Source organism: Agarivorans sp. Alg241-V36, from assembly GCF_900537085.1.
Taxonomy (GTDB): Bacteria; Pseudomonadota; Gammaproteobacteria; order Enterobacterales; family Celerinatantimonadaceae; genus Agarivorans.
Map to the genome: position 1 here is coordinate 288357 of NZ_UNRE01000003.1, position 56676 is coordinate 345032.

Consider the following 56676-nt stretch of genomic DNA (forward strand, 5'->3'; position numbering starts at 1 on the left):
GAACAATCCAAACAAAGGGATGTGGAATATCGAGAATGTGGCTATCGGCCAAGCCTTGTTCTTTAAACAGCTTAAACCAATGATTTGAAATTGCGTTAAGTGCAGCACCTTTACCAGGCACGCCTTTTAGCCCCTCTTCACCGTGCCAGATGCAGTCAAAGGCTGAAATACGGTCGCTGATTACCATAATCGCTAATGGCGTGTCGGCAGCAACATCATAAGCTTTTTCTTTAATGAGTCGTTTACTATCGGCTTCGGTTAGCCAATATACCGAGCGAACTTTACCGCTATGAACGGGCGCGTCGGTGCGAATGGGTAAATCGTTATTCACTGCTAATACTTTATCAGCAAGACTCATGGTAAACAGTCCTCTATTTAAGAGCGAAAAATCAACGAACAAGCTCGCTTACACACTGATTTTTACGGGGAACATTAATTTGCTGAAGGATTTTACCAGAAAGCTCGCTAACTGCTAGCGATTAGCGAGCTCTAAAGCACTTTCATTCGCAGATAAACATTTACCAAGCTTAACTAAACAATGAATAGAATTTGCTTAACAGTTACTACTCGTCAAAATACCAAAAACCCGCATTGAGTAATTCTAAAAGCCAATCAAGCTGATGTTTATCTTCGTTAAAAGCTCGCAGGGAATGAGCGTCTATTGCCACACTATCACACATATTCTTTGCTAAAGCCCATGAACAATTAGGCACCGCATAGCTTTGGCCATCTACAAACAATTCGTAGGGCAATACATCAAGATATAAGGCTTTAATCCCTGCAGTACGTTTTAACTCAGCGCCCTGCTCCATAAGCTCATGTAAATCACTCATGGTTAATTCATCTTCGCTGCCATTCAGTACCACAATGTCTGAGCTATGCGATGAATCACTTAAATACTCCCCTAAAAAATGAGCGCTGGCTTGCGGAGAATTGAGCAAGGATTGCATCAATTTATTCAAAGCTAGAGTGTCATTTTCTGCCACTCGGCCAAACTCAGTAGTGGCTTGTCGGTGAGGATCGGCAAAACGTTGCGAACTAGTATCGTGTTGTAATAGGTAATCGGCAAAACCAGTGACTAAGTCTTTAGCATTAGGAGCCCTAAAGCCTACCGAGTAATTCATTGACGGCTCTATAGCGTAGCCCTCATGCGGACAGCCAGGCGGGATATACAGCACATCACCACTTTCTAGAACCACGTCAATTTCGGCGACAAAGTCCTCGCAGTGTTTTAGCTTATCGTGAGAGGCAAATTCCTTAAGAATTTGCTTTTGCCCTACCCGCCAGTGTCGCTTGCCCTCGCCTTGAATAATGAATACACAATATTGATCGATATGCGGACCCACACCGCCTTTAGGCGTAGAGTAAGAAATCATTACATCGTCAAACCGCCAGTTTGGAATAAACTGAAAAGCCGCAGCTAGCTTCGCTACTTCGCTATGCCAATGGTCTACTCCTTGTACCAACAAAGAGCTCTGTGATTCGCCCAATAAGGCAAAATCTTCAAAAGGACCAAGGTGGGCTTCCCATTGCTGGTCTACACATCTCACAAGACGGCTTTGAATATCCGCCTCCATAGCTAAGCCAGCGAGCTCTTCGGGGCTTAGCGGATCAACAAAATCATGCATGCCTTGTTTTAACAAACAGGGACGTTGTTGCCAGTAATTAGCCATGAAATCTTGTTGGTCAAATGCGGTTTGATATGTCATACAGCTCACCTTTTGTAGTATCGGCAAAGTGTAACTGATTTCCCGACAGGCTTTTAGCCAAACCCTCGCTTTATTCAAAGGACAAAACGCTAAAAACTTTGTATGCTTAAGCCAGCTAACAGGGATCGTAAACCTTACACAAAAACATGACTACGCACTTTCAATTATTTGATCTTCCGGAAAATGCCACCGAAGAGCAAATAAAAAACCGCTACAAACAACTCGCCAGCCGCTGCCACCCCGACAAGGGCGGTTCAGCCCAATTGATGATTTTGATTAAAAACAGTTATCAAAAATTGTTATTGGGTGAAGGGGCAATTGCTATTGAGCAATCTTTGGATGACTCCAATAAGCAAGTACTCGCCTTAAAGAAAACCATTCATCAGCAACAATTTTATATTCAAAAACTAAGCGTAGCAATTGCCAAACAAGCACAGATAAAAGAAACCAAGCGACTACAAAAGATAGTAATGCCAGCGCTCGTTGGCGTGTTAGCGGTAATCGTGATTGTTTTAAGTAATGGCTGGTATCAGTCTAATCAGCAATTAATCAAGGCCGCTAATCAGTTAACTGCGGCCGAAAAAAGCAGCAAAAAGCCTGCTAAACCAATTGTGCCAGCGCTGAGCCAAGAGAACTTGGCCAAAACTTGGGAACTAAAACAAAAGCTTCGCTTAAGCAGTGCCCGGCAACAATACCTTGAGGATGATTTGGATATGAGTTTGTCGCTGATTCGCGTCTTATTGAACCAACTTTCAGCTAAAGACTTGAATCAAGCTCAGCAGCAGTTCTTGTTACAGCAAGATATAGAAATGCCTAGGTTAATCGATAATGAAGAGCTTATTGAGAAAGGCACTACTTATGAAAACGTTATTGATGTAAACCCAGTTGATGTAAACGCCGTCGATGAAAAAACCACTGAAGCTCAAAAAGCAGAAGGACAACTGGGGGAAGATAGTGCTATTGGTAAACATCCATATTCGGTTTTTCTAGAAAACCTGCATGAGACAGACTTTATAGACTCGGAAGTTAGCGCCGCTGGGACACCAGCTAATTAGAAAGAAAAGCTTTTAACTCACTTTTTGCTTGTTCGTTATGCTCTTTAATAGCGGCAATTTGTTCCAGCAAACGGGTCTTTTTATCTCCACTGGGCAGCTTGGCGCACAGTTCGTTTAGGCGTGCTAGTGGGTCTAATAATTGATCGAATTGCTGGTTAATCTGTTCCATTTTCTCTGTCTCTGTTAAAACCGCCATTAAGCCTACGGATCAAGTACTTGAAAACAAGACTCCAAATGGGTGAAACTTCATTAACTTGAAGTAAACACGCTATTTTTGCCAATGCCATACTCTGCCTTACTCGAACCCGTTAACAATTTTTTGCACTGCCCTACGCCCAAACAATGGCTAGAGGAAGCAAAACAGCCCGCTAGCTTAAGCATTTTGTTAGTTGATCACGCTAATGCTGAGTGGAAAGCAGCTGCCACTGCCAGCAAACTTCTACTCAAATACGCAGGTACTAATCAGCCAGTGATTCAACAAGAGATAAAAGCCCTGTTAGCGCCTTATGAATTCATTATTTTTAGAGCGGGTCGTTGGTCTGTGCCGGTTTTTATGGACTGGTTCTTTCCTTTAGGTGCAAATAATGCTGATGAAAAACAACATGGTACTGCCAGCGCAACACTGAGCTTGATGCAGCGATGCAAGTTTGACCCAGAGTTATTGGCAGAACTAAGTAAACAATTAAGTGCTCACAGCTATAACGCAGAGCCACAAGCATCAACATTAAGCGCCAAAGCAGAATCAAGAAAACAAGGGCAACTCTCCGATTTTCAAGCAGCATTGATTGAAAAAATGAGGCTGCTAATTAAAGAAGAACTACATCACTTTGAGCAGGTGTTTTCTATCATGCATCAATTTGGAATTGGCTATAAAAACCTCCCAGCAGGTGGCTACGCTAAAGGCTTAATGTCGCAAGTTCGTCATTTTGAACCACAAGCCTTAGCCGACAAACTGATTGTTGGCGCATACATTGAAGCTCGCTCCTGTGAACGTTTCGCCATGCTCGCGCCGTTTTTACCCGAAACCATCGGTCAATTCTACATTTCTTTATTACGCTCAGAAGCCCGCCATTATCAGGATTATTTGAGCTTAGCGAATATGATCATTGACGAAAAAGAGCTACAACAAAGGCTAAGCATAATTGGCCAACATGAAGCAGAACTAATTTCTCAACAAGATGACGTTTTTCGTTTTCACAGTGGAATACCCTTGAGCTAGTATAATTAATGTAGAAAGGGTTGATCACACTAGCAATAAACCACGTAGTTATTTGGAAGTTAATCAGATTGGATAAGGTGAACTATGCGCTTACCCTTGTTTCCATTAGAGCTTTTTGTTTTGCCCGGAGGGCTGAGCAAATTACGAATATTTGAACCACGTTATTTGCGTTTGGTTTCTATAGCCAGTGAAGAAGCTAAAGGCTTTGTACTATGCCAACCACTCGCGGAAGATAATACAGAGTTCAACATAGGCGTTCATTGCCAAATAGAAGATTTTGAGCAGCTTGAAGACGGTATGCTTGGCATTACCATACGCGGTATAAAACGCGTAGACCTAAGTGATACCAGCCAAGCTGATGATAAGCTTTATAGCGCTTTTGCCCAAGCTAAACCCAATTGGCAACTCGAAGAAGCCCCCGCCGTTGAGGACGACCTAAGTGAAAAGCTGCAGCAAGTATTAATTCAGCACGAGCTCTACGAGCAGCATCCAGACTTTTTCGCTTATGATGATGAATATTGGGTAGTTTTACGTTGGTTAGAGCTATTGCCATTCTCTAGCAAAGCTAAAAATCAAATCCTTTATGAAGATGATTTTTCAACTCTAGATAACTTAGTTCATCAGTTAGTGTCTGAAATAACAATAGGCCATAGGTAGCTGATATAAAAAGTGATTATCAAGTAAGCGGTTTATCTTAATTGATATTTAATTATTAGCATTAAAAACTTATATTTAACTAAAAAATGTCATATTTATCGCAATATGCGAACTTTTACACAGTCTTGTAATCAAAAGTGCTTTAAGATGGCTAAGTCATGGATGATGAGAAGAAGTAATGGCTTCGCATTGGTAACTGAATCCAATATGCTATTACCCTAATAACCTTGGAACAATAAATATCTAGTAGTTAGTGAGTGAGAGATCTGCGACCCTTACTCTCTTAAAGGTGATTCATGAGATATAAAGCAAAAATAAGCGCAGCAATTACACAAGCACTTCCGCTAGTCCAATCTGCCACCGCCGATGAAGCCGTATTATGGAACATCGAGAAAGAACGAGACATGCTCTGCATGGAGTTCACCTCAAATATGAGCTTCGAAAGTTTAGAGGCTGGATTTAAACAAGCAGCTGAGAAACTAGGCATTACCTGCCCTATTAGTCTCTTAAAACTACGCCGCTAGTTTATAAGACAGTGGGGGCGGTTTTCCTCCCCCAACTTCTTTCCACTAATTTTTATTTCTTTGTCATCTACTCGCTAGTTTGTTGCGTATTAAATACACAAGCTAAGGAGGCTGATATGGATCTGATCATTAATTCTCATGAAGGCGACATCTACCTAGTCAACGAGCAACAACACAACTTTCAACGGGTACTTTGTGATAGCAATCACCACCCTCTCAGGTTCGCCAGTATTTCTAGCATAAAACAACATTATCAAGAACAGGCCATCGATAAAGTTTGGCTAGTTCAGCACTCCGCCTATGACGAAATGTGCGGCTTACAAAGCGCAAACCAGCCAATGAAAATGCCTTTGAGCTGGTAAATACCAATACAACCATTTAGCCAAGCAATAAAAAAGCAGCCATTCGGCTGCTTTTTCCATTTACTCTTGAAGCCAAGGTGGCAAACAAACACCTAGCCCGCCCAAGCCACAGTATCCATTAGGATTTTTGTGCAAGTATTGCTGATGGTAAAGCTCTGCGTAATAAAAAGTATCAAAGTTAACTAATTCGGTACTAATAGCGTGCGCTAAACCTTCACCTTGCAAGGCTTTCTGGTAAGCCTGTTGGGCTTGCTTAGCTAATTCCAACTGCTCACTGCTAGTAGCAAATATCATCGAGCGATACTGGGTACCAACATCCCCACCTTGGCGCATGCCTTGGGTTGGGTCGTGCTGCTCAAAAAAGCAGGTCAACAATTGCTGATAGCTAATCACACTTGGATCATATATCACTTTCACAACTTCAGTGTGTCCAGTTAAACCGGTACACACTTCATCGTAATTAGGGTTAGGCGTAAAACCGCCGGCATACCCTACCGCAGTTGTAATTACGCCTTGCTGTTGCCAAAACAAACGTTCTGCGCCCCAAAAACAACCTAAGCCAAAATAAGCCGTTGCTTGATTAGCGCTAGCATGTTCTAGGTAGTTGCTGCCATTAACAGCGTGAATACCGTCTAAGTTAATGGCTTCCATACGTCCAGGTAAGGCATCCGCTTGGCTAACCAAAGTCGTTTTGCTCATTGATACAACTCCATCTCTATTGGCAAACGTTTAATTGCTAGCGCCTAGCCACCAATTTTGGCCCAAGTATCGCGTAGACCTACAGTGCGGTTAAACACTAGAGCTTCGGGGCTTGAATCTACGCTATCGGCACAAAAGTAACCTTGGCGTTCAAACTGGTAGGCTTGCTCTGCCTTGGCAGACACTAGGCTTGGCTCTACAAAACCACGTTTAACCACTAATGAATCTGGGTTAAGCACCGCGGTGAAGTCTTCTTCGGCCGCTGGGTTTGCTACCGAGAATAAACGGTCGTACAAGCGAATTTCAGCAGGTTTTGCGTGCTCAGCAGAAACCCAATGAATAACGCCTTTTGGCTTACGCCCATCTTCTGGATTTTTGCCTAAGGTCGTTTCGTCGTAGCTACAATAAACCGTGGTTACATTGCCGTTTTCATCTTTGTCACAACGCTCAGCTTTAATCATATAAGCATTACGTAGGCGCACTTCTTTGCCGATCACTAAACGCTTGAACTTTTTGTTGGCTTCTTCACGGAAATCTTCCGCTTCAATATAAAGTTCGCGACTAAATGGCACTTCACGCTCGCCCATGTCTTCACTTGGGTGAATAGGTGCAGACAGTTGCTCAAGCTTATCTTCTGGGTAGTTTTCAATCACTACTTTAATAGGGTCAAGTACTGCCATCGCACGGGGTGCATTGGCATTAAGATCTTCTCGAATACAGGCTTCCAACATTGGCATTTCTACCATGTTTTCCATTTTAGTCACGCCGATTCGTTTACAAAACTCAACAATAGAGCCTGCGGTATAACCACGGCGACGCAAACCTGCAATGGTTAACATACGCGGATCGTTCCAACCATTCACATGGCCATCCACCACGAGGGTATTAAGCTTACGCTTAGACATTACCGTGTATTCAAGGTTTAAGCGTGAAAACTCATACTGATGAGGCACTGTCTCAATGGTGATGTTCTCTAGTACCCAGTCGTACAAACGGCGGTTATCTTGGAACTCTAAAGTACATAAAGAGTGAGTAATGCCTTCAATCGCATCAGAAATACAGTGAGTAAAATCGTACATTGGGTAAATGCACCATTTATCACCGGTTTGATGGTGATGAGCAAAGCGTACTCGATAAATCACTGGATCGCGCATACACATGAACGAAGAGCTCATATCAATTTTGGCGCGCAATGAACACTCACCTTCTTTGAATTCACCAGCACGCATCTTTCTAAACAATGCTAGATTCTCTTCAATAGATGTATCACGGTAAGGGCTATTTTTACCTGGCTTACTTAAGGTGCCACGGTACTCTCTGGCTTCATCTGCGTTTAAGAAACAAACAAAGGCCAAGCCCTTTTGGATCAACTCTTCGGCATAAGCGTATAGTTGGTCAAAATAGTTTGAGGAATAACACACCTCGCCATCCCACTCAAAGCCAAGCCACTTAACGTCTTGTTGAATAGAGTTAACGTAGTCAATGTCTTCTTTTTCAGGGTTGGTATCATCGAAACGCAAATTACATGCGCCCTGGTAGTCTTGAGCAATACCAAAGTTCAAACAAATCGACTTAGCATGGCCGATGTGTAAGTAACCATTTGGCTCCGGTGGGAAACGCGTATGCACAGAGTCATGCTTTCCGGATTTAAGATCTTCATCAATGATGTGACGAATGAAATTGCTAGGGCGATTTTCCGCCTCACTCATACCAGCCTACCTATAAATAATTAAACGCTAATTAAAGCCGTATAATCACTGATTCTTAGGCTTAGTACAAGCAACCATCGAACAAGCGTTGAAAAGATCGCCTCACGCCCTTGTTCGACATCAGCAACTCAGCCTTAAGAGGCCAAAATTGATTGGTTTTTCACCAAGTTTTTTGTTGCTAGCTCCATCTCACACCGCCACTGCATTGCTTGGCGATTGAAGCTATCACCAGTTAGATTTAATCGGTATTTATTTGTTGATGATTCTCGCTAGTCGATGGCGAATTTTTCGCCATGGTTTATAGTCAATATAGGTCACTGTTGATAATTAAGGGAATATATTATGCGTTTGATAAGTTTAGGTTTTAGCCTACTACTGCTGTTTGCATGTTCAAGCCAACCTACTTGGGATGGCATGTCTGAATCTGAAATTGCCGCCTGGAAAGAAATTGGCGTAAATGTAGAGCAAGTACAAACCTATGTACGAGCTGGCATCAGCCAGCCGCAAGTGAAAGAATTTATAGACCAAAACTTTAGCGACCCCAATGAGATTACGGCTTGGGCTAAAGCGTTTAGCGCTGTTGACGCTAGAGGCTGGATAGATTCAGGCTTTGATCTTTCTTCAGCCACAGCGTGGGCAGCTAAAAAATTCTCCTTTGAAGAAGCAAGCGCTTGGAAATCTGCTGATTTCGATTTAGATGGCGCAGTGGATAACCGTGATAGAGGTTTAACCCCGGTAAAATAGCTTTAAGCCTCAAAGTGAAGGTGTTTACTCTATCTGAGTAGACACCTCGCCTAAACCATCAATGCTCACCACCACTTTATCTCCGCTCTTTAAAGCTTTAGTTCTTCCAGGTGTGCCGGTAAAAATCACGTCATAGGGATGTAGCTGCACATATTGGCTAATGTAGCTGACGATGTCTTCAACAGAGTGAATCATGTTGGCCGAGGTTTCTTGCTGAACTACTTCGCCATTTAACTTAGTGGTTACAGTAAACTGGTTACCACCCATAACTTGCGTTATCCAAGGAGAAATAGGCGCAAAGCCATCGGCTCCCTTAGCTCGCCACCATTGTAAATCTCGACCTTGCCAAGAGCGCTCAGTGAGATCATTACCAACGGTATAGCCAAATATGCAATCTTTGGCATTTTGCTTGGTAACTTTTGAACAGGTTTTACCAATCACAACCACCAGCTCTCCCTCAAAATGCACATTACGCGCATCTTTTGGAAACTGTATTGGGCCTCCAATGCTCAAGGAACTATGCGACTTATAGAATATTTCCGGCTTACTGGCACCGGCATCTCCAGCGTGGCTGCGATAATTTAAGCCCACCGCAAATACAGTGGCTGGTTTAATCGGCATTAAGTATTTGGCCTCAGCTATAGGCGATGACTGACCGTTAACTTCGCCGCTTTCTATGGGTGAAGCGTTAAGGTGCAGTAAGTTATCACCGGCGTGCTTAACCCAAGTGTTGACACCTTGATGGTCAATTAAAGCAAACTGATCATTCTGCGCAGCAATGGCAGTATTCGAGAGAAATAAAAGCGCGAAGCTAGTCGATAATAGTTTTTTCACAGTTCGTCCTTGAGATTTGGCGTTCAAAATAATTACGCACACAAGCAAACTATAGTTTAGCGTTTAACGACTTTATCTACACTTAAACCCAAACGTTTCGCCAAGCGGCTTAAATTGGCTCTATCAACACCCAGATCTTTAGCTGCCGCTGACCAGCTTCCTTGATGCTTCTCTAAACTCGCTGCCACCAAGTTTTTTTGATATGCGTCTGTGGCTTGGCGCAAGTTAAGGCCCCCCAACGCTAAGCTTTTTGGTGTTGTAGATTCATGCAAAGTCTCTTCCGCAACATCTGCCGATTTAAGCTCGCCACAATCGACAGTGCTAATTCGTACAATGTCTTTGCCACTTTGATAAGCTCGCGCCTTTAGTGCTGCGCGACTAATCAAATGTTCTAGTTCTCGAACATTGCCAGGCCAATCGTAAGCGTTTAGATACGCCACTAAATCACTTTGCAATTTAATTTGTGGAATACCCAACTTCCGCTTAACCAGCTCAACAAAAAAGCCCGCCAGCAACTGAACATCTCCCGCCCTCTCACGTAAAGGTGGTACCAATATTGGGTAAACCGATAAGCGATGATATAAATCGGCGCGAAATCGCCCCTGCTCCACTTCTTTAGCTAAATCGCGGTTGGTGGCTGCTATCACCCTCACATCTACCTTATGAATTTTGTCTTGGCCAAGCGACTGCACCTCTTGATTTTGCAGTACCCGCAATAGCTTACTTTGCGCGGCCAAAGGTAGCTCGCCTATTTCATCGAGGAAAATGGTGCCGCCATCTGCAATGCTAAACTTGCCTGCACGGTTTTTATCAGCGCCAGTAAATGCACCTTTTACATGGCCAAATAACTCACTTTCAATCAAGTTATCAGGCAAAGCCGCACAGTTAACATGCACGATTGGCGCTGTGTAACGGGATGATTGTAGGTGCAGCGAGCGCGCTACTAACTCCTTACCCACACCGGTTTCACCTTGGATCAAAATAGTAAAGTCAGAGGGAGCCACCAGCGCAATTTCTTGTTTTAAGCGCTTCATCACCGAGCTTTCACCCACTATCTCATCACTATTGTGATGCCAAGCGGCTTGATTTAACTCCTCTAACACTTGTTGTGAATGGTGAGCCTGCTGCTCGAGTAAATCTAGGGTTAGGCCGGTATTCAAGCTTGCAGCCGCCATGGCGGAAATAACTTCAAGCGTTCTATTGGGAATGTCATCAAACACTTCAGGCGTAAAGCTATCTAAGGTCAGCACACCAATTAAGTTTTGGTCAAAATACAAGGGTAAGCCCATACAGGCATGCACCGGTAAATCACCCTCTCGGTCAATCAACAAACCATCATAGGGATCAGGCAGCTCACAATTGGCCGGAAAACGCACTGGGGAGTTAGAAGCACAGATTTGTTGAAAGCGAGGGTGCTCCGACAAATAAAAGCGCCTACCTAAGGTATCTCGGCTAAGGCCTTGTAAGGTGAGTGGCTTGAGCAACTCCCCACTTACAGCTAGCAAAGCCACAGCATCACAAGCAATGGTTTTTCGAACAGTATCCAATAAACGGTCGAAACGGTCTTTGCTACTTAAGTTTTGGGCTAAATCTAGGGCCAACTCTATTAAAGCTTTTGAAGATATATCTGACATTATTACTCCTCATTAACACTCATAGTAGTCTTTATGACTCCACCACTCAAGAAGTCAAAATGACTACACAGGTAAGTAGATAGGCGGATTTACTGGCTTTAACGACTTTACATAGTTGGTATGAAGATTGCGATGTATCGAGTAAGTAAAACTAAACTCCAAGTAATTTGTATGAGGGTAGCCCTATGAAACACTTTCCAGTAATTGTAGATTCGAAACAACCGAGCGACTTTCGCCAATATATGCGTTGCATAGTAGGTGGAAACTGGTTAATGCTGGTTTCACTTGTTGTGATCATTTCATCTATTATCATTTCCTACCCCTTAGCACAGGCTTTTTCTATGCCAATGCAAATTACCGCACACATATCTACTATTGTGTTTGCTGGCGTACTGAAAGTGGGTTACGTGTTACGCTGTGTAGGATTCAACGAACTCGGTCATGAGGTTATATAGTGATTAAAATTGCTGAGCCAGATTCAAACAATACTCCCCAACACTGGCATCAACATCCGCTATTGGAATTAGCCTTTCGCCCATTCTTCTTGCTGGCGGCGCTGAGCTCAGCATTTAGCATAGCGCTTTGGGTGCTGCTGTTAAACGGACACATCTTGATTGGCTTTAGCGGCTTAAGTCCTCAGGTTTGGCACGCCCATGAAATGCTAGTTGGCTTTGGCACCACCGTCGCTGTAGGTTTCATTTTAACCGCAGTACAAACTTGGACCGGTCAACCAAGCATTAAAGGCAAAGCGCTGGCGGGCTTGGTGCTATTATGGTGTTTCGCTCGTATAGCCTTTTATATAAACACCGCTGAGAGCGCAATACTCGCAAGTGTATTACAAGGTTTGTGGTGGCTCGCCGTGGTGGTGATTTATAGCAAGCTTGTGTTTGCTGCTCAAAACCGCCGTAACTACATTTTTATCGCTCTATTGTCGGTCATGGGTTTGATAAACTTGGCGATTTTAGCCAGTGACTTGCTCGCCAATACTGCCCTAGCACTACATTTAACTCGAGCCATGGTGTTGTTATTTACCATTATGATGGCCTTGGTGGGCGGCAGAGTAATCCCTTTCTTTACTGTTCGCGGCGCCCAAACCGCAGCCATAGAGTGTCCGGAGTGGATCAACCGCTTAGTAGGTCCATTGGCCATCGCCACTACCGCGGCTTTTATCGCTAGCCACTTTGTGAATGCTTACCACTTGGTACCGCTTAGTTTAATGCTCTTGGGGCTATTACATTTACTCCGCTTAGCTTACTGGCGCAGTATCAATACCCTAAAAGTGCCGCTGTTATGGTCCTTGCACATTTCTTACTTGCTTATGGCTCTAGGTTTAATTGCGCTCGGCGCAAGTTATTACTTTGCTTCGCTAAGCTTTAGCAATGCGCTTCATATTATTACCATTGGGGCCATTAGTTTGATGATTTTTGCCATGATGAGCCGAGTATCGCTGGGCCATACGGGCAGAACCTTGGCAATAAAGCCTGTTATTAGCGCAGCTTTTATACTGTTGATTGCGGCCACGCTAATTCGCGCCTTTTTACCACTGGCAGATGCTTTACTTGCTTGGAATGTAAGTGCCGGGCTTTGGATTATCGCCAGCCTTATTTTCTTGGCCGTATACTTGCCAATTTTATCGACAAAACGCCAAAGCTAAGCATTCATTAGCAAGTACTAGACGCCCTTTATGTATTCTGCGATATTGCAGCAATATAAAAGGGCTTTTTCAAGGAACTCCCAATGTTACTAAGTGTTTGGCTTACTTTTGTAGTCGCTTGCATTGTGTTTAGTATTTCACCAGGAGCTGGCACTGTTGCCACTATTAGCCATTCATTAAGTGGTGGCTTTAAACAAGCCTGTAAAAACATTGCTGGCTTACAACTGGCTCTTGTTACTCATCTAATTATTGTGTCTGTTGGCTTGGGGGCACTATTAGCTTCTTCTGCTGTTGCCTTTACTGCGGTTAAGTACCTAGGTGCCGCCTACCTTCTCTATTTAGGTATTAGTAAATTCCTCGAAAAACCAACGGCATTAACTGGCCAAGAGACAGTTGTAAAGTCCAGTTCGCAACTGATCAAACAGGGCTTTATTGTTAACTTGATGAACCCTAAATCTATCATTTTTCTTGCTGCATTTTTGCCGCAGTTTGTTAACCCGAATCTGGATATGACCGGCCAATACCTGCTATTAGGGTTAACAGTAGTCATGATAGATTGCGCGGTAATGTTTAGTTATGCCACTCTCGCTTCAGCGGTTAAACCTTGGCTAGGTAAAGCCAAGTTTATTGCGTTGCAGAATCGCATCTTTGGTTCACTGTTTGTGATGATGGGTATTGCCCTGGCTAAAGTAGAGCGATAAAACTAGCGCAATAACTAAAAAGCAGTTTTCTTCAAATTAGTTTCGTCTTTTTATCTAGTTGCTCGTCTTATAGATAAATAACCATGATAGCGAGATTGAAATGATTAAAATTGTTAGCTTTAAAATATGCCCTTTTGTTCAGCGTGTAACCGCAGCACTAGAAGCCAAGGGTATTGCCTACCAAATTGAGTACATCAGTTTAAAAGACAAACCCCAGTGGTTTTTAGATATTTCACCTAATGGGCAAGTTCCCGTTCTAGTGACAGATAACAACACTGCGCTGTTTGAATCAGATGCCATTATTGAATACATTGAAGATGAATACGGCCCTCTAAACGATAAGCTTAGTAACGAGCAACGTGCCTTAGACCGAGCGTGGAGTTACTTGGCCAGTAAACACTATTTAAGCCAATGCGGCACCATGGGTAGCAAAACCAAAGAAGATTTTGAACAACGAAGTGAAAACTTGATAAAAGCCTTCGCTAAAGCGGAACAAAAGCTATCAGGCACCAGCCTATTTTTTGGCGCCAATCACTTAGGTAAAGTGGACGTTGCCTGGCTGCCCTTGTTACACCGAGCGCATATTGTTAAACAAAAAACTGGCTTTGACTTTTTGTGTGGCTTACCGAAAATGCAAGCTTGGCAAAACAACTTAATGGCTACAGATTTAGTGAGCAAAACAGTTGCCGAAGACTTTGAAGAAAAATTCAGCAACTTTTACCTCACCAATACCTATTTAGGGGGCAATAGCAATGCTGCTGCGCCAAGCTGCGGTGTAAGTTCTTGCTGCTAAGTGCTTTGCTATAACTTCACGCTTGCTATTGGCTTTTATACTAGGCTAATAGCAAGTCTGTTACCTCTACCAGCATTAAGTAAAATCGATGAACTTAGAATCAGTATGGCAACAATACAGTGATAGTTTAAAAGCCTTTTTGCATGCCAACTTGAGTGATGCTGCCGACGTAGATGATGTGCTACAAGAGATACTGCTTAAAACCTACCAGCACATCAGCCAATTGAAAGATGCCACTAAGGTGAAACCTTGGCTGTTTCAAATCGCCAATAACAGTATTATCGACTTTTATCGCCAGCAGGGTAAAAGCAAAGCACTGCAGCAAGATCAGCTTTGGTATAACCAAGATGAAAGCAATATTCACCAACAGCTTAGTCAGTGTATGTCCCCTTTTATTTACGCCCTACCCGACGAAGAGGCTCAAATGCTGATGAGCATTGAGCTAGAAGGCGTATCTCAAAAAGATTATGCCAAACAACATGAGATGAATTATTCAACCTTGAAATCTCGAGTACAAAAAGCGCGCTTAGAAGTGCTTAAACTATTTCAATCTTGTTGCCAGTTCACCCTCGATTCACAGGGACGACTGGTTGAATATCAGCGTAAAGAAACCACATGCAAAGACTGCTAAAACAGATTAAATCAATAGCTAGAGCATACCTTAATGATATTTGCTAAATACGTTCAAGCTTAGTAGCGTATGAAGATACTGTAACCCCGTTAAAATTTATGAAGTGATTCTATGAACAAGATCCTTAGCATTCTATTCGCAAGCAGCTTTTTAGTTGCTTGCGATAGTAATGAAGTCGCCGATGTCTCTCTAGGTTTACTTACCACCAAAGACATCAAAATAAGTGTATTAAAGGATCCTTTAATCGACGGAGTGACTTGTCACATCGCCAACGTTGAAGCAGATCTAGACTTTGCAGATCCCAGTGATATGTCTATATCCTGTCGCCAAACCGGCGAAATAACCTCAGCTATGTTAGCCAACATTGATATGTCTAAATCAGGTGAAGTTGTTTTTAAAAAGTCCAAAAGCATTCTTTTTAAATCTTTAAAAATTAGACGCATCTTCGACGCCGAATCGCAGACCTTGATGTACTTGTCTTATTCAACCAAAGAAACCTCTGGCAGCTATAAACACAGTTTATCTACAGTACCTTTATGGGGAACCAAAGCCTATAGCAGCGCGGATAGTGTTAACCAGTAGCGACATAATGGCGTTTAAACAAAAAAAGCCCTCTTAGTAAGAGGGCCAAGTATTACAGCACTATCAACAGTTAAGCTCTTGTCATTATTTCGCCGCTAGCAATTTAAGCTCATTAGCAACAAATTCTACGTGCGGACCAATCACCACTTGAACCGCCGTTTTACTAGGAACGATCACTCCTGGAACATGTTTCTTCAATTCACTTACGTTTACTTGGTCACTATCTTTCACTTCCAAACGAAGGCGTGTAGCGCAGTTATCTACTAATACTACGTTGTCGGTTCCACCCAACATGGTAAGTACTAAATCAGCTGTATCGCTATGCGAGCCACCAACGCTTAAGATTGTTTCTTCTTCTGAAGCATCTTCACGACCCGGTGTTTTTAGGTTCATTTTGATGATCATTGTTTTGAAAACAAAGTAGTAAACAGCAAAGAATACTAAACCTTGTGGAATCAACATGTACCAGTTGGTAGCAAGCGGATTACGTGAAGAAAGCACCATGTCAACCAAGCCTGCGCTAAATCCAAAGCCTGCCATCCATTGCATCGATGCTGCGATAAATACCGAGATACCGGTAAGTAAAGCGTGTACAACATACAGCACTGGGGCTACGAACATAAAGGCAAACTCAAGCGGCTCAGTTACGCCGGTAAAGAATGAGGCCGTAGCAGCAGCAATCATAATTGAGGCTACTTTAGCTTTGTTTTCTGCTTTAGCAGTGTGGTAAATCGCCAAGGCAGCGCCTGGTAAACCAAACATCATGATTGGGAAGAAGCCAGCCATGTAGCGGCCTGTTTCGCCCGGTACAGCATCCGAAGCAACACTTAAGAATTTACCTAAGTCATTAATGCCAGCCATATCAAACCAGAACACTGCATTAAGTGCATGGTGCAAGCCAACAGGGATTAGCAAACGGTTAAAGAAGCCATAGATACCAGCACCCACCGAGCCCATACCCGTGATACTTTCACCAAAGCTAACTAAGCCGCCAAAAATAAGTGGCCAGATGTACATCAATACAAAGGCAACCGCGATACCCGCTACCGAGGTAAGAATAGGAACAAGACGTTTGCCGCTAAAAAACGACAAGGCTTTATGCAGTTCAACTTGATAGAAGCGGTTATACAGCTCGGCCGCCATAATACCGCTAATAATACCAACAAATTGGTTTTCAATTTTTGAGAAAGCCAGTGTGCTTGATTCATTTAATGTGACTAAGCCAATTTGCTCTACCGCGCCAGGCGAAAGCAAAGTGGTAATCACCATATAACCAATAAAGCCGGCTAACGCAGCTGCACCGTCTTTATCACGAGACATACCATAAGCAATACCAATGGCGAACAATACCGACATATTATCGATAATGGCAGCACCAGACTTAATTAAAAATGCCGCTAAGGCGCTATTGCCGCCCCATCCGTTTGGATCGATCCAGTACCCTATTCCCATTAAAATGGCCGCAGCAGGTAGCACTGCAACGGGCACCATTAAGGCTCGACCAATTTTTTGTAAATAGCTAAACATAGTATCCCTCATTATGGTTATTAATAACCAAATTCAATTTTCCAGTAGCATTTGCCAATTCGACCTTGGTGGTCATTTCTAAGCGTTGTGTTGATTAATGTTCCACCAAGAACTTAATTCGCAGTGTAAATAATAAAAATTCACACGCAAATAAAGAACCGCAAAAGTGTGACAAAAGCCCAAAGAAATCCGGCTAAAAAGTGCTTTTAGTCACACTTAAACGAAAACTTATTTTTCAAAGAGAATTAAATTGCTAAACTAAGCCTAAATTTAGTGGAGAACTATCATGAGATTAATACCCCTACTCGACAAAACCCAAGTGGGACAATGGTCTGCCCTTTATATCGCGGAGAAAATTAAGTCTTACAAGCCTACCGCTGAACGACCATTTGTATTAGGTTGCCCAACCGGCGGTACTCCGCTAGCCACCTACCAACACTTAATTGAGTTACATAAGCAAGGCGAGTTAAGTTTTGAACACGTTGTTACTTTTAATATGGATGAATATGTCGGGATCCCCAGCGACCACCCCGAAAGCTACTACAGCTTTATGCATAACAACTTTTTCTCACACATAGACATCCCCGCAGAAAACATTAACTTGCTTGATGGAAACGCAGAAGACCTAGAAGCAGAGTGCGCCAGATACGAAGCAAAAATTAAGCAATACGGAAAAATAAACTTATTTATGGGTGGTGTTGGTGTAGACGGCCACATTGCTTTTAACGAACCGGCTTCGTCTTTGGCCTCTAGAACACGGGTTAAAACACTGACTGAAGATACCCGCATGGTAAATTCACGCTTCTTCGACAACTTAGAACAAGTGCCAAAACTGGCGCTCACCGTTGGAGTTGGAACCCTACTTGATTCCGAAGAAATACTCATATTGGTGACCGGACACAACAAAGCCCAAGCACTAGAAGCCGCTGTAGAAGGCAGCGTGAATCATCTTTGGACTATTTCTGCCCTACAACTTCATCCTAAAGCGATGATAGTATGTGACCAACCTTCCACTATGGAATTGAAAGTAAAAACAGTACGTTACTTTCATGAGCTGGAAGCTGAAAACATTAAGAACATTTAGGATTAGCCAATGATGTACGCCCTAACCAATGCATTAGTATTTGATGGTAGTGAATTACTTAACGGCTATTCAGTGCTTATTGAGAACAACAAAATCAGTTCGGTGGTGCCTAATCAGCAAGTATCACCACAAATTAACAGCATAGACTTAAATGGCTCGGTACTTTGCCCAGGTTTTATCGACCTACAGCTAAACGGCTGCGGTGGAGTGATGCTCAATGGCGACTTTACTAGCGCTAACTTAGATCGCATGCATCAAACTAATTTAAGAAGTGGCGCGACTAACTTTATGCCTACCCTTATCACCACCAATGATCAGGAAATGGAGCAAGCTGTTGCTGTATCTAGAGAACATAGCCAACACCACGGCACTGTTAATTTAGGTCTTCACTTAGAGGGCCCCTACTTAAGTGTTGATAAGAAAGGCATTCATAGCGAAAAGCTGATTCGCCAACTCAACCAACAACGCTTGCGCTTTTTACTCGACAATCATGACGCAGTAAAAAAAGTTACCCTTGCACCAGAGCAAGTTGAACTATCTAGCATCGCGGCCCTTAAAGAAGCCGGAATATTAGTCTCTTTAGGCCATACCAACGCCAACTACCAGCAAGCCAGTGAAGCTATAGAAGCAGGCGCTGGCTTTGCCACTCACCTGTTTAATGCCATGAGCCCAATGACCGGACGAGAGCCTGGTGTTGTAGGCGCGATTTTTGACCACAATCTCTATGCTGGCATCATCGTAGATGGACACCACGTCTCTAACGCCAACGTGCGAATAGCGAAACGCTTATTGCGCCACAAACTGTGCTTAGTTAGTGACGCAACCGCAGCAGCTGGTGCCGATATAAGCAGCTTTGATTTTGTTGGACGTAAGATCACAGTTCAAGATGGGATTTGCTTTGGCGATGATGGTACACTCGGCGGTTCTGCTTTAACCATGATTGAAGCAGTAAAAAACTGCGTACAATCAGTAGGTTTATCTCTTCGAGATAGTTTAAGAATGGCTTCTTTGTACCCAGCAACCGCAATTAACAGGGATCAAGACTTAGGCAGAATCAAGGCAGGTTACGCCGCAAACTTAACCGCTTTTGATCAAGATTTTAATGTCACCCTTGCAATTAGCGACGGCCAATTGACTCAGTTTTAATCAAAAAAATGAATGATAAATTAATCGTAAATGTAGATAAAGTTAAGCAAGTAAATACTGCTGCAGTATACGGCATGATTGACCAACAAGGGCCAATCTCGCGGGTAAAAATTGCAGAGCAAAGCCAGCTAGCGCCTGCCAGCGTGACTAAAATCACTCGCCAACTGCTAGCAACCGGTTTAGTTAAAGAAGTAGCCCAACAGGCCTCTACCGGAGGGCGCCGCGCTATCTCTTTAATGGCAGAACAAGGCAGTTACTTCTTTATCTCGGTACGATTGGGTCGTGGAGCTTTAGATATCTCGCTATTTGACTTAAGCGGTATATCTCATGCCCACGACAAATTGTCGGTAAACGAGCTTGAGCAAGATCCGTTAACCAAAGAGCTACTAGACAAAATCGCTGGTTTCATTTCACAACATGTTAGCGAACAAAAACAACTTATCGCCGTAGCAGTAACCTTGTCTGGTTTAGTTAATCCTGGAGAAGGTATCGTAGTTTATACCCCACACTACCAACTACGTGATTGCCCGCTAGGTGAAATGATCGAGAGCCGCTTCGGCTTACCTGCTTATATCGGTAACGATACTCGCGCAATGGCACTAGCAGAACACTATTTTGGCGCGACCAAAGACTGTTTAGATTCGATACTCATAACAGTGCATAGCGGCACTAGCGCGGGCATCATTGTTAATGGCCAAGTATTTATGAGCCAACACCGCGATGTTGGCGAAATTGGCCATATTCAAGTAGATCCATTAGGCAAAAAGTGCCAGTGTGGCAATGTGGGTTGTCTCGAAACTATTGTCTCTAACACTGCCATTGTAGCGCGTTTGCGGGAGCTAATTGAGCAAGGCAGCCCCAGCATTCTTCAAACGGGCTTTAACATTGAAGACGTATGTTTTGCTGCTAAGCAAGGTGACATGTTATGCCGCCAAGTACTGCAACGCGTCGCCACAGTATTAGGCAGCAGCATTGCTATCGCGATTAACTTATTTCACCCGCAAAAAATTGTCTTAGCCGGTGAAATAATGGCTGCTGAAGAAATTTTAGTACCCACCATTAAGCAATGTATTCAGCATCAAGCCTTAAGCTCTTTTGCCGATGACTTGCCCGTGCAGGCGGCACACTTTCAAAACAACCCTACCATTGGTGGCCTAGCGCTAGTTAAGCGAGCCCTGCTCGACGGCAGCTTATTGATCCGCTTAATCAATCAAAAGCCGGAATAAGCAAAAGAATGTAGCGCAGCAACTAATCAGCAAACTGGAACTTAAAACACTGTAAAGCATAGGAATGATTGATATTTTTATGCTTTACTTGTGAGGTCTATGCAAAAGGATTGCTTAATGCGGATATTCTCACCTCGAACCGTTGTAATCAGCAGCGGTTTTTTCACCTGCGCTCTGATGGTTTACATCGCCTTTATGCTGCTCTCAGCAGATATTAGTGAAAGCCAACGCCGCTACGCCCACAATACCATTACCCTCACTCAAACAGTTATTTACGACTCCCTTCAAGCTTTAGACGACCTAGAAAAGCTAGATATAAATGATTGCAGTGAAGCCTCTCTCACTAAAATGCGCCAAACAGTATACTTAAGCAGTTATATACGTGATGTAGGCTTATTAAAAGACGAGCGACTCCTTTGTACCAGTGTTGGCGGCTTACTCAAAGAGCCGGTAACTTTAGACCCTCCGTCTTTTTCTACCTCTCTAGGTTTTGATATTTGGCTTAATACGCAGCTCATCATCTTTGATTACCTGCATTCAGGTGTGGTAATTCGCCGGGGCAACTTTAATGTTGTAATTGATAACAGTACCTTTGCGCCGCTCGAATATGGTGATAATCAATGGGAACTAGTGTCAGATAGAAAAGAAAATGCCATTCATCTCACCGGCACCCAAGGCATTTATAAAGACACCGGCACCTTGGTTTATGAGGAAGTCACCGACAACTATCACTACTTCCACCGCTGCAGCGAAAACTACGATTTTTGTATCGCTCTTAGCCTTTACAATTACACCCTAATTAAAAACAAAGCCTGGTTTCTGGTCTTCTCGATTTTATTCAGCCTAGCCTTTGGAATCTTAGCTAGCATCGGCTCTGAATCATTATTTAAACGCCACAGCAGCACCAACTCTCGACTACGTCGAGGTTTACGTAAACAGTATTTTTATTATCAAGTTCAGCCATTGGTGGACTTAAAAACTAAACGAGTGATTGGCGGTGAGGTATTAGCACGCTTTAAGGATCCGCATGGCGAACTTTATCCAGACCAATTTATTGGTGAGATCCGCGCCTTAAAACTCACTTGGCCGTTTACTTTATTAGTGATGAAGAATGCGCTGAAGGACTTACAGGCCACGGGTGCAATCCGAAATGATTGCAAAATTAGCTTTAATATTTTTCCTAACGACGTTGAAAACAACAACATCGACGAGTTAAAAAACCTGCAGGAGATAAAAGATTTCTCGGGTAATATCACTCTAGAGATAACTGAAGATTTGCAGCTAGACAGCTTAGTCGCCAACCAAAATATTAACCGAGTCATCAAACAAGGTTTTGAAGTAGCCATTGACGACTTTGGTACCGGCTACTCTAATCTTGCACAACTCAAAAGTTTTCGCTGCCAATACTTAAAAATAGACAAGAGCTTTGTATTCGATTTGGAAGCTGGCTCTATCCGCTCTTCACTGGTGCCGCACATGGTAGATATTGCGCATAAATCAGATTTAAAAGTGATTGCAGAAGGCATAGAAAACATTATGCAAAGCAAAGTGCTAGAAGATCTAGGTGTTGAATATGGCCAAGGCTGGATGTTTGGCAAGCCAATGTCGGTAGAAAAATTTATAGAAGCCTATCAACGCACTAATAAACCTGACGAAGGCTCCTCGCCCAAGCTCTGATAGTTTTGCCGACTACACTCCAAACATGAAAAAGGACAGCGGTTTGCTGTCCTTTTCTGATTAGTCTTTCTATTTGTCGACTTAGCAAGTTACGCCAATAGCGTTATCGTTTTGCCAGTAAAGCTGCCACTGCTCTTCACTAGCACTACAACCACAGCCTTTATTGCATGAACCTAATTTTACAACTCGCAGCTTATGGCGTTTCACCCAAGGTTGCAGCATAGCAAGGGCGGCGTCATCACTAAGCGAAAAATGCTTAGCAACTTGATTTAGTAACACGCCAGGGTTTTCTTCAATATAGCTTCTAAGCGCTTGTAGTATCATAGTGCTCTGCCTTTTGACGCTTTAAAAACAGTACCCAAACACTTAATACAATCACCATAGCCACTAACAACACACTGGATGACATAGGTGCTTGCTGCCAAGTAGCCGCTTGATAGTAAATAGTCGAGGTGCAGTAAGCGAGTAAGGTAGACCATACTCCAATTAACCTTGCCCATTTAAGCCCAAGCTCTTTAACCAAAGCGCCCATTGCCGCTGCACAAGGCATGTAGAGCAAAATAAACAACATGAAGGATACTGCCGATGCTTGGCTAAAGTGCTGTGATAACTGCGACATTGTGCCAACATCTACTTCGTTGATTTCTGCAGCGCTGGTTAAATCCTCAGCTTCTTCAATGGCAATGCCCAGCGGGTCGCCATAATCAAGATCGTTGAAGTTATCGATGATGCTTTGCCCAGCCTCTTGGAAACGCCCTAGATAAGTCCACGCTTCGGCCTCTTCATTTGGGTCGGCATAAAGGCTGTTTAAGGTGCCAATTACTGCTTCTTTGGCAAACAGGCCGGTTACAATACCTACAGTGGCGGGCCAGTTGTCTTGCTCAATGCCCATTGGGCTAAATACCGGTGTAACAAATTGACTAGCTCGAGCTAAAATTGAGTGCTCTTGACCTTCAGCATCCAACTCACCGCCGGTCCCTACGTGGTTAAGAACACTTAATATCGCTACCACTAGAACAATGGTTTTGCCCGCGCCAACTATAAAGCCTCGCACTTTTTGCCAAGTAAGTAGCAATACCCCAAACACTGTTGGGAACTGGTAGTCTGGCAGTTCAAGTACTGAGTCCTGAGCAGTGCCAGGTAGTAGAGTGTACTTAAGCAGCAAGCCAGTAATAATAGCGGCGATGATGCCCACAATGTACAGAGCAAAAACCATATTCTGGCCTTGCTCTGGGAAAAATGCTGCCACAAACAAAGCATATACCGGCAAACGCGCACCACAAGACATAAACGGACTCATGGCTGAGGTTAGCACTCGTTCACGGTGCTTTTCTAATACTCGGGTGGCCATAATAGCTGGCACTGTACAGCCAAAACCCATAAGCATTGGCACAAAGGCTTTACCGGGTAAACCGATAACCTGCATGGCGCGGTCTACAACGAAAGCTGCGCGCGCTAAGTAACCAGAGCTTTCTAGCAAGGCTAAGAATAAATACAAACACGCGATCACCGGAATAAAGGTGGCCACGGTTTGTATGCCTACCCCCACTCCACTGGCCAATACAATGGTCGCCCATTCTGGCGCACCAATACCGGCCAATAGTTCGCTCACACCATCAACAAAAATAGTACCAGCGGTAATATCGAAAAAGTCGATAAACACTGCACCACCATTAATGGCGAACATAAACATCAGGTACATAACACCTAAAAAGGCTGGAATGCCTATCCAACGGTTAAGCAATACTTTATCTAATAGCTCAGAATAGTCGCGGCTTAACTGGCCTTTTTTACTGATACAACTTTGGGTAAGTTGGTAAATAAAGCTATAGCGGCTGTCGGCAAGTTCCAAGTCAACGTCCGTCGTCGAGAATTGGCCTAGCGCTTGGTTCACCTCTAGCTGTAAATCGGGTTCTAACTGCTCGTTTAACCATGGGTCATGCTCAATTAAGCGAAGAATCTGGCCTTTATTTAAACTAAGCTTTTGCTGCCACTCGGAGCTAAAGGCTTCAATCTCAGGTGTGTATTCTAGGCTTAACGCTGGCGCTTGCTGCGCTTGTTCCATTAACTTAGGTAGATTGCGCTTAAAGTCATTCACTTGCTTTTTAGAGGTGGCTGACAAACATACAACAGGCAACTTAAACTGCTCACTAAACTGCTTCACTTTAATATTAAGTAGCTTAGCTTTTGCAGTGTCCATTTTATTAAGAACCAGAACCACTGGTAAGCCAAGCTCTTTAAGCTGAATGCTTAAATACAGGCTACGCTCTACTGCGCTGGCATCAATGACATTAATCACAAGGTCGAGCGGCTCAGATTGCAAGAACTCACAAGCTATTCGCTCATCTAATGAGCTTTTATCTAGCTGAGGATCAATGTTGTATACGCCCGGTAAGTCTACAACTTCTGCTTGCCAATCAGCTTGGCGGATCCACCCAGACTTTTTGTCTACGGTAATCCCACTAAAATTGCCTACTTTTTGCTTACTGCCGGTTAAAGCGTTAAACAAGGTACTTTTACCGCTATTAGGATTTCCTACGGTGGCTATCATATGTTTGTTCATAGACTATCCACCTCAATCGCTTTGGCTTGGCCATTACTTAGCGCAAGGTTAATTCCAGGTGCAGAAACTTGAATTGGGTCCCCAAGTGGAGCACGCCTAATAATGGTTAAGGTAGTATTGGGCAAAATACCCAATGACATAAGCTTTTTGCGCATTGCTCGGGGTAAGCCCTTCAGGCTCAATATTTGGGCCTTTTGACCAGTGGCTATTTCATCCAATGACATGGAACCTCCATACCTAAGTCTAAATAATAATGATTTTCATTTGATTTCATTGTGCGACACACATCACTGTTCCGTGTTGATCTAAATCAAAGGCATTTGCATAGCTTGTTTTTTTTGTGAGAAATTTTTAAGGCTATTTTTTGAAACCTCCTCATTAAATACGCTACCATCAGCGCAACATATGTATAAGGTAGATTGAAGATGTCATTCAAAGACCAACTTTCGCAACTGGTTTACTCAACAGACCAAGGCCGCATTGAACCAGAGCAACAAGCCGAACAAGTGCCTGAAGCAGACGGTTTTATTAAACTGCGTAGAGAAACTAAAGGCAGAAAAGGCAAAGGCGTTACCTGCTTAACTGGCTTTGGTTTAGCAGAAGCTGAACTTAAGACCTTATGTAAAGAGATGAAAAAACACTGCGGCGTTGGTGGTAGCGTTAAAGATTATGTTATCGAAATCCAAGGCGACCAACGCGACAAGCTAGAAGCTTGGCTTAAACAGCGAGATTACAAAACCAAACGCATCGGCGGCTAAACCATTGCCTTTTATAAGGCACTTGGGTATATTCAGCGCGCTTTTGGGGAGTAGCTGCCCATATCAATAAGGTATGGGGCATTTATCAACATACTTAGTGCTCATCACTATGGTAAATGCAGCCTTTATTGGCCTAGCAAGACCAAATGCACATTAACGCCATAAAGAGGTGAGCAGCGTTGTGTGCATTGGTTTATCTGCTCGCCTCATATAAGAAATCCAATGGAAGCTTTATTTACTTCAATTACCGCCGTTGCTATTGCCGAAATAGGCGACAAAACCCAACTACTAGCACTTTTGCTGGCTTGCAAATTTCGTAAACCCTTACCCATTATTGCTGGCATCATTATCGCCACTTTACTTAACCATGCTGCAGCTGCTTGGTTTGGCTCATTAGTGCAGCAATGGTTTAACCCAGAAGTATTACGTTGGCTAATTGGCATCTCATTTATAGCAATGGCACTTTGGGTATTGGTGCCAGACAAGCTTGATGAAGATGACAGTAAACTACTCAAATATGGTCCCTTCTTAGCCTCGTTGATTTTGTTTTTTATCGCTGAAATTGGCGACAAAACTCAGGTTGCGACTGTGATACTAGCGGCCAAGTATGACTCGATGCTGATGGTGATTACCGGTACAACTATTGGTATGTGTTTAGCCAATGTTCCAGTGGTATTGCTAGGTAAGCTTGGCGTTGAGAAACTGCCGATGAGCTTAATTCACCGAGTTACCGCTATTTTATTCTTAGCGCTGGGCATTACCACACTGGTATTTTAGTAGCTCTTTTGCTTGAGGCTGATTGTGTTAAACTCTGCCACAAATTGTTAGTAAGGTTGTAATAATGAAACTAGTTCGTTGGATTTTAGGCCGCATTATATTGTTACTAAATGCAGTATTTTCCCCAAAGGGCGTAAAAAGAAGCGCTGAAGAACAAGCTGTAATTGATAAAAAAACTCAAGGTTTACACCTTTACCAGCTACCAGCCTGCCCGTTTTGCGTAAAAGTACGCCGGTCTATGAAGCGCAATAGTTTAAGTATTGGTTTACGCGATATTAAAGCGCAGCCAAAATATCTAGAAGAATTGGTGGCTCAAGGCGGTTCAAGAAAAGTGCCTTGCCTGCGCATTGAAAACGGTGACGAAGTCGAATGGTTGTACGAGTCTAACGACATCATAAACTACCTAGAAGCCAAGGTAGCTTAAAATCAAAAAAGCTCCGCATTGCGGAGCTTTTTACTATTAGCTGCTAAGCCTTAATCAATTTCCATAATATCGCTTGGCATTATTTCGCGCAGACGCTTCCATACTTCGCTGGTCGCAATACCGTAACTACGTACAACCTGCAGGGCTTTATCGTGTTCGCCACTGTCAGCCAAAGCAATCAATTCTTGATAGAAGTTATCCACCAAGGCTCGCGCTTGCGGATCGTCAAAGTAGTATTTACCAACACTTCGATACATGCCTCTAAAGCCATTTAAGATTAGTGCATATAAAGGGTTACCAGAGGCAAACGCTAAGCCATGCAACACTTGATAATCAAACTCGGCATAAGCTTCGCCAGTTTGTTCAAGTTGTTTGTATTGTTCGATAAGCTGACGACTTTTCTCGGGGTTGTTTTTCAATGCACCACGAATAAAAATCACGCTAATGTTGGTTCTTGCTGATAGCAATTGCTCAAACAACTCTGGCACACCGTCACTGTCTAGGCGCGCCAAGGTTTCTAGTATGTTGAGGCCGGCAGTTTCCCAAAAGTTGTTCACCTTGGTGGGCTTACCGTGTTGAATAGTTAGCCAGCCATCTCTTGCTAAACGCTGAAGCACTTCGCGCAAGGTGGTTCGGGTAACACCAATTAATTCAGATAGTTCTCTTTCGGCGGGTAAAATTGTGCCAGGAGCAAAACGGTTATTCCAGATAGATTCAATGATGTATTGTTCTGCGAACCCTGCTGGACTTTTTGCTTTAATTACCATTTTTTACTCAGTCTATTTTCGTTTTTATTGTATCGATAATAACAAACCATTAACTAAAGCTAAAGCAAGTGGTTTGAGCTCAAACCTCCAAATTTGAAAAACTCTTGACTATTTTTATCGACACTTGAATAAATTTGATATTTTCGGTTGTTCAACTACCAAAGCAAAGGGATATCACATACAATCGCGCTCGAGTTTTCGTAGGGGAAACTCGACCTGCCATTTGAACAACAATGAGATTTCAGGATGAATACTAGTCTATCCAGTGCCTTTGCTAAGAACTTTCTTGGCAATGCACCTCTATGGTATAAAAAAGCCATTGTTATATTTCTAATCATTAACCCCATCGTTTTCTATATCAACCCATTTGCCGCTGGTTGGTTATTAGTTATCGAATTTATCTTCACACTTGCGATGGCCTTAAAATGTTACCCACTTCAGCCCGGTGGTTTGCTAGCCATTCAAGCTGTTGCAATAGGCATGACATCTTCTGAAACCGTTAAACATGAACTGGTAGCCAACTTTGAAGTAGTGCTGCTGTTGATCTTCATGGTGGCCGGTATCTTCTTCATGAAGCAGCTTCTGTTGTTTGTGTTCACCAAAATGCTTATCAAGATTAAAGACAAAGCGGTCTTGTCTTTGGCTTTTTGTGCGGCAGGCGCCTTTTTATCTGCCTTCTTAGACGCGTTAACCGTAATTGCAGTAGTGATTAGTGTGGCGATAGGCTTCTACAGCATCTACCACAGAGTAGCCTCTGGTAAAGATTTCAACCAAAAACATGACCATACAAGTGACGAGTTAAGCAGCGATGACTTAGAAGGTTTTCGCGCATTCTTACGAAGCCTAATGATGCATGCGGGTGTAGGTACCGCATTAGGTGGCGTATGTACTATGGTAGGTGAACCACAAAACCTAATTATTGCAGATCAGTCTGGTTGGCAGTTCTTCGAATTTTTCTTACGTATGGCACCGGTATCTCTACCTGTTTTAGTATGTGGTTTAATAACCTGTGTAGCCTTAGAAAAAATTGGCAAGTTCGGCTACGGCACTTTGCTACCAGTTAACGTTCGCCAAATTCTTACTGACTACGACAAGCACGAAGATCAAAAACGTACTAACCGGGACCGCGCTAAATTAATTGTTCAAGCAGTTATCGCTGTTTGGTTAATTGTTGGTCTTGCCTTGCACTTAGCCGCAGTGGGTTTGATTGGATTGTCGGTAATTATTCTTGCCACTTCTTTTACAGGTATTACCGAAGAGCACCAATTGGGCAAAGCCTTTGAAGAGGCCCTGCCATTTACTGCATTGCTAGCAGTATTCTTCTCTATTGTTGCGGTAATCATTGATTTAGAACTGTTTAAGCCGGTGATTCACTGGGTACTATCGATTGAAGATGAAGGCCAATTAGTCGCTTTCTATATAGCAAACGGTTTGTTATCAATGGTTAGTGATAACGTGTTTGTAGGTACTGTTTATATCAACGAAGTTAAAACCGCTTGGTTGGAAGGGCAGATTACCCGTGACCAGTTTGACATGTTAGCAGTAGCGATTAACACCGGTACTAACTTGCCGTCGGTGGCTACGCCAAACGGTCAAGCAGCTTTCTTATTCCTGTTAACCTCGTCGTTAGCACCGCTGCTCCGCTTATCATACGGCCGTATGGTTTGGATGGCTTTGCCATACACTTTTGTATTAGCAGGTGTAGGTTTATTGTGTGTGGAATACGCACTTATTCCAGCTACCCAATACTTCTACGATATGGGGTGGATTAGCCATCACATTGCTGGCGCTGCGTCTGCGGTTTCTGCTGGACATTAAATTTAAAAAGGGCGATGCTTGCATCGCCTTTTTTTATCGGAGTTTCTGATTATGCTCAGCTTTTTAAGCAGCATGCCGTACCAACGTAAACCTTGGTTTCTGCTTTTTATAGGTAGCTTATCGCTAGAACTGTGTGCCTTATTTTTTCAACACGTAATGAAGCTCGACCCTTGCGTTATGTGTATTTATGAACGTGTAGCCATGATGGGTTTAATGCTTGCAGGCCTTATCGGCTGGATGGCCCCGCAGTACCTCATTGTTCGCCTTGCGGCCTTTGGTATGTGGATAGTAAGCGCGGCTTGGGGCTTGCAACTAGCGATTACCCACACCGACTACCAAATGAACCCCAACCCTTTTGCCACCTGTGACTTTTTCGCAAACTTCCCAGAGTGGGCTCCTTTAGACAAATGGGTTCCTTGGTTATTTAACCCAACTGGCTTTTGTGACAAGATTTCATGGATGTTTTTAGGTTGGTCTATGCCACAGTGGCTAATCTTGATATTTGCAGTGTTCTTAGCTGCAAGTGTGTTGTTTTTTGGCCTACAATGGCGCAAAAAATAACCACAAAAAAGCCCGCTTCAAGCGGGCTTTTTTATGGCTTGGTTAGTAAAACTATTCGCACTCGTCCAAAGGCCAGCGCACAATGTAATCTTGTGACTGTCCAGTTAACTGGCTTTCACAAACAATTTTACCGCGCACTGACGCCCCACGCTTATGCATCTCAGAAGCTTTACCTTTGTTTAACAGTGGATGCCACTGCGGCAAGGGTTTACCTTCAATCAAGCGTTTGTAAGCACAACTTGGCGGCAACCAATGAAAGGCGTCTATATCGTCTAGAGTGATTTTCACGCAGTCTGGTACTTTGGCAAAGCGGTTCTCATAGTCGCTGCAGCGACAGCTTTTGCTATTAAGTAATACACAGGCGATATTGGTGTAATAAAGCTCGTCGGTATCTTCGTCAATTAACTTCGACAAACAGCACTTACCGCAGCCATCACACAATGACTCCCACTCTTGAGCATTCATTTGCGCCAGTGTTTTGGTTTCCCAAAATCTTACTTCACTCACTAATTACAACCTCTGTTTCTAGCTCTATATCGGCAACTTTTAAGCCTAGTTTATCACCAATGGTCAATGGACCAACGCCGGCAGGGGTGCCAGTAAGCAATACATCACCAGCTTGCAAGGTAAAACACTGAGAAGCCTCAATTAGCAAGGCTTCAATTGTGCGGATCATTTGGCTGCTACTGCCCTGCTGTTTAGTTTCACCGTTTTGCTTTAGTTGCAAAGCCACATCATCAAGCTCGCTTAAGCACGCAAGCGGTTTAAAAGCGCTAAGCACACAACTATTGTCGAAGGCTTTAGCCCTCTCCCAAGGATGACCGCGCTGTTTAAGCTCTAGCTGAATATCGCGTAAGGTTAAATCTAAGGCCGCAGAGTAACCCCAAACGGCATCATTCAAATCATCTTTAGTTGCGTTCTTTAAGGGCTTGCCAATAAGTAAGGCAAGCTCTAATTCGTAATGAACCTCGCCCAAACCTGTGGGTATAACAACACCCTTGTCAAAGCTGACAAAGGCACTAGGCGGCTTATTAAAAAACACCGCTTGTTTAGCCGGCGCTCCACCCATTTCTTGCATGTGTGCCACATAGTTTTGGCCAACACAAACGGCTTTACTTGGCGAAAGCTTAATTGGCTTACCGTTGCTGTCTTTATGCTGATACATCTTAAAACACCGGCGGGTAAGAGATACGGTCTGCCAGGGTGCCAACTGCCGCTACAAAGTAGTGTGAACGATTCCACTTCATTAACACCCGATAATTATCGTAGGCTAAATAAGCGCGGCCTTGTGCATCATCAGGTTGAACGATAGAGGCTGTAATATCACGAGTAGGTAAATCACTGCCATCGAAGCGACGAACGCCCAAAGCCTGCCATTCGCTCAAGCTTTTAGTGATTTTTAATCCAGAGTTAGCACTGTCATAATCTTTAGGCAGCTGAACTTGTCGACCCCAAGTGAGATCATCACTCCAACCACTTTGTGCTAAATAGTTGGCAGCAGAGGCTAAGGCATCTGCGGTATTGTTCCAAATATCGCTATTACCATCACCGTCAAAGTCCTGAGCGTAAGCGAGGAAAGAGCTTGGCATAAACTGCACCTGACCCATTGCCCCAGCCCAAGAGCCTTTCATTTTATTCGGTTCTATATGGCCGTCATCTAAAATACGAAGAGCATTCATCAATTCTTTCTTGAAAAACGCTTCGCGACGTCCTTCAAAAGACATGGTTGAAAGCGCCGACACTACATTATAGTTACCGGTAAATTTACCAAAATTAGATTCAACACCCCATAAGGCGATAATAAAGCGAGGTTGCACCTTATACTTTTTTTCTATCTCTTTAAGCAAAGGATAATGCTTTTTGTACAAAGCCCGAGCTTGTTGCACCTTCCAATCAGGCACGGCGCGTGGCAAGTAAGTATCTAAGGTAAGCTTAAACTCAGGTTGCTGTTTATCTGCTTTTACTGCTCGTTGGTAAAATTTAGTATTAGTAAAAGCAGCATCAATGGTTTGCTGAGAGATCCCCTGCTCTGCCGCTTCTAATTTAAGTTGTTCAACGTAGTTATCAAAGCCCGGTTCAGCGTGTAACGAGAAGGCAGCCGAGAAGAGCACCGCACTGATAATTTTTTTCACTAACGTCCCCTTTCTATTGGTTTTTAGCTTTAGCCTGCGCGGCCAAATGCTGTTTGAGATAATTCTCTGGAGGTGGTGGAATTTGTAAATAGTAGCCTTGTTCTTTAAACGCGGCTTCTATGGCATCAATTTTTACACTAGCAAAATCTTTAGTTGGTCGTTTAGGCACCAACATCACTAGCTCCTTAGCGCCCATTAATTCAATTAACGAGGCTGGAACTTTCGAAAAATCGTCTTTCTTCTCAATATAGAGATAAGTTTGCTGTTTTTTGAGACTTTTATAGACTGCACAGAACATGAAAATGTTAGTATCCTAGGCACTGATCAGGTTATGCTAAAACGCAGACTATATCAGAATATATGGTGTAGCGTCATCGCTCGTATACAAATGTAAAAAGGAATCCGCTGTTCATGTCCGGACAGGAAATAGAGTTTAAAGGGACAAACTTTACCCTTTCAGTCGTTTACTTAGGAAAAAATGACTTAACGTCATTAAATAACAAACTTATGGAGAAGGTGGCACAAGCGCCTCAGTTCTTCAATTGTGCACCTATCGTAGTAAATATTAGTGAAGTGGATAGTGATTTTGACTTTGACCAGCTTAAAGAAATAGTTGAAGCTCAAGACTTTGTATTAGTGGGTGTAACTGGCTGTAAAACCGCCGAGCAAAAAACCGCAGCTCGTGCTGCTGGCTTAGCAGTTATGACCAGTGGCTCGCAACAAGCAACAGCTAAACCGAGCAAACCAACAGAAGAAAAAGCCCCCACTCCCCCAGCTGCTCCGTCGATAGTACCTAGCAAAATTGTTCGTGGCCAAATTCGTTCTGGCCAACAAATTTATGCCCAAAATACCGACTTAGTAGTAATTGGCTCCGTAGGAAACGGCGCTGAAGTAATAGCCGATGGCAACATACATATTTACGGCGCGTTAAGAGGCCGAGCTATCGCAGGCGCAAGTGGCAGAAAAGACAGCAAGATTTTTTGCCAAAACTTGCAAGCAGAACTTATTTCAATTGCTGGTGTTTATATGCTGCATGAGCAAATCGGTGAGCATGCCGATTCGCCGCAATGTATTCAAATAGAAGATCAGCAAATCGTATTTGGTAATTTAAGTTAACCCCGTTAACGAATTTATAAAGGAAAGATAATGGCTAAGATTATCGTTGTAACCTCAGGAAAAGGTGGCGTAGGTAAAACAACCTCCAGTGCTGCTATTGGTACTGGTCTCGCCATCAAAGGTTTTAAAACTGTAATCATCGATTTTGATATTGGCTTACGTAACCTTGATTTAATTATGGGCTGTGAGCGCCGAGTCGTTTACGATTTTGTTAACGTAATCAAAGGTGAATCAAACCTTAATCAATCATTGATTAAAGATAAGCGCACCGACAACCTATACATTTTGCCCGCATCGCAAACTCGCGACAAAGACGCTTTAACCAAAGAAGGCGTGCAAAAAGTACTAGACGATTTAGCCGAGCAAGGTTTTGACTACATTGTTTGTGATTCGCCAGCCGGTATCGAAACAGGCGCAATCATGGCCTTGTACTTCGCCGATGAAGCCATTGTAACCACCAACCCAGAAGTTTCTTCGGTTCGAGATTCAGACCGAATTTTGGGCATGTTAGCCAGCAAATCAAAACGTGCTGAACAAGGCAAAGAGCCAGTTAAAGAGCACCTGCTTTTAACCCGCTACAACCCAGAAAGGGTTAATCGTGGCGACATGTTAAGTGTTGAAGACGTGCAAGACATTCTTGCTATTCCATTACTGGGTGTGATTCCGGAATCACCAGCTGTGCTTAAAGCCTCTAACTCTGGTGAACCAGTAATTTTGGATACTGAAAGCGATGCAGGTTTAGCTTACGACGATGCGGTAAGCCGCTTAATTGGTGAAAGTGTAGATTTCCGCTTTTTAGAAGAACAAAAGAAAGGCTTATTTAGCCGCATATTTGGAGGATAACAATGTCTCTTTTAGACTACTTTCGAACGTCAAAACAGTCTAAAACGGCGGCAACCGCCAAAGAACGACTGCAAATTATTGTTGCCCACGAACGTGGACAACGCAGTGGGCCAGATTACCTGCCTGCAATGAAGCAAGACATTATAGAAGTGATTAAAAAGTACGTAGATATTAACTCAGACCAAGTGAATGTTAGCTTGGACAATAAGAGTGAAGATATAAGTGTACTAGAGCTAAATATTACGCTTCCTGAGCAACGTGATTAGCAAATAGAGGCTGACGCCAACCGGTAAGTAGCAAAGGTAGCTCTGCTGCTTGCCGGTCTTCTTTCCAGAGCCAAGATAAATACTGATTAAGCATTTTCTTACTGGCCAATACATCCTCGGGTAAGCCCGACTCTTCGGCAACTTTCGCCACTACCTTTTTTAACTCTTGAATGCTTTTCTTGTAATCAGGGTAATCAACAATACGTTTTATTGCCTTAGGAAAATCGACAGTTTTAACTTGCTGCCCCTGCTTAACGAGCTTTAATAAACGCTGACCATGAATCCGCAGTTCTTGCGGCGGCAAACTAAGCCGTTGTAGTTGTTCCATAGAACTTGGCTGATAACGCGCCAAACTCCATAAGCTATCGCCGTGAACAACGTTATTTATCGCTAAGTCTCTACTAGCAGCTTGCTGAGCGCGCCAGCGAGCCAATACCTGCAAAACTGCAAGTTGTTGCGGATTGAGCTTCCAGGCATTTTTAATATCTTTGTAAGCTTCATCTTGATTGAACACGCGCTTTTTCTGAGCCGCTAATCGCGCACTCTCTTCTAAAGCGGCTTCAAAGCGCCCTTCTTCTTTAAGTTGTTGCTGAATCTTTAAATAAGCAGGCAATAGGTAGATAACATCTAAAGCTGCATATTCCAGTTGAGAAGAACGCAGTGGCCGCGCTAGCCAATCAGTGCGTGATTCACCTTTATCAATATGGATGCCTAATTCGGTATCGATAAAACGCTGGTAGCCTAAACTAATACCATGTCCAAGGAAGGCAGCGCCTACTTGAGTATCAAATACACTAAGGCCAAATTGACCGCTTACCCGCTGAATAATTTCTAAGTCTTCACTAAAGGCATGCAATACCCAATGATGCTTAACTAAAGCTTGCCAAAGAGGTGGCATGTCTACTTTTAGCGGGTCGACTAAATAACATTGCTGGCCGTCAAAGATCTGCAGTAAACCAAGTTGTGCGTAGTAGGTGCGAGTACGAACGAATTCAGTATCAATGGCGAGCACCATTGGTGCTTGTTCATTTAAAAAACGCAACAGAGGCGCAAGTTGCGCCTCTGTTTCTATCATGTCGAAGTTTACGTCTGCCAAAATTGCGGCGTCCTAGTGGAAAGCATCTTAGTATTAGCTATTTTACGGTTTATGCCTCTTCGCGCAAGGCTCGACGTAAGATCTTACCCACATTTGTTTTAGGAAGTTCATCTCTAAACTCTACTAGCTTAGGCACCTTATATGCTGTAAGAAACTCTCGGCAATGCTCAATGATTTGCTTCTCAGTGAGTGACTCATCTTTTTTAACCACAAATACTTTTACGGTTTCGCCGCTTACATCATTAGGTACGCCTACTGCGGCCACTTCCAACACTTTGGCATTGCTGGCTACAACTTCTTCCACTTCATTTGGGAATACGTTAAAGCCCGATACCAAAATCATGTCTTTTTTGCGGTCTACAATATGGAAAAAGCCTTGCTCATCAACCGTGGCGATATCACCAGTTGCAAACCAGCCTCCCGGCATAGATTCTTCAGTGGCTTCTGGGCGTTGCCAATAGCCTTGCATAACCTGCGGACCTTTAACCAGTATCTCGCCCGATTCACCATCGGCAACTTCGTCGCCATCTTCACCCACCAACTTAATATCGGTAGACGGTGCAGGCAGACCAATACTGCCGTTATAAGCTTCTAGATCGTAGGGACACACAGTTACCAGCGGTGCACACTCAGTTAAGCCATAACCTTCAATTAAGCGAGAGCCGGTAACGTCCTGCCAACGCTCAGCAACAGCGCGTTGCACCGACATACCACCACCTAATGAAAGGCGTAAACGAGAGAAATCTAACTTGGCAAAATCCTCATGGTTTAACAGCGCATTAAATAAAGTATTTACCCCAGTTATCGCGGTAAATGGTGTTTTAGCCAGCTCTTTGGTAAAGGTAGGAATATCACGAGGATTGGTAATAAGTAGGTTTTGGCAACCAAGTGCGAAAAACACCATGCAGTTCGCTGTTAATGCGAAGATATGGTAAAGCGGTAAAGCGGTAACCACCACTTCTTGGCCTTCGCGCAAACAAGGACCAACAATGCCTAAAGCTTGAAGTAAGTTAGCCACCATATTTTTATGTGACAACATGGCACCTTTAGCCACACCTGTTGTGCCACCGGTATATTGTAAAAAGGCTAAGTCTTCGCTTTGAACCTCAGGCCTAACATACTGTAAATGCTGACCTTTAGATAATAAGTAACGAAGTGATTGGGCGTGTGGTAAATGATACTTGGGCACCATTTTCTTCACATATTTCACCACAAAATTCACTAAGGTGCGTTTAGTGGCCGATAGTTGATCACCTAGACGGGTTAACACTACATGCTCTACGTCGGTTTCTTCAACGATCTCTTCAAGGATATGAGCAAAGTTAGAAACAATAACAATGGCTTTTGCACCACTATCATTTAACTGATGCTTTAACTCGCGTGGCGTATATAGCGGGTTAACATTCACCACTACCATGCCGGCTCGCAGCGCGCCAAATAAACAAATGGGGTACTGCAACAGGTTGGGCATCATTATCGCTACGCGGTCGCCAGCTTTAAGCTTTAACTCGTTTTGAAGATAAGCAGCAAAGGCTCGAGACTGTTCTTCGAGGCGGCGATAGGTCATCACCTGCCCCATATTGATAAATGCGACTCTGTCGGCATGTTTAGCTGCGCCTTCTTCGAAGACATCAAGCAATGTTTGATAACGCGCTAAGTCTATCTCTGCAGGAACATCCTTAGGGTATCGATTAAGCCAAACCTTATCCACGCAGTTCTCCTAAACAATTCAATTACATTAAGTATAAATTGCCCACCAAGTTTATTGTGAATTTTATTATGCACTTGGCGACATTGCTGGCCTTAGAGCTTTAGCTCTAGGATTTCAAACGATTGTTTCATACGGCGTTTAAAATAACAATATATTAACATTAAGCGTAGAGTGTAAGATCAAAAACAGTGAAGTGCTTCAAACAATTGTTTCAATAAAAGCCTGAAGTCGCTGAGCCACAGCTCGCGGGTTTTGCATATGCAGGTGGTGCCCACCACTGAGCATTTCTGTATGTATATTGTTAAACCAGCCCTGACGAAGGGATATGTATTCGGCTGTTAACAGCGGGTGCTCACATGCAGCAAGCAATAAACAAGGGCTTTCGATAGATTGGCAGATTTGTTTAGCCTGTTGCTCACTAAAGCGTAAAGGCGAGCTAAGTTTTAGTTTTTCATCATGCCGCCAGTACCAAAGGCCATCACGCTCTATGGTGGCACGTTCAACCAACAAGCGACTATTCTCTTGGCTAATACCATTGGTGTTGGCTCGAAGCTTTACCGCATACTCTAATTCTGCAAACCCTTTCGCGGGCTTCAATTGCTGACGCTGACGAATCGCTTTTGCCATATGAGAAGAGGTTTCGCTGCTGGCTAAACTTAAAGGCCCTATTCCATCGATACTGACCAATCCAATCAAGATCTCAGGAAATGCCGCCGCAAAACAACTAGCCACCAAAGCACCTAGCGAATGCCCTACAAGAATAATAGGTTTGTTAAGGTCTAACTCGGCCAAAGCAGCAAATACATCATCAACGTAATCAACGAAGTGATAGTAAGCTTGTCGATGCGGGGAGAGGCCATGCCCAGGAAAGTCTAGGGCAATACAGTGGCTAGTAGGGAACTGGTTAATTAGAGGAATAAAACTAGCTGCGTTGTCCATCCAACCGTGCAACATTACCAAACAACATGGGCTATCGCTGGTTTGTTCTAGATAGGCGAGTTGGCTTTTGGGAAGGCTGGAATTGGTAAGCATAATCTATCGGTAAGGGCGATTAGGCAAATAAATCGATGCCGAACATCTCATTCACTTGCTGGCGTTTAAGCTGATTAGCAACGTCTTGATAGTGAGACACAGCCTCTCCGCCACTGCCAATATTTTGGTCATAGCGGAGCTTTTCTACACTTTTTTCATCCATTACCGCCCACGGCACTACGCCTTTTGGCGCTTGGGTAGCGGTACTTAACTCGGTACTGCTACTAGGCTGTTTAACTTTAGGCTGTTGCGGTATGGGCTGGCCAAGGCCCTGAATTTTCAAGCTATTTATCCTTTAACTATTCTCTACCTGGAAGCTTTTTCCAGGTTACTTTATCTCTAAGATACACAGGTTCTGCATTTTCAGCAGCAACTATGTCGCCACGTTCAAAGGCATATTGAGCATAACTAAGCATATCTCGTGCCGTTGGGTATAACACCGAATCTAACACGCGTACGCCAGAAAATTGACCACTTAATAGTTCTTTGTAAGTTTGCCAACCGGTGCCGACTGCCACACTGGTACTGTGTTTTCCGTCCAACAGATCAGGTTTAATAACTAACTCTTGCTCAACCAAGCGCATCAAGCCTTCTACTAGCAGGTATTCGCCCCAGTAAACCTCACCCATGCGCGCATCAATGGCAGCTAAACAATGTTCAGCATTATGGCTAGCATAAGCTTGTTGCGCCATCGCTTGAAGAGTCGATACGGCCACCATGGGTTTATCTGCGCCAAAGGCTAAGCCTTGCGCAGTGGCTACACCAATACGTACACCGGTAAAGCTTCCTGGCCCACGACCAAAAGCTATGGCATCCACTTGAGTTAAGCTCACACCTGCTTCTGCTAGTACTTCTTCAACAAAAGGTAAGATCTTTTGAGTATGGTCGCGCGGGCTGTATTCTTGCTTGCTGATAACTTCGCCGTTCCATTGCAAAGCAACAGAGCAGTTTTCGGTTGAAGTATCTAAAGCTAATAATTTGGCTGTCATGTTTCCTCAGCGTCTTTTTTAACAAATTCCAGAACTTTCGATAGTTCTCTAGTGCGGGGCATAGCCGGTAAGCTACTAATAAATAAAGAACCATATTCGCGATTAACCAGGCGGTTATCACAAATAATCACTACACCGTGGTCAGCCTGGGTTCTAATCAAGCGCCCCACCCCTTGCTTTAAGCTTATAACCGCTTGCGGCAAATATACCTGACGAAAAGGATCTCCGCCACGCAAACGGCAGTCTTCGCTCTTAGCTTTTAATAATGGGTCATCGGGGGCCGCAAACGGCAGTTTATCGATAATCACACAAGACAATGCCTTACCGGGCACGTCTACGCCTTCCCAGAAAGTACTGGTTGCAACTAACACTGCGTTGCCGTCTTCAACAAACTCGTTGAGCAATTCTTGTTTACCTGCCTCTCCTTGCACCAATACCAATAACTCGGTGCGCTGGCGAAGCTCTGCTGCCACCTTTTGAATCATTCGATGACTGGTACATAAAAAGAAGCAGCGGCCGCCGTTGGCTTCTATTACCGGGGCAAGTTGGTCAAGCATTAACTGCTCGGCATTATGCTGCTTGGTTTCTGGCAAATAACGCGGCACACAGAGTAAGGCTTGTTTTTGATAATCAAATGGACTGTCGAGCAGCATGCTGCTTGCATCTTTTAAACCCATTTGGGTTTGAAAATGCTGAAAATTGCCATCAACAGCCAGCGTTGCTGAGGTAAATACCCACGCAGCATTGCGATCTTCAACTTCACTATTAAAACGCTCTGCAATATTTAGCGGCGTAATGTTTAAGGTAAAGTGCTGACGAGTAGTTTCGTACCAATAGCTAAAGCCGGTGGTATCAACGTCCATGACTTTGTCGAACAAACCACGCATTTTGGCTAAACGTTCAAAACAAGAATCGGCTAACTCGCTACGAGAAAGTGCCAACTTGAGCACTTGATAAACAAAGTCCATGTCTTCTCGCAAGTCTTGCATCATCTCGCCAAAGCGTTTTTGCTTAGCTAGCGGTCGCCATTCACCACGGTCTCGCAAGCCTTCAAAGGCTAGTCGGCATTGGCGAATACGCCGCTCTAGTTTTTGCGAGGCTTTTTGTAATTGCGCCATATCGCGAAGATCGGTTTTATAGCTCAGCTCAATGTCGTTACATAAATCTAAAATTTGCCTACTTGAGAAGTGCTGACCAAAGTAACTAGCGGCGATGTCTGGCAGCTGATGGGCTTCATCAAAAATAAAGGCATCAGCTTCTGGGATTAATTCACCAAAACCAGTTTCTTTAACCACCATGTCGGCAAAAAATAAGTGATGGTTAACCACCACTAGGTCAGCTTCCATGGCGCGGTTTCGCGCTTTAACCAAATAACACTCTTTATACGAAGGGCAATCTCGGCCAAGGCAATTGTCGTTGGTACTGGTAATCAGTGGAAATACGTCAGCGCGCTCAGCCACAGGGCCTAAATCGCTAATATCTCCGCTTTCTTCACCTTGTGCCCAGCTTTTGATTTTGACCAATTCAGCTAAGGTGGCTCTATCTTGGCCACTGCTGTAGTGCGAAAAGCTGTTTAGCCTTTCTATGCATAAATAATTAGCGCGCCCTTTTAATAAGGCAATCGATTGATTGTATTTAAGGGCTTTTTGCATGCGCGGTAGGTCTTTAGTAAACAGCTGATCTTGCAGTGCTTTACTACCAGTGCTAATGACGATTTTTTTGCCGCTGTCCATGGCTGGCACTAAATAAGCGAAGGTTTTACCGGTGCCGGTACCCGCTTCTACCAGCAAGCTGCCGCGATCGTCTATAGCCTGTGCTACTGCATTGGCCATTTCACCTTGTTGAGGACGAGGAGAGAAGCCATCAATGGCCTTGGAAAGTAATCCATCTTTGGCGAAATATTGCTGTTTCAATCTAAATTCCGGCAAGCAAAAGTCGCCGCAACTATACCAGCCGAATCAAACGAGACCAAACTTAAAACTAAACAAACAAGTCAATGTTATGTGGGTCGTCGGGATCTGGCTTTTTTTTCTGCGCTTGCTGCTGTTCTTGGCCTGATTTAGGTCGCACTTGAATATCATTTTGTGCAGCGGCTTTGCCCTTTTTAACCACTTTAGTAGTTTTAATTGGCGGTGCCTTACCGTCAGGCTTTGCTGGTGCCCTTGGCAAAATTGGTAGAATCGCATCTTGGCTCACAACTAGGCCTCCTTTCTCGGGTTTCCCTACTATATTATCGGTCAAATTTTAAACAACTTTAATCTATTCAAAAAAAGCCATTAAAAAAGGTTGCAATTTAGCGCTAGCTTGGTAACTTTATGCCCATTATTGCCATCAAGGCAAAACACACGTTGACAGGAACGTTACATGATTTTTAACCAGCTGAAGCATCATCACTACCATCATCCAGAATAAGCTTCAGGCGGTTATCTGCTGGAAGCTTGTAAGATGCTTCCGGTGGTAGAATATAACAATATTGCAAACCCCCGGAAGGTAATCCTCCCGGGGGTTTTTTAGTTTTATAATTAGGGACATAAACATGACAGAGCAAAAACGACTACGCATCGCCATCCAAAAATCAGGACGTCTAAGCGATGATTCACAGGCACTATTAAAAAGCTGCGGAATGAAAATCAACCTCCGCCAACAACGCCTAATCGCCCATTCAGAAAACATGCCAGTAGATCTACTACGTGTGCGCGATGACGATATTCCAGGCCTAGTAATGGACGGTGTGGTTGATTTCGGTATCGTTGGCGAAAACGTATTAGAAGAAGAAACCATGTTGCGCACCGCGCAAAATGAGCCAACCGACTGCGATATTCTAAAACGTTTAGATTTTGGCGATTGCCGCTTCTCGCTAGCCGTAGCCGAAGAATTTGATTACACCGGCCCGCAATGTTTGGCTAACAAGCGCATTGCCACTAGCTACCCAGGTATTTTAAAGCGCTACCTCGATGAACAAGGTGTACCATTCTCAACGTGTATGCTTGCTGGTTCTGTTGAAGTAGCCACTCGCGCTGGCCTAGCCGACGCAATTTGTGATTTAGTGTCTACTGGTGCAACTCTTGAAGCCAACGGCCTTAAAGAAGTAGAAGTTATCTACCGCTCTCAAGCCGTGTTAATTAAATCTAAAAACAAGTTAAGTGACGAGCACCAAGAGCTGTTAGACCGCTTGCTAATGCGTATGCAAGGCACCATGGAAGCGAAAGAAAGCAAATACATCATGCTGCACGCACCAAAAACACATCTTGACCAGATCGTTGACTTACTGCCAGGCAGTGAGCACCCAACTGTACTAGCACTTGCCGGTGACGAAGATAAAGTAGCCCTGCATGTTGTAAGTACCGAAAACCTATTCTGGGAAACCATGGAAAAACTAAAAACCTTAGGTGCTAGCTCTATCCTAGTAATGCCAATCGAGAAGATGTTGAGATAACAAACATGCAAACGGTAATTTGGAAGCAACTAAATGAAGAGCAACAACAACAGGTGCTGTCCCGCCCTGCGGTTAATAGCTCGACCGACATTGCTGGAATTGTTGCTGATGTAGTAAAGCAAGTTCGTGAACAAGGTGACCAAGCGCTAATTGCGCTTGCCGCCAAGTTTGATAAAACTGAACTTGCTGCTGTGCGTGTATCTCAGCAAGAGATTGATAACGCGGAAGAAGGTTTAAGTGAAGAATTTAAACAGGCAGTAGCGCAAGCTAAAGCCAATATTGAAGTGTTTCACCAAGCGCAAAAACCACAGCCAATTAGCCTAGAAACTCAACCTGGCGTGCGCTGCGAAATGCACTACGCCGCCATTAGCAATGTTGGCTTATATGTACCAGGTGGAACTGCACCGCTACCTTCAACAGTATTAATGTTGGCTATTCCAGCCCGCATTGCAGGTTGTAAGAAAGTAGTATTAAGCTCCCCACCACCGATTGCACCAGAAATCCTCTATACCGCTAAGCTATGTGGTGTAGACGAAGTATATGCGGCCGGCGGCGCGCAAGCAATTGCCGCAATGGCCTATGGTACCGAGAGCGTCGCTAAGTCAGATAAAATATTTGGCCCTGGTAATGCCTTTGTAACGCAAGCTAAGCAACAAGTGAGTGGCGATCACGCCGGTGCTGCTATCGACATGCCCGCTGGCCCATCAGAAGTGTTAGTAATAGCCGATGATAAAGCCAATCCAGCCTTTGTTGCCGCCGACTTATTATCGCAAGCCGAACACGGCCCAGATTCGCAGGTTATTTTACTCACTACCTCAGAGCAACAAGCTGCAGCGGTAAACACTGAACTGGCTCGCCAGTTAGCCTTGCTTAGTCGCAATAATATTGCCGACCAAGCGTTATCGCACAGTACCGCCATTGTAGTGAACGACTTAGCCCAAGCGGTTCAAGTAAGTAACCTGTATGGTCCAGAGCACTTGATAGTACAAACCGAGCAAGCGCGTGAACTGCTGCCAAACATTGAGAATGCCGGTAGTGTGTTCTTAGGTAAGTGGACGCCAGAATCGGTAGGTGATTATGCCAGCGGCACCAATCACACGCTGCCAACGTATGGCTATACTCGCACTTACTCAAGTCTTGGCACTTTAGACTTTATGAAGCGTTTCACGGTTCAGGAATTAAGCCAACAAGGGCTAAAAGACCTAAGCAGCGCAGTAGTGCCAATTGCTAATGCAGAAGGCTTAGACGCTCACCGCAGAGCGGTAACGCTGCGCTTAGGCGAGGAACAATAATATGTCAGTGACTCAATTAGCTCGCAAAAAAATTCAGGCGCTAGTGCCTTACCAAAGCGCCCGTCGCATTGGTGGCAGCGGCGAAGTATGGCTAAACGCCAACGAGAGCCCAGATGTTAGCGACTTCAGCTATGAAGGTGACGAACTAAACCGCTACCCAGAGTTTCAGCCAGAAGCCTTAATCAATGGCTATGCTGCCTACGCAGGTGTTGAGCCAAGCCAAGTATTGGCTAGCCGCGGCGCCGATGAGGCCATTGAAGTGCTGATTCGCGCCTTTTGTGAACCAAATGAAGATAGCATCGTAATCTGCGCCCCCACCTACGGCATGTATGCAGTAAGCGCCGAAACCATTGGCGTAGAAATCAAAACCGTAGCGCTAGACGCAAACTTTGACCCCGACTACGCAGCGCTTGCAAAAATAGACAGTAAAATTATCTTTTTGTGTGCACCAAACAACCCCACTGGCAACATGCTAGACGTAGCCAAGCTGTGTGAGTTATTAAGCGCCCAAAAAGACAAAGCATTAGTGGTAGTAGATGAAGCCTACATTGAGTTTTGCGAAGAACTTAGCGTGGTTAAACTGCTCGGCGACTACGACAACTTAGTGATCACACGCACTCTATCTAAAGCCTTTGCTTTAGCCGGCCTTCGTTGTGGCTTTACTGTAGCCGGCACCGAAGTAATAGAAGTAATGAGCAAAGTGATTGCCCCTTACCCTATTGCTCGCCCAGTAGCAGAAATCGCAACTAAAGCCTTAACCACAGAAGGCCTAGGCATTATGCGCGAGCGTGTTGCTCGCCTAAATGCGATTCGCGGCCAGACGGTTGAAGATTTACGTCAACTCAACATCGTTAAAGAAATATTTCCCGCTACAGGTAATTACATCCTAGTGCGCTTCGACGACTCTGCCCGCATATTTAAAACGCTGGGTGAGCAAGGCATTGTACTGCGTGATTTCGCCAACAAGCCGCGTTTAGAAAACTGCATTCGCATTAGTATTGGTAACCAGCAAGAAGTGGCCGCCACTGTATCAGCAATTCAAGGATTGGAGCGAACTTAAGTGAGCCAAGTAAAACAAAAGATCTTATTTATCGACCGTGACGGCACCATGATCGACGAACCTATCACCGACAAACAGGTAGATAGCGTAGAGAAAGTGAAACTAGAGCCACAAGTAATCCCAGTATTGCTTAAGCTACAAGCTAATGGCTACCGCTTAGTAATGGTGACTAACCAAGACGGTCTAGGCACCGACAGCTTTCCAGAAGCGGATTTTCACTTAGCGCAAAACTACATGATGGATATCTTTGAGTCACAAGGTATCAAGTTTGACGACGTGCTAGTGTGCCCACACTTTGATGAAGACAACTGCAGCTGTCGTAAACCTAAACTGGGTCTAGTGAAAGGCTACCTAAAAAGCGGCGTAATCGATTTTGCTAACTCTTACGTGATTGGCGACCGCCATACCGATATGCAGCTAGCTGAAAACATGGGGCTTGAAGGCCTGCAATATCAGCGCGATGGCCTTAATTGGGTAGCGATTGAAAAACAGCTAACTCAGCTTGGTCGCAAAGCCAAGGTAGAGCGCAATACCAAAGAAACCCAAATTAGCATCGCGGTTGATTTAGACAACGCAGGCGGCAGCCAAATTGATACCGGCCTAGGCTTTTTTGACCACATGCTGGACCAAATTGCTACCCACGGCGGCTTTCAACTTAACTGTAAAGTAGTGGGCGATTACCATATCGACGACCACCACAGTGTAGAAGACACCGCCATCGCACTTGGCCAAGCACTTAAAGAAGCCTTAGGCGACAAACGTGGCATTGGCCGATTTGGTTTTGTATTGCCTATGGACGAATGCTTAGCTCAATGTGCCCTAGATTTAAGCGGCCGCGCTCACCTAGAGTTTAAAGCTGACTTTACTCGCGACAACATTGGCGATTTCGCCACCGAGATGGTTGTGCATTTCTTCCGCTCGTTAAGCGATGCCATGGCTTGTACTCTGCATTTAGAAACCACCGGTAAAAATACTCACCACATGGTGGAAGCCCTGTTTAAAGTATTTGGCCGTGCCCTAGGTCAAGCTATCGTAAAATCAGGCGATGCCATGCCTAGCAGCAAAGGCACGCTATAAGCGCCTGCTTTAAAGGATAAGAGCAAACATGAACGTAATTATTGATACAGGATGTGCCAACTTATCTTCGGTGAAATTTGCCGTAGAACGTTTGGGCTTTCCAGTAACAGTGAGCCGCGATCCACAAGTGATTTTAGCGGCCGACAAACTGTTTTTGCCGGGTGTAGGTACGGCAAGCGAAGCCATGAAAAACCTCGCCGACCGCGAGCTTATCGACTTAGTAAAACAAGTTAAAAAGCCACTGTTAGGTATTTGCTTAGGTATGCAAATGTTGGCCGAGTTCTCCATTGAAGGCGGCGCTAAAGAAGCTGAAGAGCCAGTACCGTGTTTAGGCCTAGTGCCAGGTACCGTAAGCTTAATGAAGCCAAGTGCTGGCCAACGCCTGCCGCACATGGGTTGGAATCAAATTCAACCTAAAGCCGATCACCCTCTGTTCAAGGGCATTGAAGCAGGCAGCTACTTTTACTTTGTGCACAGCTACGCCCTGCCAGTAAACGCCGCCACCATTGCCGAATGTGATTATGGCAAGGCCTTTACTGCTGCCGTAAACAAAGACAACTTTTACGGGGTGCAATTTCACCCTGAACGTAGCGGCCAAGCCGGTGCGCAATTAATCAAAAACTTCTTGGAGATGTAACACATGATCATTCCTGCTTTAGATTTAATCGACGGAAAGATTGTGCGTTTGTTCCAAGGTGATTACGCACAAAAAACCATTTACGGTGACGACCCACAAGCACAGTTTTCTGAGTACCACAGCCAAGGTGCTGATTGGTTACACTTGGTTGATTTAGACGGCGCTAAAGATACCAGCGCTCGCCAATTAGATGTGATTGCCCAGCTACTTAAAAACACTCCTGCTAAAATTCAAATCGGTGGCGGTGTGCGTAGCGAGCAAGACGTAAAAGACTTACTAGATGCAGGTGCAGAGCGCGTAGTAATAGGCTCTACTGCCGTTAAACAGCCAGAAATTGTAGCTAAGTGGATGGAAAAATACGGCGCAGAACACATTGTGCTAGCGCTAGACATTAACATCGACGCTCAAGGCAACAAGGTAGTAGCAGTATCTGGCTGGCAAGAAGACAGCGGCGTAACCATTGAAGAGCTAGTAGCTATTTACGCCCCTGTAGGTCTTAAGCACGTACTGTGTACCGACATTTCTAAAGACGGCACGCTTGAAGGCTCAAACGTAAGTTTGTACCGCGAGTTATGCGCTCAGTACCCAGATATTCAATGGCAAAGTTCTGGCGGCATTGGCGACCTAGACGATATTGCAGCACTAACAGATACAGGCGTAGCTGGCGTAATTGTTGGCCGCGCATTGTTAGAAGGTAAGTTCAACGTAGAGCAAGCCATAGCCTGCTGGCAGCAAGGAGGCAACAATGCTAGCTAAACGAATTATTCCCTGCCTAGACGTAAAAGACGGCATGGTGGTAAAAGGCGTTAAGTTTCGTAACCACGAAATTATTGGCGACATTGTACCGCTAGCTAAACGTTACGCTGAAGAAGGCGCAGACGAGCTGGTGTTCTACGATATTACCGCTAGCTCAGACGAGCGCGTAGTAGACAAAAGCTGGGTAAGTCGCGTAGCCGAAGTAATCGACATTCCCTTTTGTGTAGCCGGTGGCATTAAAACCATTGAAGACGCCAACCGCACCTTACAAAACGGCGCCGACAAAATCTCAATCAACTCCCCTGCTCTGGCCGACCCAAGTTTGATCACTAAGCTGGCCGACAAATTTGGCGTGCAGTGCATAGTGGTAGGTATTGATTCTTACTACTGCGACGAAACCAGCCAATACCAAGTTAAGCAGTTTACCGGCGACGAAAAGCGCACAGTAACTACCACTTGGAATACCTTTGACTGGGTTAAAGAAGTGCAAGCACGTGGCGCAGGCGAAATAGTACTAAACGTAATGAACCAAGATGGCGTGCGCCAAGGTTACGATTTAGAGCAACTAAGCCGAGTGCGTGAGATTTGTAATGTGCCTTTAATCGCCTCTGGCGGTGCTGGCGAAATGCAGCACTTTAAAGACGCTTTCAAGATCTCCGATGTAGACGGCGCATTGGCTGCCAGCGTTTTCCATAAAAGCATTATTGATATTGGTGAACTAAAACAATATCTCAAACAACAAGAGGTGGCAATTCGACTATGAGCCAGTTTGAAGAACTAAATCAAAAGATTAACTGGGACAAAGTCGAAGGCTTAATCCCTGCCGTGGTACAAAACGACCACAGCGGCCAAGTATTAATGCTAGGTTACATGAACAGTGACGCGCTAGCTAAAACCCTAGACACCCAGCAAGTAACCTTCTTTAGCCGCACCAAGCAGCGACTATGGACCAAAGGTGAAACCTCGGGCAACGTGCTAAAGCTTAAAGGCATTACCCTAGATTGCGACCAAGATACTTTATTAGTAGCTGTTGACCCTATTGGCCCAACTTGCCACCTAGGCAACCCAAGCTGCTTTGACGGCCACCAAGAGCCTAAACTTACCTTTATCGCCCAACTACAAGCCGTATTGGCCGAACGTAAGCTAGCCGACCCAGAAGAAAGCTACACCGCTAGCCTATTCGTCCGCGGCACCAAGCGCATTTGCCAAAAAGTCGGTGAAGAAGGCGTAGAAGTTGCCTTAGCAGCCATGGCTAACGACCGCGAAGAGCTGGTAAACGAAAGCTCTGACTTGCTCTATCACTTACTAGTACTGCTAGAAAAACAAGAAGTAGGTTTTGACGAAGTAGTGGCTTGTTTGCAGGCAAGGCATAAGTAAGGCTTAACACCTTCTTGTTAAAAACAAAAAACCAGCGTAATGCTGGTTTTTTTTACAACATCTATAAATAGCGACTAACTCATTTTTGGACAATTCCGAGTTACGGATGAAAACAAAGGCATCTTTGGAACTTAGACAGTACCTAAGGCTCTCAGGCAACTAAACGACTGCACTAAAGTGTATTTTTATAAATCTGACCATCTTTGATAATTAACTGAAGATTATTCTCATAGTCTTCGACAATACTTACATCCTCAAGAGGATTTACTTTGTAGATCAACAAATCAGCCATAGCTCCTTCCTCAATAACGCCAAGCTTTCCGTAGGGGTTGCGTAATCCTGTAAGCCCTACAACTTCACCACCGTTTCCTGTTGCTTGAATCATGATTTCACTTGAGTCATACCATTCTTTTCTTAACGTTAAATCATGTAGTTGTTTCTTCCGGCCTTCATAAGAAAATAACAAATCAGTTCCAAAGGCAACTTTGACATTATGCTTTTTAGCCATCTTAAACATGTTGTCCATTCCTTTTAAAGCTTGCTCGAGTTTCCATTTTCTAATTGGATCGGTATATAGAGGCTTTAACTGAGCTAGAACTTGAACTTGAGTACTTAAAAAAACATCTTTCTTTGCCATTAGTTTGAGCGTTTCTTCGCTAAGAAGGTGCCCATGTTCTATGGTCTTGGCTCCAGCTTCAATTGCTCGTTGCGTGCCTATGTCATTAAATACATGTACTTGTATGTAGGTACCGTAATCAGCCGCAGCCTCTACAGCTGCTTTAATTTCTTCATCTGAATACTCATTTACATATAGCGGATCAGTAAACGATGATACACCGCCTCCAACGGCTAACTTTATTTGAGTAGCACCAAGGAATAATTGCTGCCTAACCGCTGCAATAACTTGATCTTTGCCATTAGCAATAAGAACATGTCCTTCTGCTTCCCCTGGCGCTAGAGGTCCGCCCCACTCTTTGGGAAGCCGACTAGGATTTGATGGTCTAAAGTCAGCGTGCCCAGAGTATTGAGAAATTACTGCCCCAGAAGGATAGATTCTTGGCCCCTTAACCACCCCGTTGTCGATAGCTTTTTTTAACGCAAATGCGTTCCCTCCAGCATCTCTTATAGTTGTAACACCGCGCATCAACATCTCATCCATTTCCTTAGCGGCAAATAGCTGAATGTAGTTAGGATCACCATTAAAAAAATCACCTTGGTCAGCACCCATTACAGCATGTGAATGAACATCAATTAGACCAGGCGTTAAATAACCATTCTTACCGTCAATCACTACCTTATAGTCGGCTTCTTCGCTATCAGGAACCAATTTAACTATCTGATTATTTTCAATTAATACACCATGATTCTCGATCAAATCACCAGATTTTCCGTTAAAGATTTTGACGTTGGTAATAAGTATAGAGTTTTCCGACGCGACTCCACTGGGCGACCAAAATACAATAACAACGGCTAAACTCATAACCATTATATTACCTAGCATAAGTAACTTCTTTTTAATCATGATATTTGCCCCTATTAGCCATATTCATGAATACCGTTTTTTTTACGATATAGGTATCAAGCCAACACAACCAGTATTCAAATCAAACTACACAAGCTATAAATATAGCCATAAAATTGAGAACCGTTGTAAAAAAAGATGCCTATTATTTTGGCTATATCGGTTTACTTAATTGAAGAAAACATCAATAAACTGGCTTTTTACGGAAAGCTGCTATTTGAGTTTTCGCAATGGGTTGGCTCCAGCTCAACCTACTTAGCCAAACATACCCAAGATAGCCGCTAATGATTCCATTAAACTCTAGTTCCAATATCAAAGCCTATGCAACAAAGGGCTTTTTTAAGTTAAATATTTAGTATTAAAACAACCACTTCTCTCTTTCAAGAGTAGTTAGCGCGTAATCAACAGCGAGCGAAATTAACTCTTTTCAACGTTGGAATCTAAATACGACAGTCGCAAGCTTTACGTAAGACAGTGATTACAAGTTGGCGGATTATGACCTAAACATGCATGGGAGATTGGGTAATATGGCGACATAAACCAAGGCGAACTAAATTTGTCTGTTTGCTCAGTTAGTACCTAGCAACTAGCGTTAGTTAGTTCGCTTGTTAAACACTTCAATAGGAGCTCTGTGTATGTTTGCAAAACTAAGTGGCATGTTGTTGTTTTTGGCGAGCCTAAATGCTTCGTCGGCGGAACTTATTGAATGGAAGGACCTGATACCAGCGGCCACTCAAACCGTCGAACTGCCAGCGTTAACCCAAGAGCAGGTGACTCATTTATACCGAGTGCTAAAACTTAAAAATAGCCAACAGAGCAGAGACTTAACAACTGATGAGTTAAACGAATATCAACAAAGCCAAATAACGGTTCAACAATCTGGTTTTACTGCTGAAGAATTACTTAGCTTAAGAGAAAAAGCACTGGAAATAGAACAGCAACGTTTGGCAAGTGTAAGGGCTAACTTAAACCTTAAAAACGTCACAATCCCTGGTTATGTAGTGCCTTTAGAGTTCGACGGTGTGCGAACAACCAAGTTCTTATTGGTGCCATTTGCTGGGGCATGCATCCATACACCTCCTCCACCGGCAAACCAAACAATAATTGTAGAAATAGAGCAAGGCTTTGCGCTTAAAGATCTGTATCAGGTTATCACTGTAACCGGAGATATTAGTACTTTTGAGCAAAGACTACCGATTAGCTATGTAGACGGTACAGACGATGTAAGCACTGGCTACAGCATGACGGCTTTACACGTGAACTACATGTAAGCCGCTAACAAACGCATTAACTAATAAAACTTTTTTAGGACTAAATCATGAAGTCATCTATACGAATAATAACCTTACCCATCGCCATATTGTTAGCTACCAACAACCTATATGCCGCTGACTACGACCTAGTAATAAAAGGTGGGCATGTAGTTGACCCAGAAACAGGCCTTAGTGATACACGCAATATTGGTATTAACAAGGGAACTATTGCTGCTATCTCAAGTGATTCGCTGAGCGGAAAGACAGTGATTGATGCTAGCGACCACATCGTTTCTCCTGGCTTTATCGACTTACACCACCACGGCCAGAACATTGCAGGCTATCGCATGCAAGCTCAGCAGGGCGTAACTACTGCATTAGAATTAGAATCTGGTATTTTACCTATTGGTGACTGGTATGAAACACAAGCTCAGAAAAGCTTACCAATTAACTATGGAGCGTCAGCTGCTTGGACGTTTGCTCGTATTGCTACCTTTACCGACAGTGAGCCAGAAGCGAACCTTCAGTATTTCCAAAGTATGCAAGGGTTAAACAACTGGAAAAAAGAAGTGGCTAGCCCAGAACAGTTGGAAAAGATAATGGCTTATGTTGAGCAAGGCTTAAATGAAGGCGCTATTGGCATAGGTATTAATGCTGGTTACGCACCAGGCTACGGTCAAAAAGAGTACTATGCGTTGTCGAAGTTAGCTGCTCAACACGAGGTAGCAACATATACTCACGTTCGCTATGCCAGCATGTTAGAACCCGGCAGCAGCTTTGAAGCCATTCAAGAGCTTATTGCAAACTCTGCTTTAACTGGTGCCAAAATGCATATCAATCACATTAACAGCACATCCCTTAGAGATATTGACGCGACCTTAGAACTGTTTGATGAAGCAACTGCAAATGGGTTTCATGTAACCGCTGGTGCTTATCCCTGGGGCGCAGCTAGCACTGTAGTGGGCGCAGCTATGTTTAGTGGCCCAGAATGGAAGGAACGCTTAGGCTATCAAGAAGAAAGTATTCAGATGGGCACCGAGCGCCTTAACAATGATCAATTGCTTGAAGCTCAAAAAGAGCAACCTGGGTCAATAATTAATTGGCACTTTCTTGATGAAGCGATACCTAGTGAATTGTCAGCACTAGACAAGTCAATTATCCACCCAAATGTACTAATTGAATCAGATTCCATGCCTTGGATGTTAATCGAAGACGGTAAAATTAGTTACTACGAAGGGGATGACTGGCCGATACCAAGTGAAGCCTTTGCACATCCTCGCTCCAGCGGTACTTTCACAAAAATCTTGGGCTCTTATGTAAGAGAGCGTGGCTTATTAAGTGTTGAAGAAGCCATAAGAAAAATGAGTTACATGCCTGCTACTGTTCTTGATGGGTTTGTTCCACAAATGGAGAAAAAGGGCCGTATTCAAGTCGGAATGGATGCAGATATTGTTATATTTGACCTTAACACTGTAGATAACCAAGCTACCTACCAAGTGCCTGCGGCCATTTCTACTGGTATAGATAGCGTGTTAGTAAACGGTGAATTTGTGGTGAAGAATGGGCAATTGCTTACTGATGCTGCCCCAGGTAAAGCTATTCGCAGAGAAGTGCTTAGCAAATAGCTCTATGTATTAAACAGCCTAAAGTAAAAAGGTTAGTAGATATTTATCCACTAGCCTTTTGCTATTTAATATGGCAAATTTTGAGCCCTTCGAGCATACAGTTATTCCCCACCCTTGTGACTACGCTGATACTGAGCCGGAGTTTGGTTATGCCACCCCTTAAAAGCACGGTTAAAGTTAGATAGATCGCTATAACCGCAACGCCAAGCGGTTTCAAATGGTGTTAAATTTGCTTTTAGCATCTCACAAGCAAGAAGGCTTCTTGCTTGATCTCTTAAGTAACGGAATGATTGACCTTTAGCCGCAAACTGCCTTTGTAATGAACGAGATGAGCTTCCCACCAATGCTGCTAACCAATCAAGATTAAACCATGGTAATCCTGCATAAGTTTCAATTAAGGCTGTGATGGTTACTAACCAATCACTTTTTCTAAGCTTGTTTTCAATTGGAGTAAAAGTCGCCGACAATGGAACTTCTACTGCACCAAATTCATGATCAAAACTAAAATTCTTAGATTGAGTGGTATGTAATACACTTCTAGCCAAATGCTCGGGGAAGCTCATAAATACAGATTCAGGCTCCCACTGACTACCTAAGAAACGCCTACATAGCGAAATTAACGCGAAGGTTCTGAACCACTCGGCTTGGTCGTAACCTGGTAGAGAAGGATGGTAAGAACCGCGATGACATAAAAACCACCTACCGCCTATGTTTTGAGGCCACACAACAACGTAGTTGTTTAAGCTAGGCATCATTTCTATTAAGCGATGGCTAGCTTGGTCTAAGGTTTTACAACAACTGAAACCCGCTAATAATTGCGGAGATATTTGATCTAGTGTGATTAGCCTTCCTACTTCATAGCCAATGTTTCTTTTGCTATGTTGAACCATAGCGTGAAGAAAGCCCATAACCTGCGAAGATGGAAGCCAATAATTGCCAAGCTTAATGTCTTCAGGAAAATCATATTGCGCAGCTACTTTTTGCCACTCAATCCCTTTTTGGTCGAAGTAGTTAAGAAACGGCGTAAGATTGTTGGAACTGCTAATATTTACGGGCTTAAGCATTCACTCGTCAATAAAATGAAGATCTTAGCTTATTAATATAGCGCTAATGTGTTGAATTTGTGAAGGTGTTTAGATCTGGAATGGAACTATCTGCAGGAGGTGGTTTAAGGTAACTAGACCCAAGGGTCTACAGAGCGTCCTTGCTATGAGAAGTGTAGCCGAGTGCTAAAAGAACACTTTATAAAATACCCAGGCAGTAGTATCGGAGATATCAATTGTTTGTCTACTAGCTTTCATAGTGCCACTGCTGTTCTCAATTTTAAACTGCCCCCAGCGTTTACTGTCATTCGAAAGTGGCGTTCCTAAAGTGACAGAAGTTTTTAGAATGGACGTTTCTATATCACCATCCATATAGGTATATTCTGGAGATAACATTAAGTAGGTGCCATCTTTTCCTGGTTTCCAAGAAAAGTAGGCCGCCGCCATTCCTCCCAGTACATCCGTATTGCTTTCACCCATCATTGAAGCAAAACTGTCATCATACGAACCTGCTAACAGACCCACTCTGCCGAAAATAGTCAGACTTTCTATATTAGGATTAAACATAGCTACACCACCAATAGCAGCCGTAGTGAAATTTGCATTATCAATAATATCTAAGGAAGCCGCGACTCTAGGAACAGACATATTTTCTGTACTAAACACATGAAAATATTGCAGGCGACTGTCATTGTAGTTGCCCTCATTATCCATGCTTCCTTCTAAAGTTCCCATGGCCATCTGTCCGTTCTTTAAGCTCAGACCTAGAGACGCTGACATTTTAACATCACCTTTATTACTTAAGCCTAGGTAAGCGGATGTGCTAACTTGAGTTAGGTTAGATGGGTCTATGGCTTCTTCGCTACTCGCTTGAGTAACACTGATACCAGTACAAAATAAAGAAGTTGCTAAAATTGATTTGGCTATAGGGTTCATTGATGTTCTCCAATTTAGGTTGGGAGAACTATAAACTTTGAGCTCTATATTGTTAGGTCATATTCCGCCAGCGTTGATTTCACGGCTAGTTTGATGCAGAGCCTTTAACGCTCAATGTTTCATCGAACTGTTTCAGCTTAAAACAAAAGCTGGTAATGCCTGAGATGGAATTCGGTAAGTTAAAAAAGTAACAAACCAAAAACCGCGCTGGAGGGATAGCTCCAGCGCGGCTTTTTTTATTGGATAACTCAGAGTAGTCGTTAAATCGCCGAGCCTTGCTGCTCAACTTCTGCCTCAGCGTCAATACGCTGCACTACTGCTAGCCCTTTTTCTAAGGCGTCGGTGCGGCTATCAACAATATGCTCTTCATCTATCCAGTCGCGGATTTGGATTTTTTCCAACTGCTCCATGGTTTGCTCGTTAGGGCTGTAGAGGAATACTTCACAGCCAGCATCTAATGCATCTCGCATGGCGTTTTCTAATGCTAATGCAACGGTAACGTCGATCATTGGAACTGCACTAAGATCTAACACCATTACCTTATATTGTTCTACTGCTGCGTGTTGTCTGGCAATGGCTTTTGATACACCAAAAATCATTGGCCCAGAGAGGTAGAAAAACAACAATTGGCCCTTGGCTTGATCTAACAATAGACGTTCTGAGTCATCTAGCGGCACACCGTCGTCGGCATCGGATATTGCCTTAACGTTTTTCTCCTGCACCCGACTCAGTTTTTCGATAGTAATAACGTTAGCGAGAAATACCCCAATGCCTACCGCGTAGATCAAATCGACAAATACCGTAAGAAACAGCACGCCATACATGATGCAGGTTGGAACTAAAGATACCCGGTGGGCGCGTTTGATAAAGCTCCAATCAAGAATATTTAGACCCACATACATGGCAATACCAGCCAACACGGCTAGTGGGATAGGCTGAGTAAGTGGCGCTAACCACAGCACCACTAACAGCAAGATTAAGGCTCGTACTATGCCAGAGAGTGGGGAACGCCCTCCAACCTGAATGTTAACTACAGTTCCCATAGTAGCGCCCGCACCAGGCAGGCCGCCAAACAAACCTGAAACGGTATTGGCAATGCCCTGCCCCATTAACTCGCGGTTAGAATCGTGCTCTTTACGTGTAAGGCTGTCGGCAATTACAGCGGTTAGTAGCGTATCGATGCAGCCTAGAGTCCCTAGCACTAAGGCATCAACTAGCATCTCGCTGAGCAGACCCCATGAAAAGGTTGGCCAAATAATCGATGGCAAACCGCTTGGGATCTCTCCAATACGGCGAATGCCCTCATCACTAAATAGCAGCATGGATACTAAAGTCACTGCCACCAGCGCAACTAGCTGCGGCGGAATGATTTTTTTGTATTTATTAGGCATGAACAAAAGTGCACCTAAGGTCATTAACCCCAGTAGGAACTCGCCAAAGTGCATATTGCGAATGAGGTCGGGAATCGCCTGTATGGTTCCCAAGGCTCCACCAGCGGGAGTGGATTGACCTAGAAAGGGTGCTAATTGAAGAATAACCAGAATTACCCCCACGCCAGACATAAAGCCGGAGATAACGCTGTAAGGCATCAAGGTAATGTACTTGCCTAGCTTAAGTGCGCCAAGAGCGATTTGGAATAGTC

62 protein-coding genes, 1 riboswitch and 1 other annotated feature (2 of these 64 running past the window's edge) are annotated in these 56676 nt (G+C 43.9%); of the genes, 35 read left to right on the forward strand and 27 right to left on the reverse strand.

Going from position 1 to position 56676, the window contains the following annotated elements:
• On the reverse strand, window positions 1-358 hold the start of the coding sequence (locus G6R11_RS08675; RefSeq protein ID WP_163132680.1) for a phosphoribosylaminoimidazolesuccinocarboxamide synthase. It extends 749 nt beyond the left edge of the window; only the first 358 of its 1107 coding nucleotides appear in the window; its start codon is at window positions 356-358; its stop codon lies off the left edge, out of view.
• Between the two features lie 205 nt (window positions 359-563).
• Window positions 564-1709, reverse strand: coding sequence for a cupin domain-containing protein (locus G6R11_RS08680; RefSeq protein WP_163132681.1), 1146 nt, complete (start codon window positions 1707-1709; stop codon window positions 564-566).
• Between the two features lie 146 nt (window positions 1710-1855).
• Between G6R11_RS08680 and G6R11_RS08685 the strand changes: the two genes are divergently transcribed.
• A complete protein-coding gene (locus tag G6R11_RS08685) occupies window positions 1856-2764 on the forward strand; it encodes a J domain-containing protein (protein WP_163132682.1) in 909 nt (302 codons plus the stop codon).
• On the opposite strand, the gene G6R11_RS08690 is transcribed toward G6R11_RS08685, so the two are convergent.
• Window positions 2757-2933, reverse strand: a complete 177-nt coding sequence (locus G6R11_RS08690) for a hypothetical protein (protein WP_163132683.1) — start codon at window positions 2931-2933, stop codon at window positions 2757-2759. The genes G6R11_RS08685 and G6R11_RS08690 overlap by 8 nt on opposite strands.
• Window positions 2934-3044: 111 nt before the next feature.
• On the opposite strand from G6R11_RS08690, the gene G6R11_RS08695 reads away from it, so the two are divergent.
• From G6R11_RS08695 to G6R11_RS08710, 4 genes are all read left to right on the forward strand, one after another.
• Window positions 3045-3983: a tRNA-(ms[2]io[6]A)-hydroxylase gene (locus G6R11_RS08695; protein ID WP_163132684.1), complete on the forward strand. Its 939-nt coding sequence runs from the start codon at window positions 3045-3047 to the stop codon at window positions 3981-3983.
• Window positions 3984-4067: 84 nt separating this feature from the next.
• A complete protein-coding gene (locus tag G6R11_RS08700; RefSeq protein WP_163132685.1) occupies window positions 4068-4640 on the forward strand; it encodes an LON peptidase substrate-binding domain-containing protein in 573 nt (190 codons plus the stop codon).
• Window positions 4641-4936: 296 nt separating this feature from the next.
• A complete protein-coding gene (locus G6R11_RS08705; RefSeq protein WP_163132686.1) occupies window positions 4937-5164 on the forward strand; it encodes a hypothetical protein in 228 nt (75 codons plus the stop codon).
• A 116-nt stretch (window positions 5165-5280) separates the two neighbouring features.
• Window positions 5281-5526 (forward strand): DUF6482 family protein, encoded by a 246-nt coding sequence (locus G6R11_RS08710; RefSeq protein ID WP_163132687.1) that lies wholly within the window; start codon window positions 5281-5283, stop codon window positions 5524-5526.
• A 60-nt stretch (window positions 5527-5586) separates the two neighbouring features.
• Here G6R11_RS08710 and msrA read toward each other — a convergent pair whose 3' ends face one another.
• Window positions 5587-6225 carry a peptide-methionine (S)-S-oxide reductase MsrA gene (gene msrA, locus G6R11_RS08715; RefSeq protein WP_163132688.1) on the reverse strand — a complete coding sequence of 213 codons (639 nt, stop codon included), beginning with the start codon at window positions 6223-6225 and terminating at the stop codon, window positions 5587-5589.
• A gap of 44 nt (window positions 6226-6269) precedes the next feature.
• Entirely contained in the window at window positions 6270-7934 is a 1665-nt protein-coding gene (gene glnS, locus G6R11_RS08720; RefSeq protein WP_163132689.1) for a glutamine--tRNA ligase, read from the reverse strand.
• 342 nt (window positions 7935-8276) lie between these two features.
• On the opposite strand from glnS, the gene G6R11_RS08725 reads away from it, so the two are divergent.
• The gene (locus G6R11_RS08725) at window positions 8277-8678 is read left to right on the forward strand and encodes a hypothetical protein (protein WP_163132690.1); all 402 of its coding nucleotides are present in this window, start codon (window positions 8277-8279) and stop codon (window positions 8676-8678) included.
• A gap of 24 nt (window positions 8679-8702) precedes the next feature.
• Here the strand turns inward: G6R11_RS08725 and G6R11_RS08730 are convergent, their stop codons facing one another.
• Window positions 8703-9512: a fumarylacetoacetate hydrolase family protein gene (locus G6R11_RS08730; protein ID WP_163132691.1), complete on the reverse strand. Its 810-nt coding sequence runs from the start codon at window positions 9510-9512 to the stop codon at window positions 8703-8705.
• Between the two features lie 56 nt (window positions 9513-9568).
• Window positions 9569-11146 (reverse strand): nitric oxide reductase transcriptional regulator NorR, encoded by a 1578-nt coding sequence (norR, locus tag G6R11_RS08735; RefSeq protein WP_163132692.1) that lies wholly within the window; start codon window positions 11144-11146, stop codon window positions 9569-9571.
• 185 nt (window positions 11147-11331) lie between these two features.
• Between norR and G6R11_RS08740 the strand changes: the two genes are divergently transcribed.
• The 6 genes from G6R11_RS08740 (at window position 11332) to G6R11_RS08765 (ending at window position 15507) form a co-directional block, all read left to right on the forward strand.
• Window positions 11332-11601, forward strand: coding sequence for a hypothetical protein (locus tag G6R11_RS08740; RefSeq protein ID WP_163132693.1), 270 nt, complete (start codon window positions 11332-11334; stop codon window positions 11599-11601).
• Entirely contained in the window at window positions 11601-12800 is a 1200-nt protein-coding gene (locus tag G6R11_RS08745; RefSeq protein WP_163132694.1) for an NnrS family protein, read from the forward strand. Before G6R11_RS08740 ends, G6R11_RS08745 begins: the two co-directional genes overlap by 1 nt.
• Before the next feature lie 83 nt (window positions 12801-12883).
• Complete coding sequence (gene rhtB, locus G6R11_RS08750; protein WP_163132695.1) at window positions 12884-13501, forward strand: homoserine/homoserine lactone efflux protein; 618 nt, start codon at window positions 12884-12886, stop codon at window positions 13499-13501.
• A 100-nt stretch (window positions 13502-13601) separates the two neighbouring features.
• Entirely contained in the window at window positions 13602-14294 is a 693-nt protein-coding gene (locus G6R11_RS08755; RefSeq protein WP_163132696.1) for a glutathione S-transferase family protein, read from the forward strand.
• 88 nt (window positions 14295-14382) lie between these two features.
• Entirely contained in the window at window positions 14383-14925 is a 543-nt protein-coding gene (gene sigZ, locus G6R11_RS08760) for an RNA polymerase sigma factor SigZ (protein WP_163132697.1), read from the forward strand.
• Window positions 14926-15036: 111 nt separating this feature from the next.
• Window positions 15037-15507 carry a CreA family protein gene (locus G6R11_RS08765; protein ID WP_163132698.1) on the forward strand — a complete coding sequence of 157 codons (471 nt, stop codon included), beginning with the start codon at window positions 15037-15039 and terminating at the stop codon, window positions 15505-15507.
• A gap of 84 nt (window positions 15508-15591) precedes the next feature.
• On the opposite strand, the gene nagE is transcribed toward G6R11_RS08765, so the two are convergent.
• Window positions 15592-17034, reverse strand: a complete 1443-nt coding sequence (gene nagE / locus G6R11_RS08770; protein ID WP_163132699.1) for an N-acetylglucosamine-specific PTS transporter subunit IIBC — start codon at window positions 17032-17034, stop codon at window positions 15592-15594.
• A 286-nt stretch (window positions 17035-17320) separates the two neighbouring features.
• Between nagE and nagB the strand changes: the two genes are divergently transcribed.
• From nagB to G6R11_RS08790, 4 genes are all read left to right on the forward strand, one after another.
• Window positions 17321-18118: a glucosamine-6-phosphate deaminase gene (gene nagB / locus G6R11_RS08775; RefSeq protein WP_163132700.1), complete on the forward strand. Its 798-nt coding sequence runs from the start codon at window positions 17321-17323 to the stop codon at window positions 18116-18118.
• Between the two features lie 9 nt (window positions 18119-18127).
• Entirely contained in the window at window positions 18128-19264 is a 1137-nt protein-coding gene (gene nagA / locus G6R11_RS08780) for an N-acetylglucosamine-6-phosphate deacetylase (RefSeq protein ID WP_240352428.1), read from the forward strand.
• An 8-nt stretch (window positions 19265-19272) separates the two neighbouring features.
• Entirely contained in the window at window positions 19273-20490 is a 1218-nt protein-coding gene (locus tag G6R11_RS08785) for an ROK family protein (RefSeq protein ID WP_163132701.1), read from the forward strand.
• Window positions 20491-20607: 117 nt separating this feature from the next.
• Window positions 20608-22167: an EAL domain-containing protein gene (locus tag G6R11_RS08790; RefSeq protein ID WP_163132702.1), complete on the forward strand. Its 1560-nt coding sequence runs from the start codon at window positions 20608-20610 to the stop codon at window positions 22165-22167.
• Between the two features lie 81 nt (window positions 22168-22248).
• On the opposite strand, the gene G6R11_RS08795 is transcribed toward G6R11_RS08790, so the two are convergent.
• The 3 genes from G6R11_RS08795 to G6R11_RS08805 are packed head-to-tail and all read right to left on the reverse strand — an operon-like array spanning window position 22249 to window position 24954.
• Window positions 22249-22491, reverse strand: coding sequence for a FeoC-like transcriptional regulator (locus tag G6R11_RS08795; RefSeq protein WP_163132703.1), 243 nt, complete (start codon window positions 22489-22491; stop codon window positions 22249-22251).
• Window positions 22472-24730 carry a Fe(2+) transporter permease subunit FeoB gene (feoB, locus tag G6R11_RS08800; protein WP_163132704.1) on the reverse strand — a complete coding sequence of 753 codons (2259 nt, stop codon included), beginning with the start codon at window positions 24728-24730 and terminating at the stop codon, window positions 22472-22474. The genes G6R11_RS08795 and feoB overlap by 20 nt, the downstream gene beginning before the upstream one ends.
• Entirely contained in the window at window positions 24727-24954 is a 228-nt protein-coding gene (locus tag G6R11_RS08805; RefSeq protein ID WP_163132705.1) for a FeoA family protein, read from the reverse strand. The genes feoB and G6R11_RS08805 overlap by 4 nt, the downstream gene beginning before the upstream one ends.
• Window positions 24955-25155: 201 nt before the next feature.
• Between G6R11_RS08805 and yciH the strand changes: the two genes are divergently transcribed.
• The 3 genes from yciH to G6R11_RS08820 all read left to right on the forward strand — a co-directional run bounded on the left by yciH (window position 25156) and on the right by G6R11_RS08820 (window position 26689).
• A complete protein-coding gene (yciH, locus tag G6R11_RS08810; protein WP_163132706.1) occupies window positions 25156-25488 on the forward strand; it encodes a stress response translation initiation inhibitor YciH in 333 nt (110 codons plus the stop codon).
• A 33-nt stretch (window positions 25489-25521) separates the two neighbouring features.
• A riboswitch (yybP-ykoY riboswitch) is annotated at window positions 25522-25703 on the forward strand.
• A 7-nt stretch (window positions 25704-25710) separates the two neighbouring features.
• On the forward strand, window positions 25711-26265 hold the full coding sequence (locus G6R11_RS08815; protein WP_163132707.1) for a TMEM165/GDT1 family protein: 555 nt from the start codon (window positions 25711-25713) through the stop codon (window positions 26263-26265).
• Window positions 26266-26329: 64 nt separating this feature from the next.
• Window positions 26330-26689 (forward strand): glutaredoxin, encoded by a 360-nt coding sequence (locus G6R11_RS08820; RefSeq protein ID WP_163132708.1) that lies wholly within the window; start codon window positions 26330-26332, stop codon window positions 26687-26689.
• A 50-nt stretch (window positions 26690-26739) separates the two neighbouring features.
• On the opposite strand, the gene fadR is transcribed toward G6R11_RS08820, so the two are convergent.
• A complete protein-coding gene (gene fadR, locus G6R11_RS08825) occupies window positions 26740-27456 on the reverse strand; it encodes a fatty acid metabolism transcriptional regulator FadR (protein WP_163132709.1) in 717 nt (238 codons plus the stop codon).
• Between the two features lie 246 nt (window positions 27457-27702).
• On the opposite strand from fadR, the gene nhaB reads away from it, so the two are divergent.
• Together nhaB and dsbB are read left to right on the forward strand one after the other, a co-directional pair.
• A complete protein-coding gene (gene nhaB, locus G6R11_RS08830) occupies window positions 27703-29274 on the forward strand; it encodes a Na(+)/H(+) antiporter NhaB (protein ID WP_163132710.1) in 1572 nt (523 codons plus the stop codon).
• A 51-nt stretch (window positions 29275-29325) separates the two neighbouring features.
• Window positions 29326-29835: a disulfide bond formation protein DsbB gene (dsbB, locus tag G6R11_RS08835; RefSeq protein ID WP_163132711.1), complete on the forward strand. Its 510-nt coding sequence runs from the start codon at window positions 29326-29328 to the stop codon at window positions 29833-29835.
• 51 nt (window positions 29836-29886) lie between these two features.
• Here the strand turns inward: dsbB and G6R11_RS08840 are convergent, their stop codons facing one another.
• The 4 genes from G6R11_RS08840 to G6R11_RS08855 are packed head-to-tail and all read right to left on the reverse strand — an operon-like array spanning window position 29887 to window position 32265.
• The gene (locus G6R11_RS08840) at window positions 29887-30342 is read right to left on the reverse strand and encodes a YcgN family cysteine cluster protein (RefSeq protein ID WP_163132712.1); all 456 of its coding nucleotides are present in this window, start codon (window positions 30340-30342) and stop codon (window positions 29887-29889) included.
• Complete coding sequence (locus G6R11_RS08845) at window positions 30335-31000, reverse strand: fumarylacetoacetate hydrolase family protein (RefSeq protein ID WP_163132713.1); 666 nt, start codon at window positions 30998-31000, stop codon at window positions 30335-30337. Before G6R11_RS08845 ends, G6R11_RS08840 begins: the two co-directional genes overlap by 8 nt.
• Window position 31001: 1 nt before the next feature.
• Window positions 31002-31967, reverse strand: coding sequence for a lytic transglycosylase domain-containing protein (locus G6R11_RS08850; protein WP_163132714.1), 966 nt, complete (start codon window positions 31965-31967; stop codon window positions 31002-31004).
• A 13-nt stretch (window positions 31968-31980) separates the two neighbouring features.
• Entirely contained in the window at window positions 31981-32265 is a 285-nt protein-coding gene (locus G6R11_RS08855) for a YcgL domain-containing protein (protein WP_163132715.1), read from the reverse strand.
• Window positions 32266-32378: 113 nt separating this feature from the next.
• Here G6R11_RS08855 and minC point away from each other — a divergent pair, with 113 nt between their 5' ends.
• The 3 genes from minC to minE are packed head-to-tail and all read left to right on the forward strand — an operon-like array spanning window position 32379 to window position 34192.
• Window positions 32379-33083: a septum site-determining protein MinC gene (gene minC, locus G6R11_RS08860; protein WP_163132716.1), complete on the forward strand. Its 705-nt coding sequence runs from the start codon at window positions 32379-32381 to the stop codon at window positions 33081-33083.
• 30 nt (window positions 33084-33113) lie between these two features.
• A complete protein-coding gene (gene minD / locus G6R11_RS08865) occupies window positions 33114-33926 on the forward strand; it encodes a septum site-determining protein MinD (protein WP_163132717.1) in 813 nt (270 codons plus the stop codon).
• A gap of 2 nt (window positions 33927-33928) precedes the next feature.
• Entirely contained in the window at window positions 33929-34192 is a 264-nt protein-coding gene (gene minE, locus G6R11_RS08870; protein WP_016401092.1) for a cell division topological specificity factor MinE, read from the forward strand.
• On the opposite strand, the gene rnd is transcribed toward minE, so the two are convergent.
• From rnd to G6R11_RS08905, 7 genes are all read right to left on the reverse strand, one after another.
• Complete coding sequence (gene rnd, locus G6R11_RS08875) at window positions 34167-35288, reverse strand: ribonuclease D (RefSeq protein ID WP_163132718.1); 1122 nt, start codon at window positions 35286-35288, stop codon at window positions 34167-34169. The genes minE and rnd overlap by 26 nt on opposite strands.
• A 49-nt stretch (window positions 35289-35337) precedes the next feature.
• Entirely contained in the window at window positions 35338-36999 is a 1662-nt protein-coding gene (gene fadD, locus G6R11_RS08880) for a long-chain-fatty-acid--CoA ligase FadD (protein WP_163132719.1), read from the reverse strand.
• Window positions 37000-37197: 198 nt separating this feature from the next.
• On the reverse strand, window positions 37198-38031 hold the full coding sequence (locus tag G6R11_RS08885) for an alpha/beta fold hydrolase (protein ID WP_163132720.1): 834 nt from the start codon (window positions 38029-38031) through the stop codon (window positions 37198-37200).
• Window positions 38032-38050: 19 nt separating this feature from the next.
• Window positions 38051-38314, reverse strand: a complete 264-nt coding sequence (locus G6R11_RS08890) for a hypothetical protein (RefSeq protein WP_163132721.1) — start codon at window positions 38312-38314, stop codon at window positions 38051-38053.
• A gap of 16 nt (window positions 38315-38330) precedes the next feature.
• Window positions 38331-39020 (reverse strand): tRNA (adenosine(37)-N6)-threonylcarbamoyltransferase complex dimerization subunit type 1 TsaB, encoded by a 690-nt coding sequence (gene tsaB / locus G6R11_RS08895; protein WP_163132722.1) that lies wholly within the window; start codon window positions 39018-39020, stop codon window positions 38331-38333.
• Window positions 39017-40933 (reverse strand): ATP-dependent DNA helicase, encoded by a 1917-nt coding sequence (locus G6R11_RS08900; protein ID WP_163132723.1) that lies wholly within the window; start codon window positions 40931-40933, stop codon window positions 39017-39019. Before G6R11_RS08900 ends, tsaB begins: the two co-directional genes overlap by 4 nt.
• A 67-nt stretch (window positions 40934-41000) precedes the next feature.
• Window positions 41001-41216 (reverse strand): hypothetical protein, encoded by a 216-nt coding sequence (locus G6R11_RS08905; protein ID WP_163132724.1) that lies wholly within the window; start codon window positions 41214-41216, stop codon window positions 41001-41003.
• A gap of 191 nt (window positions 41217-41407) precedes the next feature.
• Window positions 41408-41535 (forward strand) — a sequence feature (His leader region).
• Between the two features lie 21 nt (window positions 41536-41556).
• Here G6R11_RS08905 and hisG point away from each other — a divergent pair.
• From hisG to hisIE, 8 genes are read left to right on the forward strand one after another with little or no spacing between them, the layout of a single operon-like run.
• Window positions 41557-42456 carry an ATP phosphoribosyltransferase gene (gene hisG, locus G6R11_RS08910; RefSeq protein WP_163132725.1) on the forward strand — a complete coding sequence of 300 codons (900 nt, stop codon included), beginning with the start codon at window positions 41557-41559 and terminating at the stop codon, window positions 42454-42456.
• Window positions 42457-42461: 5 nt separating this feature from the next.
• Window positions 42462-43748, forward strand: a complete 1287-nt coding sequence (gene hisD / locus G6R11_RS08915) for a histidinol dehydrogenase (RefSeq protein ID WP_163132726.1) — start codon at window positions 42462-42464, stop codon at window positions 43746-43748.
• Between the two features lies 1 nt (window position 43749).
• Entirely contained in the window at window positions 43750-44808 is a 1059-nt protein-coding gene (gene hisC / locus G6R11_RS08920) for a histidinol-phosphate transaminase (RefSeq protein ID WP_163132727.1), read from the forward strand.
• Window positions 44809-45885: a bifunctional histidinol-phosphatase/imidazoleglycerol-phosphate dehydratase HisB gene (gene hisB, locus G6R11_RS08925; RefSeq protein WP_163132728.1), complete on the forward strand. Its 1077-nt coding sequence runs from the start codon at window positions 44809-44811 to the stop codon at window positions 45883-45885.
• A gap of 28 nt (window positions 45886-45913) precedes the next feature.
• Window positions 45914-46522: an imidazole glycerol phosphate synthase subunit HisH gene (gene hisH / locus G6R11_RS08930; RefSeq protein ID WP_163132729.1), complete on the forward strand. Its 609-nt coding sequence runs from the start codon at window positions 45914-45916 to the stop codon at window positions 46520-46522.
• Window positions 46523-46525: 3 nt separating this feature from the next.
• Window positions 46526-47278, forward strand: a complete 753-nt coding sequence (gene hisA, locus G6R11_RS08935) for a 1-(5-phosphoribosyl)-5-[(5-phosphoribosylamino)methylideneamino]imidazole-4-carboxamide isomerase (RefSeq protein WP_163132730.1) — start codon at window positions 46526-46528, stop codon at window positions 47276-47278.
• A complete protein-coding gene (hisF, locus tag G6R11_RS08940) occupies window positions 47268-48041 on the forward strand; it encodes an imidazole glycerol phosphate synthase subunit HisF (RefSeq protein WP_016401105.1) in 774 nt (257 codons plus the stop codon). The genes hisA and hisF overlap by 11 nt, the downstream gene beginning before the upstream one ends.
• Window positions 48038-48655 (forward strand): bifunctional phosphoribosyl-AMP cyclohydrolase/phosphoribosyl-ATP diphosphatase HisIE, encoded by a 618-nt coding sequence (hisIE, locus tag G6R11_RS08945; protein WP_163132731.1) that lies wholly within the window; start codon window positions 48038-48040, stop codon window positions 48653-48655. Before hisF ends, hisIE begins: the two co-directional genes overlap by 4 nt.
• 172 nt (window positions 48656-48827) lie before the next feature.
• Here hisIE and G6R11_RS08950 read toward each other — a convergent pair whose 3' ends face one another.
• Window positions 48828-50177: an amidohydrolase family protein gene (locus tag G6R11_RS08950; RefSeq protein ID WP_163132732.1), complete on the reverse strand. Its 1350-nt coding sequence runs from the start codon at window positions 50175-50177 to the stop codon at window positions 48828-48830.
• Between the two features lie 138 nt (window positions 50178-50315).
• On the opposite strand from G6R11_RS08950, the gene G6R11_RS08955 reads away from it, so the two are divergent.
• From G6R11_RS08955 to G6R11_RS08965, 3 genes are all read left to right on the forward strand, one after another.
• Entirely contained in the window at window positions 50316-50462 is a 147-nt protein-coding gene (locus G6R11_RS08955; RefSeq protein WP_163132733.1) for a hypothetical protein, read from the forward strand.
• Window positions 50463-50812: 350 nt separating this feature from the next.
• On the forward strand, window positions 50813-51448 hold the full coding sequence (locus tag G6R11_RS08960) for a DUF3299 domain-containing protein (RefSeq protein ID WP_163132734.1): 636 nt from the start codon (window positions 50813-50815) through the stop codon (window positions 51446-51448).
• A 47-nt stretch (window positions 51449-51495) separates the two neighbouring features.
• Window positions 51496-53055 carry an amidohydrolase family protein gene (locus G6R11_RS08965; RefSeq protein WP_163132735.1) on the forward strand — a complete coding sequence of 520 codons (1560 nt, stop codon included), beginning with the start codon at window positions 51496-51498 and terminating at the stop codon, window positions 53053-53055.
• A 101-nt stretch (window positions 53056-53156) separates the two neighbouring features.
• On the opposite strand, the gene G6R11_RS08970 is transcribed toward G6R11_RS08965, so the two are convergent.
• From G6R11_RS08970 to G6R11_RS08980, 3 genes are all read right to left on the reverse strand, one after another.
• Entirely contained in the window at window positions 53157-54119 is a 963-nt protein-coding gene (locus G6R11_RS08970) for an AraC family transcriptional regulator (protein ID WP_163132736.1), read from the reverse strand.
• 165 nt (window positions 54120-54284) lie between these two features.
• Window positions 54285-55034, reverse strand: a complete 750-nt coding sequence (locus tag G6R11_RS08975; protein WP_163132737.1) for a hypothetical protein — start codon at window positions 55032-55034, stop codon at window positions 54285-54287.
• A gap of 260 nt (window positions 55035-55294) precedes the next feature.
• Window positions 55295-56676: the 3' portion of a SulP family inorganic anion transporter gene (locus G6R11_RS08980; RefSeq protein WP_205472745.1), read on the reverse strand. Its footprint extends 280 nt past the window's final position; 1382 of the gene's 1662 nt are visible here — the last part of the coding sequence; its start codon lies off the right edge, out of view; the stop codon is at window positions 55295-55297.

Bases quoted from the DNA above. Each gene is read 5' to 3' on its own strand.
- yciH (WP_163132706.1), top strand. From the start codon at position 25,156: ATGTCATTCAAAGACCAACTTTCGCAACTGGTTTACTCAACAGACCAA.
- rhtB (WP_163132695.1), top strand. From the start codon at position 12,884: ATGTTACTAAGTGTTTGGCTTACTTTTGTAGTCGCTTGCATTGTGTTT.
- G6R11_RS08790 (WP_163132702.1), top strand. From the start codon at position 20,608: ATGCGGATATTCTCACCTCGAACCGTTGTAATCAGCAGCGGTTTTTTC.
- G6R11_RS08795 (WP_163132703.1), bottom strand. From the start codon at position 22,491: ATGATACTACAAGCGCTTAGAAGCTATATTGAAGAAAACCCTGGCGTG.
- hisG (WP_163132725.1), top strand. From the start codon at position 41,557: ATGACAGAGCAAAAACGACTACGCATCGCCATCCAAAAATCAGGACGT.
- G6R11_RS08740 (WP_163132693.1), top strand. From the start codon at position 11,332: ATGAAACACTTTCCAGTAATTGTAGATTCGAAACAACCGAGCGACTTT.
- msrA (WP_163132688.1), bottom strand. From the start codon at position 6,225: ATGAGCAAAACGACTTTGGTTAGCCAAGCGGATGCCTTACCTGGACGT.
- G6R11_RS08805 (WP_163132705.1), bottom strand. From the start codon at position 24,954: ATGTCATTGGATGAAATAGCCACTGGTCAAAAGGCCCAAATATTGAGC.
- nagB (WP_163132700.1), top strand. From the start codon at position 17,321: ATGAGATTAATACCCCTACTCGACAAAACCCAAGTGGGACAATGGTCT.
- G6R11_RS08690 (WP_163132683.1), bottom strand. From the start codon at position 2,933: ATGGAACAGATTAACCAGCAATTCGATCAATTATTAGACCCACTAGCA.
- G6R11_RS08845 (WP_163132713.1), bottom strand. From the start codon at position 31,000: ATGTATCAGCATAAAGACAGCAACGGTAAGCCAATTAAGCTTTCGCCA.
- nhaB (WP_163132710.1), top strand. From the start codon at position 27,703: ATGAATACTAGTCTATCCAGTGCCTTTGCTAAGAACTTTCTTGGCAAT.
- G6R11_RS08685 (WP_163132682.1), top strand. From the start codon at position 1,856: ATGACTACGCACTTTCAATTATTTGATCTTCCGGAAAATGCCACCGAA.
- G6R11_RS08700 (WP_163132685.1), top strand. From the start codon at position 4,068: ATGCGCTTACCCTTGTTTCCATTAGAGCTTTTTGTTTTGCCCGGAGGG.
- tsaB (WP_163132722.1), bottom strand. From the start codon at position 39,020: ATGACAGCCAAATTATTAGCTTTAGATACTTCAACCGAAAACTGCTCT.
- sigZ (WP_163132697.1), top strand. From the start codon at position 14,383: ATGAACTTAGAATCAGTATGGCAACAATACAGTGATAGTTTAAAAGCC.
- glnS (WP_163132689.1), bottom strand. From the start codon at position 7,934: ATGAGTGAGGCGGAAAATCGCCCTAGCAATTTCATTCGTCACATCATT.
- G6R11_RS08885 (WP_163132720.1), bottom strand. From the start codon at position 38,031: ATGCTTACCAATTCCAGCCTTCCCAAAAGCCAACTCGCCTATCTAGAA.
- dsbB (WP_163132711.1), top strand. From the start codon at position 29,326: ATGCTCAGCTTTTTAAGCAGCATGCCGTACCAACGTAAACCTTGGTTT.
- G6R11_RS08705 (WP_163132686.1), top strand. From the start codon at position 4,937: ATGAGATATAAAGCAAAAATAAGCGCAGCAATTACACAAGCACTTCCG.
- G6R11_RS08765 (WP_163132698.1), top strand. From the start codon at position 15,037: ATGAACAAGATCCTTAGCATTCTATTCGCAAGCAGCTTTTTAGTTGCT.
- G6R11_RS08785 (WP_163132701.1), top strand. From the start codon at position 19,273: ATGAATGATAAATTAATCGTAAATGTAGATAAAGTTAAGCAAGTAAAT.
- minD (WP_163132717.1), top strand. From the start codon at position 33,114: ATGGCTAAGATTATCGTTGTAACCTCAGGAAAAGGTGGCGTAGGTAAA.
- G6R11_RS08695 (WP_163132684.1), top strand. From the start codon at position 3,045: ATGCCATACTCTGCCTTACTCGAACCCGTTAACAATTTTTTGCACTGC.
- nagE (WP_163132699.1), bottom strand. From the start codon at position 17,034: ATGTTTAGCTATTTACAAAAAATTGGTCGAGCCTTAATGGTGCCCGTT.
- hisC (WP_163132727.1), top strand. From the start codon at position 43,750: ATGTCAGTGACTCAATTAGCTCGCAAAAAAATTCAGGCGCTAGTGCCT.
- minC (WP_163132716.1), top strand. From the start codon at position 32,379: ATGTCCGGACAGGAAATAGAGTTTAAAGGGACAAACTTTACCCTTTCA.
- norR (WP_163132692.1), bottom strand. From the start codon at position 11,146: ATGTCAGATATATCTTCAAAAGCTTTAATAGAGTTGGCCCTAGATTTA.
- G6R11_RS08960 (WP_163132734.1), top strand. From the start codon at position 50,813: ATGTTTGCAAAACTAAGTGGCATGTTGTTGTTTTTGGCGAGCCTAAAT.
- G6R11_RS08965 (WP_163132735.1), top strand. From the start codon at position 51,496: ATGAAGTCATCTATACGAATAATAACCTTACCCATCGCCATATTGTTA.
- nagA (WP_240352428.1), top strand. From the start codon at position 18,128: ATGATGTACGCCCTAACCAATGCATTAGTATTTGATGGTAGTGAATTA.
- hisA (WP_163132730.1), top strand. From the start codon at position 46,526: ATGATCATTCCTGCTTTAGATTTAATCGACGGAAAGATTGTGCGTTTG.
- hisF (WP_016401105.1), top strand. From the start codon at position 47,268: ATGCTAGCTAAACGAATTATTCCCTGCCTAGACGTAAAAGACGGCATG.
- fadR (WP_163132709.1), bottom strand. From the start codon at position 27,456: ATGGTAATTAAAGCAAAAAGTCCAGCAGGGTTCGCAGAACAATACATC.
- hisIE (WP_163132731.1), top strand. From the start codon at position 48,038: ATGAGCCAGTTTGAAGAACTAAATCAAAAGATTAACTGGGACAAAGTC.
- G6R11_RS08710 (WP_163132687.1), top strand. From the start codon at position 5,281: ATGGATCTGATCATTAATTCTCATGAAGGCGACATCTACCTAGTCAAC.
- hisH (WP_163132729.1), top strand. From the start codon at position 45,914: ATGAACGTAATTATTGATACAGGATGTGCCAACTTATCTTCGGTGAAA.
- minE (WP_016401092.1), top strand. From the start codon at position 33,929: ATGTCTCTTTTAGACTACTTTCGAACGTCAAAACAGTCTAAAACGGCG.
- G6R11_RS08955 (WP_163132733.1), top strand. From the start codon at position 50,316: ATGCCTATTATTTTGGCTATATCGGTTTACTTAATTGAAGAAAACATC.
- hisD (WP_163132726.1), top strand. From the start codon at position 42,462: ATGCAAACGGTAATTTGGAAGCAACTAAATGAAGAGCAACAACAACAG.
- G6R11_RS08820 (WP_163132708.1), top strand. From the start codon at position 26,330: ATGAAACTAGTTCGTTGGATTTTAGGCCGCATTATATTGTTACTAAAT.
- G6R11_RS08970 (WP_163132736.1), bottom strand. From the start codon at position 54,119: ATGCTTAAGCCCGTAAATATTAGCAGTTCCAACAATCTTACGCCGTTT.
- G6R11_RS08975 (WP_163132737.1), bottom strand. From the start codon at position 55,034: ATGAACCCTATAGCCAAATCAATTTTAGCAACTTCTTTATTTTGTACT.
- feoB (WP_163132704.1), bottom strand. From the start codon at position 24,730: ATGAACAAACATATGATAGCCACCGTAGGAAATCCTAATAGCGGTAAA.
- G6R11_RS08950 (WP_163132732.1), bottom strand. From the start codon at position 50,177: ATGATTAAAAAGAAGTTACTTATGCTAGGTAATATAATGGTTATGAGT.
- G6R11_RS08855 (WP_163132715.1), bottom strand. From the start codon at position 32,265: ATGTTCTGTGCAGTCTATAAAAGTCTCAAAAAACAGCAAACTTATCTC.
- G6R11_RS08755 (WP_163132696.1), top strand. From the start codon at position 13,602: ATGATTAAAATTGTTAGCTTTAAAATATGCCCTTTTGTTCAGCGTGTA.
- G6R11_RS08815 (WP_163132707.1), top strand. From the start codon at position 25,711: ATGGAAGCTTTATTTACTTCAATTACCGCCGTTGCTATTGCCGAAATA.
- G6R11_RS08680 (WP_163132681.1), bottom strand. From the start codon at position 1,709: ATGACATATCAAACCGCATTTGACCAACAAGATTTCATGGCTAATTAC.
- G6R11_RS08725 (WP_163132690.1), top strand. From the start codon at position 8,277: ATGCGTTTGATAAGTTTAGGTTTTAGCCTACTACTGCTGTTTGCATGT.